The organism is Pseudomonas sp. NFACC02, assembly GCF_900110765.1.
Taxonomy (GTDB): domain Bacteria; phylum Pseudomonadota; class Gammaproteobacteria; order Pseudomonadales; family Pseudomonadaceae; genus Aquipseudomonas.
Genome location: NZ_FOEO01000034.1, coordinates 1 through 57,671 on the forward strand (window position 1 = coordinate 1; position 57,671 = coordinate 57,671).

Below are 57,671 nucleotides of genomic sequence, written 5' to 3' on the forward strand. Positions count from 1 at the left end.
GGTGTGTAAGCGCTGTGAGGCGTTGAGCTAACCAATACTAATTGCCCGTGAGGCTTGACCATATAACACCCAAGCAATCTGCGACTCGGACGAGCACAGATTGCGGTGACTGTGAAGATGACCTTCACCGAAAGTTTGCAGCACGCAGGCAAGACCTGATCACATACCCGATTTGCTGAAGCGCGGCCAACGCCACGGTTCGGTACCCGAATTTCTTGACGACCATAGAGCATTGGAACCACCTGATCCCATCCCGAACTCAGAAGTGAAACGATGCATCGCCGATGGTAGTGTGGGGTTTCCCCATGTGAGAGTAGGTCATCGTCAAGATTGAATTCCAAAACCCCATTTGCGAAAGCAGATGGGGTTTTGTTTTTGCGCGCGGAAAAGCCGAACTGCAACAGCCCGACGCCCTCTGTTAGTCTTCCCCCTCTCCAAACGCCAAGGAAGCAGCTATGCCGGTGACATCCAACCTCAATCCCGGGTTCATGGTGGTTCATGGCAATCGCCTGGATGAGCTGCGCAGCCTTGTGGTGTCGTGGATGCGGCGCTATCCGCTGACGCCACTGGAGAACGAGGTCGCTCTGGTACAGAGCAACGGCATCGCTCAGTGGTTAAAGCTTGCCTTGGCTGAGAACGCGCAGGAAGACGACCTGGGCGGCTGCGGCATCGCCGCGGCGATTGATGTACAGCTTCCCGGTAGCTTCATGTGGCAGCTTTATCGTGCGGTTTTGGGCAAGGATGAAATTCCGGAAACCTCGCTGCTCGACAAAGCCCCGCTGACCTGGCGCTTGATGCGGCTACTGCCCGCGCTTATCGACCAACCCCATTTCGAACCTCTTCGGCGTTTTCTCACTGCCGACACGGATCTGCGCAAACGCTATCAACTGTCCGAGCGTTTGGCCGATCTGTTCGACCAATACCAGGTCTATCGCGCTGACTGGCTGGAAGATTGGGCAGCTGGCAGGCATCAACTGAAGAACGTTCGAGGGGAGATCAAGCCCCTTAAGGCCGAGAACTGCTGGCAGGCCGAATTGTGGCGTGCGCTGCTGCACGACGTCGGTGCTGAAGGGATGGCCCAGAGTCGGGCCGGCGTTCATCAGCGCTATATCGAGCGGATCAACAGCCTGACGGAGGCGCCTGTCGGACTGCCGGCGCGGGTTATCGTGTTTGGCATCTCTTCGCTCCCAGCGCAGGCATTGGAAGCCCTCGCAGGACTGGCTCGTTTCAGCCAGGTGCTGTTGTGCGTGCACAACCCGTGTCGTCATCACTGGGCCGACATCGTCGCGGATAAAGATTTACTGCGCCACGAGTACAAACGGCAGTCCCGCAAGGCCGGCATGCCCGTCGTGTTGAGTCCGGACGCCTTGCATCAGCATGCACACCCGCTGCTTGCAGCGTGGGGCAAGCAGGGACGCGATTACATTAATTTGCTCGACAGCCACGACGACCCCAACAGTTATCGCTCGATTTTTCGCGATGGCCGGATCGATCTGTTCAGTGAAAGCGACCCGCACACAATCCTTAATCAGTTGCAGGACGACATTCTCGAGTTGCGTCCGTTAGGGGAAACCCGCGAACGATGGCCGGCGGTGGATATCAAGACGGATCGGTCGATCCGCTTCCATGTCGCCCACAGCGCGCAACGCGAAGTGGAAGTGCTGCACGACCAATTGCTCGCCCGCTTTAGCAACGACCCCAATCTGCGTCCTCGTGATGTCATCGTCATGGTTCCGGACATCGACAGCTATGCGCCTCATATTCGCGCCGTGTTCGGTCAACTGGATCGTGATGATCGTCGCTTCATCCCGTTCACGCTGGCGGACCAAGGTCAGCGTGGCCGCGATCCGTTACTGATCGCGGTCGAGCACCTGCTGAAGATTCCGGACAGCCGTTTCCCTGTCAGCGAAATTCTCGACCTCCTGGACGTCCCGGCGTTGCGTGCCCGGTTTGGTATTGACGAGCGTGACTTGCCCACCCTGCATCGCTGGATCGAAGGAGCAGGGGTGCGCTGGGGGCTGGATGCCCGTCAGCGTGAGGGGCTGGGATTGCCGGAGGCGCTGGAGCAGAACAGCTGGCATTTCGGTTTACGCCGCATGCTGCTCGGATACGCGGTGGGTGCAGGCGTCGCCTACGACGGCATTGAACCCTACGACGAGATTGGCGGGCTGGACGCTGCGCTGATCGGTCCATTGGTTGCGTTGATCGATGCGCTGCAGGTCGCGTACACCGAACTCTCGCAGCCGGTCACGCCGCCGGTGTGGGGGACGCGTCTGCAGGCGCTGATGCAGCTGTTTTTCGCAGCAGACAGCGAGCACGATGATTACCTTTTGGGTCAGTTGGAAACGCTGCGTGAAACCTGGCTGGAAACCTGCGAGGACGTGGGCCTTCTTGAGGAGCTGCCACTGACGGTTGTCCGCGAAGCCTGGCTCGCGGGGCTTGATCAAGGCCGTCTTTCGCAGCGGTTTCTGGCGGGTTCAGTGAACTTCTGCACCCTGATGCCGATGCGTGCGATTCCCTTCAAGATCGTCTGCCTGCTGGGCATGAATGACGGCGATTATCCGCGCGCGCAGCCACCGCTGGATTTCGACTTGATGGGCAGCGATTACCGTCCCGGTGATCGCTCTCGTCGCGAAGACGATCGCTACCTGTTGCTTGAAGCGCTGTTGTCCGCGCGTGATCAGCTGTACATCAGTTGGGTCGGGCGCAGCATTCGCGACAACTCCGAGCGTCCCGCGTCGGTGCTGATCGGTCAATTACGCGATCACCTGGCCAGCGGTTGGCGGCTCGCGAATGCTGCCGAGCCAGAAGACGACAAGAGGCGCGACCCTGGCCAACAATTGCTGCATAAGCTCACGCTCGAACACCCGTTGCAGCCCTTCAGCGCGAAGTATTTTCAGGAGAGTCCGGAGTTCTTCAGCTTTGCCCGTGAGTGGCAAGTGCTGCACGAAACCGTCGAACAAGCCACAGAAACCCTCGCACTGGAAAGGCATGAACAGGAGGAGCCGCTAAGCCTGATGCAGCTCCAGGATTTTTTGCGTAATCCGGTCAAACACTTCTTCAGTCAGCGCTTGAAGATTTTCTTCGAGGTCGCCGAAGCGCCCCTCGCGGATGAAGAGCCCTTCGTTCTCGATGCCCTTGAGCGTTATGGCTTGAGCGACAGCCTGCTGCAAGCCGCGCTGACCGATCCCGACAACGCCGATGAGTCACTCAAGGCTCAGGCCATACGGTTGCAAGCCAGCGGCCTGCTGCCAATGGCCGGGTTCGGCGAGCTGCTGCAAGACGAACTGATCAAGCCTCTGCCTGATCTGGTGCAGCGTTATCACGCGCTGTTGTTCAAGTGGCCTGAGCGTGTGCACAGTGCTTTGCCGGTGACCTACCGACATCAGGGTGTCGAGCTCGATGGATGGCTCGACGGGCTTTATCAGGATGCCCGCGGTCAGTTGCTGGCCGTCACCGCGATTCCAAACACCATCGGGGGCAAGAAGTCTCGCAAGTGGCATCGCTTGACCAGACCATGGGTGATTCACCTGGTCGCTTGTGCATGCGATTTGCCGCTGACGACTGCATTGGTTGCAAGCGATGACACCTTGCTGCTGCCGCCGCTGGATAAAGACACGGCCACGCGCACGCTCGATGATGTGCTCCTCGCATGGCAACACGGCATGCAACGCCCCCTGCCGGTCGCTGTGCAAACTGCGTTTGCATGGCTGGGACAGGGCGACGAGGTAAAGGCTGAGGCCGCTGCGCGCAAAGCCTACGAAGGCGACGGCCAGACCAGTAACGGTGAGCGGGCACAGAGCACCGCACTGGCACGGCAGTTCCCGGATTTCGACGCGCTCCTCGACACCGAAGAGTTCGTCGGCTGGTGCGAATCGCTGTACAAACCCATTTTTGAAGCGCCCTGGCAATCCCTGTCCAGCGAGGAGGCCGGAGCATGAGTGACGCCCAGCAGTCTTTGGTCCAGAAACCCTTGCCCCTGCGCTTCCCCCTCAACGGCAGCCAACTGATCGAGGCCAGCGCCGGGACGGGCAAAACCTTCACGATCTCGGCGCTCTACCTGCGTCTGGTGCTCGGGCATGGCGGCGAGCTTTGCGGCTTTGGCCAGGAGTTGCTGCCTCCCCAGATTCTCGTCGTCACCTTCACCGATGCGGCCACCAAAGAGTTGCGTGATCGCATTCGCACCCGACTGGCTGAGGCCGCGCGTTTCTTCCGTCAAGAGATCGAAGCCCCGGATGCGCTGATCGCCGATCTGCGTGAAGACTTCGCCGTCGAACAATGGGCAGGCTGCGCGAGCCGCCTGGACATCGCTGCGCAGTGGATGGACGAGGCTGCCGTTTCGACCATTCACAGTTGGTGTCAGCGCATGCTGCGCGAGCATGCGTTCGACAGCGGCAGTCTGTTCACCCAAAGCCTGGAAACCGATCACAGTGACTTGCTTGGCGAAGTGCTTCGCGATTACTGGCGCAAGTTCTGTTATCCCATGAGGGGAGACGCGCTCAAATGGGTCAGAGAAAACTGGGGCGGTCCGGCGGCCTTGTTGCCTCGGGTCCGTGCCTTGTTCGGCAGCGAGGGTGGAGCCGTTACGCAAACCCCGGCGCAACTGATCGAACAGTCGATCAACGAGCGTCGCGAGGTGCTCAGAACCCTGAAATCGCCTTGGGCAAACTGGGCTGCCGAACTGCACGCTATCTGCATCGACGGTGTGAAGTGCAAGGTTGTCGATGGCCGCAAAATGCAGGAGCGTTACTTCAAGCCCTGGTTCGACAAGCTCATCGCATGGGCCAACGATGAAGAACAGGAACAGCTGGATCTGGGCACAGGTTTCACCCGGCTGACGCCCGATGGCATTGCCGAAGCGTGGAAAAACAATCCGCCTTCACACCCTGCGTTCGAAGCCATGGTCGAGCTGAAGGTCGCCCTCGACACCTTGCCGACGCCTGACGCTGCTGTGCTTGAACACGCTGCACAATGGGTCGGCGCGCGCTTTGAAGAAGAGAAGCGCCGCCGCGCGGAAATGGGCTTCGACGACATGTTATTGCGTCTGGATGCCGCGCTGCGCGGCTCGGGGGGCGAACGTCTGGCCACGCTGATTCGCGAACAGTTTCCGGTCGCCTTGATCGACGAGTTCCAGGACACGGACCCGGTGCAGTACCGGATTTTCGACAGCATCTATCGCCTCGAAGCCAACGACGAAAGCACCGGCCTGTTTCTGATCGGCGACCCTAAGCAGGCGATCTACGCCTTCCGCGGCGCCGACATTTATACCTACTTGCACGCCCGCGTTGCGACGGCCGGACGCCTGCACACGCTGGGTACCAACTTCCGTTCCAGTCACGCGATGGTCGAGGCGGTCAACCACGTGTTCATGCGTGCCGAAACCCGCCCGACCGGGCGAGGCGCGTTTCTGTTCCGAAGCGTCGATGACAACCCGGTGCCTTTCCTTGCCGTGGGTTCACAAGGTCGCAAGGAAAGCTTTCAGGTCGACGGCGAGCTCGTTGCCGCGCTGAACGTCTGGCAGCTGGAGAGCGAGCAACCGGTTTCGGGCGCCACGTATCGTCAGCAGTTGGCCGCGAGTTGCGCGAGTGAGATCGTGCGCTTGCTCAATGCGGGACAACAAGGCCGGGCTGGCTTTGTGAAAACCGGCGAGCCCCTCAAGGGGCTGATGCCTGCCGACATCGCGATTCTGGTGCGCGACGGCAAGGAAGCGCAGGCCGTGCGCGCCGAGCTGTCGGCCCGGGGCGTGCGCAGTGTCTACCTTTCGGACAAGGACTCGGTGTTCGCCGCACAGGAAGCCCACGACTTGCTGGCCTGGCTCAAGGCCTGCGCCGAGCCGGACGCCGAGCGCACCTTGCGTGCCGCGCTGGCGTGCATCACCCTCGACTTGCCGCTGGCGGAGCTTGAGCGGCTCAATCAGGACGAACTGGCGTGGGAAAATCGCGTCATGCAGTTCCGTGACTATCGACGCATCTGGCGTACACAGGGCGTGTTGCCGATGCTGCGCCGCCTGCTGCATGACTTCAAACTGCCGCAGACATTGATTCAGCGCAGCGATGGTGAACGGGTGCTGACCAACCTGCTGCACCTGTCGGAGCTGATGCAGCAGGCCGCCGCCGAACTGGACGGCGAGCAGGCGTTGATTCGTCATCTGGGCGAGCATCTGGCGTTGTCCGGTCAAGCGGGCGAGGAGCAGATTCTGCGGCTGGAGAGCGACGAGCAACTGGTCAAGGTCGTGACCATTCACAAGTCCAAAGGCCTGGAATATCCGTTGGTGTTCCTGCCATTCATTTGCTCGACGAAACCCGTGGACGGCAGTCGTCTGCCGCTGCACTTTCACGATGCTCAAGGCCATGCGCAGATCAGCTTGAAGCCCACTGCCGCTTTGATCGAACAGGCCGACGACGAACGTCTGGCCGAGGATCTGCGTCTGCTGTACGTCGCTCTCACCCGTGCGCAACATGCGTGTTGGCTGGGCGTGGCGGACCTCAAGCGCGGCAACACCAGCGGTTCGATCCTGCACCGCTCGGCGATGGGCTATCTGCTCGGTGGCGGTGAGGCGTTGGCGGATTCGAACGTGCTCACCCAGTGGCTGCACTCGTTGGTCGAAAACCAACCAGCGCTGAGCGCAGAAACAGTGCCGGCGCCGACCGCCGAGACGTTCATGGCGCCCCGCAGTGAAGCCGCGTTGAGCAAGCCGCGCATGCCACGACGCAGTGCCCGGGAAAACTGGTGGATCGCCTCCTACAGTGCGCTGCGCATCGGTGACACGATCACTGACAGCGGCGACCAGTCGCCTGACAGCCCACAAGCTCAGAAGCTGTTTGACGATGAACGCCTCGACCCCGAAGCGCCCCGTGAGGTCATGGCCAGCGGCGGTGACATCCACCGGTTCCCTCGTGGACCGAATCCCGGCACCTTCCTTCACGGTCTGCTCGAATGGGCGGGAGAGAAGGGGTTCGCGTGGGCGTCCAGCGAACCGGCGGCGCTGGAAAAAGTCGTTGCCCAGCGCTGCAACCGACGTGACTGGAAAGGCTGGATCAACACCCTGACCGACTGGCTTGAGCATCTGCTGGTCATGCCGTTACGCCTGGGCGTCGACGTTCCGCCGGTCGCCTTGAGTGCGCTGGATCAACCGAACCAGTACCGCGTCGAGATGGAGTTCTGGTTCGCCTGCTCCAAAGTCGACGTGGCGCAAATGGACGCGCTGGTGCGTCGCTACACGCACAACGGCGCACCGCGAGCAGCCGCCGAAACCGTTTCGCTCAACGGCATGTTCAAGGGCTTTATCGACCTGACGTTCGAGCACGAGGGGCGCTATTACGTCGCCGATTACAAATCCAACTGGCTGGGCGTCGACGATGATGCCTACACCGAGCAAGCGATGGAAAACGCGATTCTGGACAACCGCTACGACCTGCAATACGTGCTGTACCTGCTGGCATTGCATCGCCAGCTCAAGGCACGGCTGGTCGATTACGACTATGACCGGCACATGGGCGGCGCGGTGTATCTGTTCGTGCGTGGCAGTCGCGCCGCGAGCCAGGGCGCGTGGTTCACGCGTCCACCTCGCGCGTTGATCGAAAGCCTTGATCTGCTGTTTCAGGGCCGCCCGTTGATCACGGAAGAAGCGTCGTCAGGAGAGCTCGTATGAATCGCACCTTCGCTCATTTGCTGCCTACGCCGCTGGACGCCGAAAGCCTGGCCGAGCTCAAGCCCCTGAAGCGCGTGGGCGATCTGCTGTTGTTGCTCGAACGTTGGGTCGAGCGCGGCTGGTTGCGCGCACTGGACAAGGCCTTCGTAGGGTTTCTGGCCGATCTTGATCCCACTGCTGACTCACTGGTGTTGCTCGCGGCTGCGCTGACCAGCCATCAACTGGGTCACGGCCATGTGTGCCTCGATCTCTACGAGACGCTGAAAGAACCGGACTTCGCCTTGTCGCTGCCGCCGGAGGGCGACGTGTTGTCGACACCGATGTTGCTGCCCTCGACGTTGCTCAAGGCACTGGATGGCGCGACCTGGTGCCAGGCGCTGGCGGACAGTACGCTGGTCGCCAACGCGGGCGACAAAAGCGGTGAGGCGGCCGAGAAGCCTCTGGTGTTGTCCGACCGACGCCTGTACTTGCGGCGTTACTGGACCTACGAGCGCCGAATCGATGCCGCTTTGCACCGCCGACTGGCGCAGGTCGAAGCAGCCCCAAGCGATCTGGCAGAACGTCTGGACGCGCTGTTCGGTCCAGCCGGCACAAGCCCGGATGCATTGATCGACTGGCAAAAGCTCGCCTGCGCGCTGGCGACACGGGGTGGGTTCAGCATCATCACCGGCGGGCCGGGCACGGGGAAAACCACCACGGTGGTGCGCCTGCTGGCGCTGCTGCAATCGCCTGCCGTCGAGCGCGGCAAACCGCTGCGTATTCGGCTGGCGGCACCGACGGGCAAGGCCGCGGCGAGGCTGACCGAGTCCATCAGCCATCAGGTGCAGTCGCTGCAAGTGTCGGAAGAGGTTCGCCAGAAAATCCCCAGTGAGGTGACCACTGTGCACCGTCTGCTGGGCAGCCGACCGGGCACGCGCCATTTTCGTCATCACGCGGGGAATCCGCTGCCGCTCGATGTGTTGGTGGTGGACGAAGCCTCGATGATTGACCTGGAAATGATGGCCAATCTGCTCGATGCCTTGCCGCCCCATGCGCGGATGGTTCTGCTCGGCGACAAGGACCAGTTGGCGTCCGTGGAAGCCGGTGCCGTGCTGGGTGATCTGTGTCGTGACGCAGAGGCCGGAATGTACAGCCCGCAAACCCGGGCGTGGCTGCAGTCGGTCAGCGGCGAGGATTTGAGCAAGAGCGGCTTGCAGGCAGGCGATAACGTTAAGCATGCGCTGGCGCAGCAGGTGGTGATGCTGCGTCACTCCCGGCGTTTTGTGGCCGGTAGCGGCATCGGTCAGCTCGCGAAGCTGGTCAACCAGCAGCAGGATCGGGAGGCGCGTGAGTTGCTGGCGGCGCGCACGTATCCAGACCTTTTTTCGTTGTCGCTCAAGGGCGAGCAGGACCGAGCCTTGTCTCGCCTCGTGCTGGACGGCCACGGCAACGGGCCTCAAGGCTACCGGCATTACCTCGGCGTCATGCGGGCGCAGCGGCCACAGGGGGTGGCGTCCATCGACGACCCACGGTGCATCGATTGGGCACGCAAGGTGTTGAACGCGTTCGATGAGTTCCAGTTGCTGTGTGCCGTGCGTAAAGGTCCGTGGGGTGTCGAGGGGCTGAACCAGCGGATGACTCAGACGCTGTTCGCGGCGCAACTGATCGAGAGTGATCAGCAGTGGTACGAAGGCCGTCCGGTACTGATGACTCGCAACGATTACGGCCTGGGGTTGATGAACGGCGACATCGGCATTGCGCTGCGATTGCCGGAGGGTGCGCCTGAGGAAAACCGTCAGGCCCTGCGTGTTGCGTTTCCGCGCAATGACGGCAGCGGCGGCGTGCGTTTCGTGTTGCCGAGCCGACTCAATGATGTGGAGACGGTGTACGCCATGACTGTGCATAAATCACAGGGATCGGAGTTCGCGCACACGGCGTTGATTCTGCCCGAAGCGCTGAACCCGGTGCTGACCAAGGAGTTGATCTACACCGGTATCACCCGGGCCAAGCACTGGTTCAGCCTGATCGAACCGCGTCAGGGCGTGTTCGAAGAGGCGCTGCGGCGCAAGGTCAAACGCCTGAGCGGGTTGATGCTGGAGTTGTGAGGGGATGCTGTGAGCATGCTTCTGCCGAAGGGCGTAGGCGTCTGGCTTGCCGACGATCTGGCGCGAAGCAGCAGCGAAGTCAGGCGATTCGGGAGTGTCAGGCATACCGCGTTGCCATTGTTTGCTGCCGGTGCCCGGCAGATCGCGAGCAAGCTTGCTCCCACGGCCTGCGGCCAGAATCAAGAGCAGTCTGCAGTTGATGCCGATGCTGTGTAGATATGGATCCCACGGCCTTCGGCCATGATCGCTTCACGATAGCCGCTCAGGCTTCTTTGCGCACCGGCTCCTGCTGAGTGACTCCATGATCCAGCCCCATGAACTGGCGCACGCGATCCCCGCACTGGTTGGCGAGGATCGTCTGTGGCGACGCATCGACCTGCACCACGCCGTTTTCCATGAAGATCACCCGGTCGGAAATCGACAGCGCAAAGTCCATTTCGTGGGTGACGATCAGCATGGTCATGCCTTCTTTGGCCAGGTCGCCGATCACCTTGAGCACGTCGCCGACCAGCTCCGGGTCCAGCGCCGAGGTCGGTTCGTCGAACAGCATGATCTGCGGGTCCATCGCCAACGCGCGTGCGATGGCCACGCGCTGCTGCTGGCCGCCGGACAATTGATGCGGGTATTTATGTGCGTGCGCCAGTAACCCGACCTTGTCGAGCAGGGCATAGGCGCGCTGTTCGCTGATGGCCTTGTCGCGGCCGTGGTAGCGCGGCGCGAGCGTCACATTGTCGAGGATGGTTCGATGCGGGAACAGGTTGAAGTTCTGGAACACCATGCCGATGCGCTGCACGCCTCGACGAATCTGGGGCGCGTTAGGGTTGTCGCCGGCGTGAATAAAGCCTTCGCCGAAGAGGATGATCTCGCCCTTGTCGATGCTTTCCAGGCTGTTGACGGTGCGGATCAGTGAGGTCTTACCCGAGCCGGACGGACCGATGATGGAAATCACCTGACCCACATTGACGTCCAGGTTGATGCCCTTGAGCACTTCATGCTGGCCATAACTTTTGTGGATGTTGAGCAGTTGCAGGGCGGGTGCCGAGCCGGGGCCCGAGTCGGCACGCTGAGCGGTAGAGGGCTGCGCCACAAGCGTTGAGCGCAAGCGGATCAGCGCGCCGTCATCGAGGGTTTGCGGCTTGCGATTGTTCAGTTCCAGGTGCTGTTCGAGCCAGTGAAACAGCCACCCGAACACGGTGACGATCATCACGTAGTACACCGCCACGGCAGACAGCGTTTCCATGACCAGAAAGTTTTGCGCGTACAGGCGCTGGCCGACCGTGAGCAGTTCGGTCAGCGAAATCACCGACACCAGCGAGGTGAGTTTGACGACGGTGATGTATTCGTTGATCAGGGTCGGGAGCGAGATACGAAACGCCTGAGGAATCACGATCAGGCGTTGCATGCCGATCAGCCCGATGCCCAGCGCACGGCCCGCTTCCTTCTGGCCTTTGGCGACCGAAATCAGGCCGCCACGGTGGATCTCGGCCATGTACGCCGCTTCGGTGACGACCAGTGCCAGGAGGCCGGAGTAGAAGGGGTTGGACAGCACCTCGCGGGTGATCGGGAACATCTGCGGCAGGTTGTAGGTGAACACCACCAGCACCAGCAGCGGGACGCTACGGAAGAACCAGATATAAATCGACGCCGGTACGCTGATCCAGCGCGTGGTCGAGAGTTTGGCCGAGGCCAGCAGGAAACCCAGCAACATGCCGATGAACCAGCCCAGCGCGCTGAGCTCGATGACGGTGATGCACGATTCCCAGAAGTCCGAGACCGAAAACAGAGAAAAAAAGTAGGACCATTCGAATTGCATACACATACCTCAGCGGGGCGAAACCCTGCGGCAAACCTCTATCAACGCGGTCTCCTGTAGGAGCGTGGCTTGTCCCGCGATCGGCGACACAGTCGTCGTAAATCCGGTGAACGCGGTGTGTCAGCCATGTGGCGGTGGCTGATCTTACGACTGCTTCGGTCGGACGCGACCCCGGAGCGATCGCGGGACAAGCCACGCTCCTACAGGAATGGGCGTCGAGTCAGAGCGCCCATCATTCATGAAGTCAGTTACCCGGCTCTTCCAGGTTGTACTTTTTCAGCAGCGCGGCGTACTCACCGGATTTCTTGGTTTCGTCGAAGGCCTTGAGCAACGCCTGATACAGCTCGTCATTGCCCTTTTTCACGTAGATGCCCAAGGTCTGCTGGTAGATCGAATGCTCGGTACTGACCACCACGCGGCCCTTGGTGCGCTCGGCGATCATGCCCGCAGCGCCGTCGATCTCCACTTGTGCCTGAACGTTGCCGGACAGCAGCGCCTGGGTCACTTCAGGGGCTGACGGGAATTCGCTGACCGAGATCGCGCCTTTGTTGTTCGGCACGCAGTAGTCCGTGGACAGCTTGTTGAACTGGGCGACCCACGTGGTGCCTTTTTCCAGACCGACTTTCAGGCCGCAGAGGTCTTCCGGCACCTTGGGTTTGATCGTGCTGTCTTTGAGCACCATGATCGCCGCGCCTGTCTTGGCGTAAGCGATGGTCTGGGCCTGGGTCTGGCGTTCAGGGGTGATGTACATGCCCGAGATGATGGCGTCGTAGTGACCAGCGTTGAGGCTCAGAATCAGGCTGGAAAACTTGGTGTCGACGAACTCCGCCTTCAGGTTCATGTGCTTGGCCAGCAGGCGCGACAGATCCGGGTCGGAACCGACGACGTTTTTCTTCTCGTCATAGGATTCGAACGGCGGATAGGTGATCTCCATGCCGACCTTGAACTGGCCGGGCGTGACGGTGGCGGCGGCGTGGGCAAAAGTGGCGCCGAGAACGGCGGCGGCAAGAACGGTCAGGCGGACAGCAGTGTTCACAGTGTTGCGCATCGTCGGTGACTCCACGTCAGGAAGGTAAGGCACGGTGTGTTTGGATAGCTTCTTGCGCATCAGGACGCGTCCTGTGCCTGGTTCTTCAAGTGGCCGAAGCTCGATGGCTTGCGCGCCCTTTCGTACAGCTTGAGCTCGCCGCTCTCGACCTTGCGCCGCAGGTACTGGTACGTCTGCAGTGCCTGGCCGAACATGTGTTCGCCGATGGTGATCGCTTCGTATTCCTTGCTGCCATTGTCAAACTGCGGAAGCGGCTTGATCTGGGTGTGGAAATCGCAGGCGAAGAACAAGGGGAATGAGTAACGCTCCTCGCTGACGGTGCGCACACGGTGAGCCGTAGCAACGAACGTACCAGCGGTCATGACTTCCAGCATGTCGCCGATGTTCACCACGAACGCGCCTTCAATCGGAGGCGCATCGATCCACTGGCCCAGATCGTTCATCACCTCAAGGCCGGGTTTGTCGGCCAGCAGCATGGTGAAGCACTCGTAATCGGTATGTGCACCAATACCGGGCGCGTCCTGGGCGGCGTCATCGAACGGGTAGTGAATCAAGCGCAGCTTGGACGGCGGACGGGTGACCATCGCCTCGAAATAACCCTCTTCCAGGCCCAAGGCCAGTGCGAAGCCGTCGAACAGGCGACGACCCAAGGCAAACACCGCGGCGTAGTACGCTTCCACGGCCGGACGAAAGCCCGGCAGGTCGGGCCATTCGTTGGCGCCGATCAACGGTGTTTTGGCGATCACCAGTGGGTCGTCGTCACCCACTTCGAAGCCGATGTCAAAGGCTTCCTTGTGGTCCGGCTTGCCTTTGGCATAGACCTCCTCGCCCTCGGGCACGAAGCCTTTGTGGCTGCGCGAGGTGCCGATGTAGTGCTGCATCTTGTACTCGAGGGACTGAGCGAACAGGTCCTTGGCAGCCTGGCGCAGACCGTCGATCAACGATTGCTCGATGCCGTGGTTCTTGACGTACAGAAAGCCCACTTCACGCGCGGCTTTGCCCAGCTCATCGGCCACGGCCTGACGGTGTGCGATGTCGGTACTGAACAAACCGGCGATGTCGACCACCGGAATGCTGTTGAAGTTGGCGGCCTTCGGTGACGCCGCTTGAGACTGATCAGGCATGGCGAAACGCTCCTTATCGGCTTGTTGTGTGGGTGAAGCGCTGAAAATGTTCACGCTCGGTCTTGCCCATCCACACGTTCAGCGACCACAGATCGGCCACGGGCACGTTGGTGAAGGGGAGGTGATGCAGGTAGCCGTCGGCACCGAATTCCGGGGTCAGGGTGGTGACCTGGTAACCTCGTGCCTGCTGCGATTGCCAGATGGCTTCCCAGTGCTGTTGATGGAAGGCCAGCTCCCTGGCGCGCTCTGGGCCGGCGGGGTGCGGGACCTGCGGACCCTGGTCGTAACCGACACGGGCCTGGATGTGGTGAACGCGCTCGACGAACGCACCGAGGTCGTCTTCGGGGTCATCGAGCAAGCGTTCGCAGGTGACGATCCAGTGGCTGATGTCGCTGGTGAAACGCAGGTCCGGCAGTTGGCGAATCAGTTCCAGCGTGACCCACGGGTTGAACAGCGAACGGGCTCGGTGGGTTTCGAAGGTGACCATTTGCCCGTGCTTGCGCGCCAGTTCCAAGGCCTGGCCGAAGAAATCGACCTGTTGCGGCAGCAGCCAACGGTCATTGCCGGCCAGCACATTGACGAAGCGCGGGTTCAGTTCGGTGGACCAGGCGAGTTTCTTTTCCAGATCGGTGAGGTGCTCGGCGGTGGTCGCCGATTGTTCGGGCAGGACGTCGTAGGCGGTGAACACCGTCGCGATATAGGGCAGGCGGTTGGCGCGCAGGAAGGCGCCGAACTCGGCACGCTCGACGGGCGTCAACGGCAGACGCGCTTCCATGCCGTCAAACCCGGCTTCGAGCAGCTCATCCAGCGCCTGAGCCTTGCTGGCCGTATAGCCCCACATCGTGCGGAAGATTTCCAGTTTCATCGGGCGTCCTCAAAGATTGCGTCGTGCGGCTGACACATGACATAGCTTCGCCACGGCGCGAGCCGAAACGGGTTACAGCGGCAGTCACATCAGAAAAAGGCAATCTTCGGGCCGGGTCTCTTCTGGACGGGCTCCTTTATTGAGGCCGATCTTAGGTTCGGCCGATGAACGGAAAGAATAGGAAACCTCAAATGCATAGTTCAGAGATTTCTAAACTATGGTGGCGGGGTGCGATCTAGAGGTGCCGTGATCGTGTAGGAGCGTGGCTTGTCCCGCGATCTGCTGCGCAGCGGCAGCAAATCGTATGAATGCGGTCTGCCCGATACAGCCAAGGTGACTGATTTTACTGCCGCTGCGCAGCAGATCGTCCGGGATGCGGCCCAGAGACAAGCCACGCTCCTACAGGATGATCAGTCGACAAAAGTCATCGCTTTGGTTTCACCCAACAAAAACGCCTGGTTGGCCTCCGTCGTCTGGCGGATGTAGTCCCATAGCAGGGTAATCCGCTTGAGCTTGCGCAGGTCCTCCCGGCAGTACATCCAGAACTGGCGCGTGATGTTCACCTCGTTTTCCAGCACCGGCAGCAGCCGTGAATCCTGTGCGGCCAGAAAACACGGCAGGATCGCCAGTGCCCGGCCCTGAAGGGCGGCGACGTATTGGGCGATGACGCTGGTGCTGCGCAGGTGTGCGTGGGCGCCGGGGAGCAGGTTGCTCAAGTACAGCAGCTCCGAGCTGAACGCCAGGTCGTCGACGTAGCTGATGAAGGGATGATCGACCAGATCGTCGACCTGTTCGATGGGGGCGCGGTGGTCGAGGTATTCCTGGGTTGCATACAGGCGCAGGTTGTAGTCGCACAGCTTGCAGCACACATACGGCCCATGTTCCGGCCGCTCCAGGGCGATGACGATATCGGCTTCGCGCTTGGACAGGCTGATGAAGTGTGGCAACGGCAGGATGTCCACCGAGATGGCCGGGTAGGTGTCGGTGAAATGGCTCAGTTGCGGGGTGATGAAGAAGCTGCCGAAACCTTCGGTGCAACCCATCCGCACGTGGCCGGACAATGCGACACCCGAGCCGGACACCTGCTCGCACGCGATGTGCAAGGTGCTTTCAATGGACTCGGCCGAGCCCAGCAAGCGCTGGCCTTCAGCGGTCAGCACAAAGCCGTTATTGCGTGATTTTTCGAACAGCAGGGTGCCCAGTGATGCCTCCAGCGAACTGATTCGCCGCGACACGGTGGTGTAATCCACCGCCAGTCGCTTGGCCGCCAGACTGGCCTTGCGCGTGCGCGCCACTTCGAGAAAAAACTTCAGGTCATCCCAGTTCAAAGCGCTCAGGGAGGTGATGTTTTTTTGCATGTTGAACCTGCTTTTATGTGCGTTCTTATTAGAAGTTTGCACATCTATACTCCGAAGCACGGCGCAATCCAACGTGTTGTACGGCAAGAATTTCGAGCCGGATGGATGACGAGTGGGAGCCGGCTCGCTGGCGAATGCGGTGGCCCGTCAACATTGATGTATCTGGCCTGACGCATTCGCCAGCAAGCCGGCTCCCACCGGAACAGTGAACACATTCAAGAGAGGCTGACGCGATTTAGAACCGCACCACCCCACATTGCATAACACCCTGCACAACAATAAATAAGCGGAGGAGTTTATGAAGAACGCTATAACGGCGCACGCCGGTGCACCCGACGCCAGTACGGCAAAACCCGCCAGATCCTACCGGCTTGCCGGTGCGGCGAGCATGGCGGGCACGACCATCGAGTGGTACGACTTTTTCCTCTACGGCACCGCTGCCGCCTTGATCTTCAACAAAATCTTCTTTCCCGCGCTGGACCCGATCATCGGTGTGCTGGCGGCGTTCGCGACCTATGCCGTGGGCTTTCTCGGGCGTCCATTGGGCGGGATCGTGTTCGGGCACTTTGGCGACAGGATCGGTCGCAAATCCATGCTGTTGTTCACCCTCATGCTGATGGGGATTCCGACCATCATCATCGGCCTGATCCCCACGTATCAGCAGATTGGTTACTGGGCCGCAGTGATTCTGGTGGCGATGCGCTTCCTTCAGGGCATGGCGGTCGGCGGCGAGTGGGGCGGAGCGGTGTTGATGGCGGTCGAACATGCACCCGAGGGCAAGAAAGGCTTCTACGGCAGTCTGCCGCAAACCGGGGTCGGCGCAGGGTTGGTGCTGGCGTCGCTGGCGATGGCCATGGTCGCCAAGTTGCCCGAAGAAGACATGCTCAGTTGGGGCTGGCGCATTCCGTTTCTGGCCAGCGTCGTGCTGCTCGGCGTGGGTTGGCTGATTCGCCTGAAAGTCCCGGAATCACCTGACTTCGAGAGGCTGAAGAAAGACAACATCGCGGTCAAGGTGCCGCTGTTCAAAGTGTTCCGTGATCACCCCAGAGAGACCCTGACGATCATCGGCGCCCGCACGGCCGAGAACGCCTGGTTCTACATGTCGGTGACCTTCGCTCTGGCTTACGCCGCCAACCAGTTGCAGATCCCGCGTGCCGATGTGCTGGGCGCCATTACGGCCGGTGCGGCGCTGTCGCTGGTGACCATGCCGCTGTGCGGGCACATCTCGGATCGGGTCGGACAGAAGCGCCTGTATTTCGTGGGCCTGTTGCTGCTGTGCGCGTTCGTCTATCCCTTCTTTGCCATGCTGGGCACTCGCGATCCGGTCCTGGTCTGGTGGGCAATGGTGCTCGCCGTGGGGGTGATTTTCCCGATTCTTTATGCGCCCGAGTCGCTGCTGTTCGCCCGGCAATTCCCGGCGGAAATCCGCTACAGCGGTATCTCGGTGTCGGTGCAGCTGGCTGGCGTGCTGGGCGGTGGGTTCGCGCCGATGATCGCCACGCAACTGCTGGCCATGGGCGGCGGCAACCCGCATTACGTGATCGTTTACCTGATCGGCATGGCGCTGATTGCGTTGGTCTGCACGGCGTTGATGAAGCGAGATCCGGCGAGACACCACGCGGGCTGAACATTGAATCTTTGGCGCGCCCTCGCAGCCGCGCCGCTTCGAATGGAGAACATTGCAATGAACGTCTCACTGAACAAGAACACCACCACAGTGGCCCACGTGAAGCTGCTGATCGATGGTGAGTGGGTCGAATCGCAGACCCACGAATGGCTCGATGTGGTCAACCCTGCGACTCAGGAAGTGCTGGCCAAGGTGCCGTTCGCGACCACTGCCGAAGTCGACGCCGCCGTTGCGGCTGCGCAACGGGCCTTCAAGACCTGGCGGCATACGCCGATCGGTGCACGCATGCGCATCATGCTCAAGCTGCAGGCACTGATTCGCGAGCACTCCAAACGTATCGCCGTGGTGCTCAGCGCCGAGCAGGGCAAGACCATTGCCGATGCCGAAGGCGACATTTTCCGCGGCCTGGAGGTGGTCGAGCACGCCTGTTCGATTGGCACGTTGCAGATGGGTGAGTTCGCCGAGAACGTGGCGGGCGGTGTCGATACCTACACCTTGCGTCAGCCCATCGGTGTCTGCGCAGGCATTACGCCCTTCAACTTCCCGGCGATGATTCCGCTGTGGATGTTCCCGATGGCCATCGCGTGCGGCAACACCTTCGTCCTCAAACCGTCCGAGCAGGACCCGATGTCCACGATGTTGCTGGTGGAACTGGCTGTCGAGGCGGGTGTACCTGCCGGCGTGCTGAACGTGGTACACGGCGGCAAGGATGTGGTCGATGCCCTTTGCACCCACAAGGACATCAAGGCCGTGTCCTTCGTCGGCTCAACGGCCGTCGGCACTCACGTCTATGACCTGGCCGGCAAGCACGGCAAGCGTGTGCAATCGATGATGGGTGCGAAGAACCACGCGGTGGTCCTGCCCGATGCCAATCGTGAGCAGACGCTGAACGCCTTGGTTGGCGCCGGGTTTGGCGCTGCCGGTCAACGTTGCATGGCGACTTCGGTCGTCGTCATGGTCGGCGCATCGAAGCAGTGGATTCCAGAGCTCAAGGCCTTGGCGCAGAAGCTCAAGGTCAACGCCGGCAACGAGCCGGGCACCGATGTCGGGCCGGTCATTTCCAGGCGCGCCAGACAGCGGATTCTCGACCTGATCGAAAGCGGCGTGAAAGAAGGGGCAACGCTCGAACTGGACGGGCGTGGGATCAAGGTGGCGGGTTATGAGGACGGCAATTTCGTCGGCCCGACCCTGTTTACCGGCGTGACGACGCAGATGCAGATCTACACTCAGGAAATCTTCGGGCCCGTGCTCGTGGTGCTGGAGGTGGACACGCTGGATCAGGCGATCGAACTGGTCAACGCCAACCCGTTTGGCAATGGCGTCGGGCTGTTTACCCAGAGTGGGGCGGCGGCGCGCAAATTCCAGAGCGAAATCGACGTCGGCCAGGTCGGCATCAATATCCCGATTCCGGTGCCGGTTCCGTTCTTCAGCTTCACCGGTTCGCGCGGCTCCAAGCTCGGCGACCTGGGCCCGTACGGCAAACAGGTGGTGCAGTTCTACACTCAGACCAAGACCGTCACCAGCCGTTGGTTCGATGACGACAGCGTGAATGATGGCGTGAACACGACGATCAATTTGCGCTGATGAGATAGGTCGGGAATGACGCATAACCTGTAGAGAGTGAGCTTGCTCGCGAGCCCACTTTGAAGCCACCGCCTCTGAGTCTGGATAGACGTATCGCGAGCAAGCTCACTCCTACAAAGGTCCGTCGTTGTCCTTTGCTGGCGCAGCCGAATCTAAAAAGGAAAAACACCATGAAAATCGCATTCATCGGTCTGGGCAATATGGGCGCGCCCATGGCGCGGAATCTGATCCGGGCCGGTCATCAGTTGCAGTTGTTCGACCTCAACACACAGGTGCTCGCCGAGCTGGCCGAGATGGGCAGCCGGATCAGCGAATCGCCCAAACACGCCGCGCAAGGCGCGGAACTGGTGATCACCATGTTGCCCGCCGCCGCCCACGTGCGTGCTGTTTACCTGAATGAAGACGGCGTGCTGGCGGGTATTGCCCCCGGCGTGCCGGCAGTGGATTGCAGCACCATCGACCCGCAAACCATTCGCGACGTGGCCGCTGCGGCGGCTCAAAAAGGTGTGGTGGTCGGCGATGCACCGGTATCTGGCGGAACAGGGGGTGCGCAGGCGGGCACGTTGACGTTCATGGTCGGCGCAAGCCTTGAGCACTTCACGGTGCTCAGGCCGATCCTCGCGCAGATGGGCCGCAACATCGTCCATTGCGGTGATGTCGGGACCGGTCAGATCGCCAAGATCTGCAACAACATGCTGTTGGGCATTTCCATGATCGGTGTCGCCGAAGCCATGGCGCTGGGCGACCGCCTGGGGATCGACACGGCGGTTCTGGCCAACATCATCAACAGCTCGACCGGGCGTTGCTGGAGTTCGGAAATGTACAACCCGTGGCCGGGCATCGTCGAAACCGCCCCGGCGTCGCGCGGTTATACCGGAGGGTTCGGCGCGGAGCTGATGCTCAAGGACCTGGGCCTGGCGACCGAGGCCGCCAGGGTGGCGCATCAGCCGGTGATCATGGGCGCCGTCGCGCAACAGCTGTATCAGGCAATGAGTCTGCGCGGTGACGGCGGCAAGGATTTTTCGGCAGTGGTTGAGGGGTATCGGAAGAAGGAATAGGCGCGCCCCAAATGTAGGAGCGCGCTTGCCCGCGATTGCGGTGTGTCAGTTGACATTTAGGCGGCTGGGCAAACGCAATCGCGGGCAAGCGCGCTCCTACAAAGGTCACATTGAATTGCGCTCATTCACCCCGAGGGCCGCTGTAGTCCTTGGCCCACGTCTCTTGCGCCGCCATCTGCAGCTTGAACCGCTCGATTTGCTCGGCCACGCGAGCAGGCGAGGTCCCGCCCCAACCACTTCGGGCGGCCAGTGCGGCGTCCAGCGTCAGGCTTTCCAACACCTCGGCCGTCAGGCGTGTGTCGGTCTGCGCCAGCATGGCCGGCGTCAGTTGTTCCAGCCCGATGTCCTGCGCTTCACAGAGTTGCACCAGTTGCCCGGTGATCTCATGAGCCTCCTTGAACGGCACGCCGCGCACGGCCAGCCAGTCGGCGATTTCGGTGGCGAGGGTGAAGCCCAGCGGCGCCTGACGCAGCAGTTCTTCGGTGCGTACGGTCATGGTTCGGACCATGCCGGCAAAGGCGGGCAGCACCAGATTCAGCGTGTCCATCGCATCGAAAACAGCGTGCTTGTCTTCGCTCAGGTCGCGGTTATACGACAGCGGTTGAGCCTTGAGCACCGACAGAATGGCCGTCAGAGAACCGATCAAGCGACCGGATTTGCCCCGCGCCAGCTCGGCGATGTCCGGGTTCTTCTTCTGCGGCATGATCGAGCTGCCGGTGGCGTAGGCATCGTCGAGTTCGACCCAGCGAAACTGGCGCGAGGTCCACAGGCAGAATTCTTCGGCCATGCGCGAGATGTTGATGCCCAACATGCTGGCGCAGAACAGGAATTCGGCCACGTGATCGCGGCTGGCCACGGCGTCGATGGAGTTTTCGCATGGACCGGCGTAACCCAGCTCAGCGGCCGAGCGTTGCAGGTCGCGTGCGATGGCGGAGCCGGCCATGGCTGCCGCGCCCAGGGGGGACAGGTTGAAACGGTTGTCCCAATCCTGGAGACGCTGGATGTCGCGATGAATCGCCTGCGCGTGCGCCATCAGGTGATGGGCGAAGACGATCGGCTGGGCCTGTTGCAGGTGCGTGAAGCCTGGCGCGACGGTGTCGATGTGCTGCTCGGCCTGGCCCACCAGGGCGTTCTGCAGATCGAGAATCGACAGCGTCAGCATGCGGATTTGATCGCGCAGAAACAGGCGCATGTCGTTGGCGGTCTGGTCGTTGCGTGAGCGCCCAGCGCGCAGTTTGCCGCCCAACGCGCCCAGACGTTCGGTCAGCAGGCGCTCGATAAAGGTGTGAACGTCTTCGTCCGCCGGAATGGGTTGAACCTTGCCAGCGGCAAAATCTTCGTCGATCGATTGCAGCGCTGCGATGATGCGTTGAGTCTCGTCGGCATCCAGCAGGCCGGCCCGCTCAAGTTCATGGGCGTGCGCTTTGCATCCCGCCACGTCATACGGCGTCATGCGGAAATAGAGGGCGGGCGAGCGTGACAAGTTGGCCATCGCCGGCGCAGGACCGGATTTGAAACGCGCCCCCCACAGACGCTCAGTTGCATCAGACATGTGCACTTCCCCTCGAATACGTGGATTGCTGGCGAGCCAGGCGTCGACGACGTCAAGGGATCCTAGGAAAAACCGACCGCAGGGGAAATGTTTCAAATGGCAAGTGGACTTGGCAGAAATGGAAACCTGCGTGATGTCGCGGCTCTGACGATGCTTCACCCGCCAGCAACGCTCCGTATTTTCGGCGCAGGGAGGCGGGTGGAGTGTCGTCTCAGTCCGCGGATCAGAACAGGCTCTGTCGCATCATCGGTTCGCTGTGCTGCCGGCGCGAAATAAGCTGCTCGCAGCTGGCGTTGATGCACGCTTTGATCGTTGCGGACACCTGAGACAGGGTGTGTTTCGGGATTCGCTCGTAGTTCGCCACGGTGCTCATTTCAATGCGCGGCAGTTCCGGCAGCAGCGTGCTCTCGATCACCGGTGTTTTTTTGGGAATCAACGAGCGTTCGCTGACGCCGATGCCCACGCCGGCATTGATCGCATTGAACACGGAAAAATTGGAGTCCGAGGTAAAGCTCACGCGCGCCTCGATGCCCGCCATCCTCAACGCGTTGACCGAGATCTCGCGACAAATGCAGCCGTCCGGGAAGTGCACCAGCGGCAGGGGCTGGCCCGGCTGCATCAACGCCTGCTCGCCGATCCAGCTCAATGCCTCGTAGCGAATGTGTTCGGAGTTGGCTACCAGTTGGCCTTCCGGCGTGGCGATGATTGCCATGTCGAGGTTGCCGTGCTCGATGTCGGTCATCAGCAGCAGCGACGTCTTGCAGGTCACGTTGAGGTGAATGGTCGGTTCCATCGTGTTCAGCGCGCGAATGATGTCGTGCAGGAAGAACAGTGAGTAATCGTCGGGCAGGCCCAGACGCAGTTCGTAGGCGTTGACCTTGTCCTTGAGCCTGAACAGGTTGTCGTTCATGGTCAGGATCTTTTCGGCGGTCATCAGCACCTCTTCGCCAATCGGCGTCAGCCTGAAACCGTGATCGCCGCGCACGAAAAGCTGCAGATCGAGCAGCTCTTCCAGCTTTTTGATTTGCATGCTGATGGCCGGTGGCGTCTTGCACAGGGCGGCGGATGACCGAGTGATGCTACGGGTTTCGCTCACCGATTTGAACGTGCGCCAGAGGTTGGTATCAACATCGAAAATTCGAGACATGCTGTTTTTCCTGTAATGGCTGATTCCGGGCGGTTGAAATCAGTCCATTACCCGCGTTTTCTTGTGGTGGTCTGGATGATCGCAGCGGTCTGCGCCGTGCGTTTGGCCGTGTGTATGAACGCGCTCATGGTGAGCCGTTTAGCCAGCGGTGTGCAAGTGCTACCAAGGTGGGGCAGCATGGCATTCGTCGCGTGGACGCCTTCAGGCGCAGCGCGCCGGTATGCACCAGAGGGCCGGCTAAACCGGCCCGCTCGGCGCAGATGAACTGCAGTGAAACCGGGTCAGCCTTGCTCGCGCAAGGCGATGCCCAATGTCTGCAGCAGGGGCGTGTTCTCACACGCAATGTACGTCGCTTCCGCCGTTTCGCTGGTGTTGACGTGTTTGTGCCATTGCCAGACCGGAATGTAGATCGCATCACCCGCCGTCCAGGCGACGTGGGTTTCGCCGATCAGCGAAAACCCGGATCCCGTGGTGATGTACATCAGCGTCTCGTAGTTGTGCCGCTGCAAGTCGGAACCCTGCAAGGGGCGCAAGATGCCCACGCTCATGTTCATCGTCCTCGCCGGCAAGCTGACGGGGTGCACTTCGGGCTTGCGCGAGTTGACCCGTGAGGCGGACAGCTTGAGCCGTCCTGATTCGCGGACCGACTCGTGCAACAGACGTTCATGCCGGTCCAGTGATTCGAGACTGGACGGGATGAGGGGCGACAGAAATCTGTGCTGGGTCATGATCGTTTCTCACATGTCGTCGAGGAATTCGAGGCGGGCCTGAATCACCAGGAACGCGGCGTGCCTGACCACTTCGAACAACGTCGGCTTTTCGATGATCAAGCGCGAAAGAATGGCCAGCATGGTGTCGGCATGGCCGTCGTCGCATTCGATGTGCAGGGTGAAGAACTTCAAGTCTTCGAGGGCAACACCCTGTTCGACCAGGCCGGTGACGATGTCGCTGTACAGCGTCGGCACGATGGCCTCCGCGCCCAGGCACAACGCGGACAACCCGTAGATGCCCTCGGGCTGCTTGCAGAAATTCATCATCGTGTTGATCAGGCGCTGCGTCGAAGGCCGCGTCGGACAGGTGTCCAGTTGCAGATCGAAGTTGAGCAGCATGTCGCGGTAAATCTGTGAATGAGGCGGTTCGCTGACGTCGCCAAATCCCAGTTCCTCGAACAGGTTGTCGAACAGATCCAGAATGTCCTCGTTGGATTCCAGATTGGCCATCAACTGACAGATGTAGCGCGTGAAGTGCCGGCTGTATTTGCCCTGCTGCACCATGAAGGCTTTCAGCCGGTCGAGGGACGCCAGCCCGTTGCGGCATTCGATCAGAAACGGATGCCGGGAGATCTGGTCGATCATTTCCTCTTTTAGTTGCGCAAGGTCCTGAAGAATGAAGTCGTTGTCGTTCTGATAGGCGTACTGCTGGTCGAAACGTTGGGTCATGGGGTTCATCAAGCGATCCCTCGCAGGGCGGTGACAGGTGGGGTATGGATGCAGAGGACCCTCAGGAAGGCGTGCTGCAGCTTCTCCAGGCCAAGGGTCAGGGTATGGGTTTCGATGGTCAGGGGCGGCATCAGCTTTAGCACTTCGTTTTGCGGACCGCAGGTTTCCAACAGCAGGCCTTGTTCGAGACAGGCGTTGACGAGTCGGCTGGCGACGTCGGGATCAAGGAATTTCAGGCCCATGAACAGGCCGCGTCCCACCACCTGTGCAGTGCCGGAAGGGGTCAGTGCAACCAACGATTCCAGCGCCGAGCGGATCAGCCGCGAGTGCGCGCCAACGGTGTCTTCCAGTTGCGTGTCCTGCCAGTAATCCAGTGCCGCGCAGGCGGTGACGAACGCCGGGTTGCTGCCACGAAAGGTGCCGTTGTGTTCACCGGGCGCCCAGCAATCGTGCTCGGGTTTGATCAGCACCAGCGACATGGGCAGGCCATAACCGCTGATGGATTTCGACAGGCAGACGATGTCCGGCGAAATGCCCGCTGGCTCGAAGCTGAAAAAGCTGCCGGTGCGTCCGCAGCCTGCCTGGATATCGTCGACGATCAACAGCGCGCCGAGGTCTTTGCACAGTTGCTCGATTCGTTTCAGCCACTGCGTCGAGGCGCAGTTCAACCCGCCTTCGCCCTGAACGGTTTCGAGGATGATCGCCGCCGGTTTTTCATAGCCGCTGCCCGCCGTGCTGTAGAGCGTGGCGATGATCTCGGCGCTGTCGATGTCCGGGCCGAAGAAGCCGTCGTACGGCAAGCGCACGATATTGGACAATTCCACGCCGCCGGCACTGCGTTTGTCGGCGTTGGCGGTCGCGGCCAGTGCGCCCAGCGAGACGCCGTGAAAGGCGTGGGTAAAGGCTGCGACAGTGGCGCGGCCAGTGACTTTGCGAGCCAGTTTTAACGCGGCTTCGACGGCGTTGGTGCCGGTCGGACCGGTGAACTGCAGCTTGTAGTAAAGGCCTCTGGGCTTGAGGATCACTTCGTCAAAGCGCTCGATGAAACGCGACTTGGCGTCGCTGTGAAAGTCCAGGGTGTTGGTCACACCGTCCTGCTGGATGTAGTCCAGCAGCGGTTGTTTGAGGTGCGGGTTGTTATGCCCATAGTTCAGCGAACCGGCGCCGGCAAAGAAGTCGATATAGGGCAGGCCGTGGACGTCTGTGAGGGTTGCGCCCGTGCCGGTCGCGAATACCACGTCGCAGTCCCGGCAATAGGTGCGGACGTTGGATTCAAGCCGGTAGATGGAAGTCGAGTTGTTCATAGGTTCCCTCCTGTGCGGCGTCTCAGCCTGCATTGCGCATCATGATGTAGTTGCCCAGCCCGTTTTCCTGGCCGTAAAAGATCGACAGCATGTCTTTGATGTCCAGGTGCAGAACCGTGCATTCCGAGGCTTCCTTGAGCTCGTCGCGGAAGCGGATATTCAGGTCCTTGAAGCCCATCTGCACCAGCGCCTTGATGGGCGTCGTCCGGGTGTCGAGGAAGCAGTTGGCGAGCACGTTGTAGTTCTTCTCCTTGAGGCAGTGATGCAGCGCGGCTTTTACCAGTGCTGCAAAAACGCCGTGGGGATAGGCCGTGAACTTCTGATCGCGGTAGCGCGCAGGGACCATCAACCTTGCGCACTCGACCAGAGAGCCCTGAGCCGCTTCGCGCAGTGGCGTGATGTCGATGAAGTTCTCCACCGGCAGCCCCTGCGCACTGTCGATCACCATGCGCATGACGCCGACCGGTTCGCCTTCGCTGCCGGTGGCCAGCAGGTACACGGACGAGGCGTGAAAGCGATCGTTGCGTGGGTCGGTGTTGGTTTCATCCAGCCAGCCCAGTTCTTCCTTGTAGACTTCTTCCCAGATCGTCTGGACCTTGGCCAGGTCCGGTTCGGTGCTGGCGATATAGACCTGATTGGTGCGCCGGGTCGGCACCGGGAAATCAAGTGGCAGAGTTGATGTGGTCATAGTGCGAACCCCAGAGTTTGTAGGTGTACGAGATGACGGCGATGGCCAGGAACATGACCGCCGCGGTGAAGACGCCCACCGAAGTGGCTTCCCAGTATTCGAGCAGCGTGCCCAGCAAGAACGACCCGACCGGGTTGCCGCCCATGAAGAACAGCATCAGCAACGCCAGCACTTGCGCCTTGTTGCGCGCGGGGGCGTTTTCCTGAATCAGGGTCTGGCCCATGCTCAGCGCGATGCCGCCCAAAAAACCCCAGCCAGTCAGCAGCGCGAGCAGCAGCCAGCGGTTGAGCACATACGGCATGACGGCCAGGACAAGTGAGGCCAGAAGGCAGCTCACGATCAGCGTGCGTTGTTTGTTCTGCACGCCTCCCGAGAGCACCAGCGTGGCGATGGACGCGATCAGCCCGACCATGAACACGATGTTCGCGGTCGCCAGTAAAGAGGCGTCGTAGCCCGGCAGTTGAGACAGGTGCAGCGGCATGACGACGAAGTACGAGCCCAGGAAAAACACCCCGATCAGCCCGTTGAGCAGCAGCACGGGAAAGATCACCGGGTGATTCACCGAGAAGCGAAAGGCCTCGCGGGTTTCGGTCAGCAGATCCGACTGCGGCTTGGCCGATGTGGTCGTGGAGATCCGTGCCACTGACGCGCAGGCGGTCAGAAACAGCACTGCGAGCAGCAGGAACATCACGCTGACGCCGAGCCACGACACCAGGCCGCCAAGGGCATACCCCACCACCTGGATACCGAACTCGATGCCAATATTGATCGTGACGATTCTTTGCAACTGCCGTTGGCCGAGGACGTTGAGCCATGCTTCCCGGGCCGGTGCGCAGAAGGCGGAAAGCACGCCGAACAGCAGCGAGTACATCAACACCATCGGATAGCTCAGCGAGCCTTGAAAGGACCAGGCGGCGAACAGCAACGCGACCATCGCGGCGATCAGGTAGAGGCGCGTCAGCAGGCGACGCAACGGCCGACGGTCCGCCAGGTAGCCGCCGTAAATCACCAGCGCCAGCACCGGGAGCATCAGGCACATCTGCGCCACGCCGAATTGAAAGGGCGAGGCATGAAGGACGCTGATCAGCACCCAAGGCAGGAAAATGCTCTGAATGCCCACGCAGATGAACCACAACCCCGAGCCTGCCAGGAACAGACAGATGTCGCGGGTTTCGTGAGGACGGGGTGTCGCGTTCAAGGCACATACCTCGGTGTGGCCCCCGCGTACGAGGGCCGTTGAGCTTCAGGCTATTTTGAAATGCTTCTGGTGTTCGTCCGGGTTGGCCCACTCACCGTTGAACTCATAGATCCCGTTGTCGAAGGTCGAGCCGTCGAACCAGTAGTACTTGGGCATGGCGGGCAACGGCGTGCTGTAAGGCGCACCTTCCAGATCGCAGAGCATCAGGGTCGAGCGGCAGAGGATCAGGTAGTGGGAGGCGGTGGGCGCGATGGACAGGATCGGCACATTGCCGGTGTCCTGCATCCAGCCGTAGATGTCCGGAATGCTCGGGAAACGGGGCTGATAGGACGCCTGCAGCTTCACCAGTTTGTCGACGAGCTCGGGCGTCATCTGCACGTCTTCGGGAATCCCGTAGAAATCCTCCAGCGTCAGGCCGTCCTTTTCGAACTTGTAGATGTTCGCGCCCCAGCCGACCACCGATGACGCGAGCATGCCTTTGCACTTCTCCGATGTGCGGTAAGCGCGGTGCAGGGCATAGCGTTCGCCGATGCTGTAGAAGTCCATCTGGTCGAGCACCAGGTCGCAGTTCTCCACGAAGGCGTCGGCGGTGTGTTTCTGGATGCCCTCGGGAAAGACCTCGATGGTCACGTCACCGGCCAGCTTGTGGACTTCCTCGGCCACCACCAGCGCCTTGTTACGGCCAACGGTGTTCACCGAGGCGCCAAACTGGCGGTTGATGTTGCTGATTTCGAACGAGTCCGGGTCGGCAATCTTGATATGACGCACGCCCAGTCGGGCCAGCCCCAGCGCAACGGCGCCGCCAATGCCGCCTGCGCCTGCCACGCCGACCACCGCGTTGGACAGCTTGGCCTGATTGGCGACCTGTTCGAGCACGGTGTTACCCAGGAAACAACCGCTGCGGGAGACCCGTTCGTCGTAGATTTTTTCATTGAGGACGCCTTCCAGCGTCACGATGCGTGCTTTCTTCAGCATGGTTTTGCTCCTTGATTAATTGCGGCCGCCGCAGAAATTGCAGGTCAGCGCCAGCGGGGTGTAGGGTCCATCGAGGAATACTTGAACTTCGCGATACAGTTCAAAACGCTTCTTTTCAAACAACATGGCATGCGTGCCTTTATCAATTAATACCGAGCGCTTACTGGGGGCGTTAGTCAGGTGGCTGTATAACCAGTCGGTATCTTCACGTGGGGTTAAAACATGGTCGTAATCACCGCGTGTAATTAAGACGGGCACTGTAATTTTCGCCGGGTCCCAATAAGTACCGTGCCAGGCGTCGTAGATATCCTGAGCAAATCCGCCGGGTACTTTGATCGTGCCTTGGCGGGTGCCGCGTTCTGACAGTGAGTCGCTCGGCCAATGCGTGATGAAGTCGTCTTCCAGCTGCACGTCGGTGCCTGGCGGGCGATCGTCGGTGAGCATGGCGAGGCGCTTGTCCATCGGGATTTCGTAGTAATTCAGCCTCGGCCGGTCAGCACTGCCGAACAGGCTTTTGATGACCGCCGGGTCAACGGCGTCGCGGCGTACGATGGGAGAGTTGAACACCACCTTGTCCAGCTTTTCCGGGTGTGCCGTGGCGTAATAGCCCACGGGAATCGCGCCTCGGGAGGTGGCGATGATCGTGAGCTTTTGGGCCCCGCTCTGCTTGAGGATGTAGTCGACGGCCGCGTCCAGCACGGGCACCAGGCTTTTCGCATTGCCCACGGGATCGGAGGTGGTGCCGGCGTCCGGCGCACGCATTTCAGGGTAATCGTCGGAGCGGCCATAACCGGGCAGATCCACCACCCAGGCATCGCGCCCGGAGTTGGCCACATCACCAGACCAGGAATAACCGTTAATGGGATAACCGGCAGACAACTTGCCGGAAATGGTCGCGCCGTGAACAAACAAAACCACTTGGGATTCTTTGATCAGTGCGCGGTTCGGGCCGCGAGCCTGGTCTTTCCATAACGCGATGTTCATCGTCGAGTCCGGAAGTTTGAATGTATGAAGTTTCGAACTTTCAGTGGAGGCCGAAGTGAGTGTTTTGACCTGTTCGACGGGGGTGGCAAACGTCAATGTACAGGCGAGTGAAAGTAATAAAGCGGTTGCAGTCCGTTTCATGGAAAGGCGTCCAGGGCGTTAGGTGGGGCAAGACTTTCACGATCCCCGTCCCCTGTCTGTTCACGTTTTTTTAAACGGATTCATTTTTTCTGAATGGGTAATAACCGGCCAGGCCATTAATCTTGCATCCAGGGGGAATTCATCCATGAATGCGAGCAAGCGATTCAACGCGTTACACCGACCTGACAGTCCTCTCTTCGTGATGCCCAATGCGTGGTGCGAGGGGAGTGCGCGTCTGATCGAGCAGTTGGGCTATCCGAGTGTAGGAACCACCAGCGCGGGCATTGCGTTTACGCGCGGGTACCGCGATTCGTCGCCAGCCATGGACGACGAAATGAAGTTCGAGGCAGTGGATCGCATCGTGCGTGCGGTTCAGATTCCTGTGAGCGCGGACCTCGAAAACGGTCTGGCGAGGACCCCGGAAGGGGTGGAAAGCAATTTTCGACGCGTTTCGGACATGGGCTGCGGTGGTGCCTCCATCGAGGACATCGCCGATTACAGCAACCCGACAGCGCCGGTGTTCTTTGGCGTCGAGCAAGCCTGCGAACGCGTAGGCGCTGCGTGTGAGGCGGTGCGCAGCCGCAACCCGAATTTCGTCGTGACGGCACGCACCGACTACCTGCTGGGGCAGCACGACTATTCGTTGAGTGAAGTGATCAAGCGACTGGTGGCGTTTGAAGCGGCGGGCGCCGATTGCCTGTTCGCACCAGGGCTGCGCAGCATGGAGGATCTGAAGACCGTGCAGAGCGAGCTGTTCAAACCGATCAACGTCCTGCCAGCACCGCGCATGACCATCGACCGTTTGCGAGCCCTCGGTATTCAACGGGTCAGCCTGGGCAGCACGTTGTTCCGCGCGGCCTATAAGCAGATTTCGATGGTATTGGCCGAGCTGGATCAGTTGACCGGACTGGATTACATGCAGCGCGCGCTGCCGTTGGAGTATCTGGACAAGGTCATGCGTTGAACGGTGATGGGTCAGTCACCCTCAAGGGTGCTGACCCATCACCTAATGGTGTGATCAGCCGATCAGGCAAACACGAAATACTTGCGTACGGTTTCAACCACTTCCCACGTGCCTTTCATGCCGGGCTCGATGATGAACTTGTCGCCGGCCTTCAGGTGAATCGGCTCTTTACCTTCCGGGGTGATGATGCAATAGCCTTCCTGAAAGTCGCAGTATTCCCACTTCACGTATTCCACATACCATTTGCCCGGCGTGCAGATCCAGGTGCCCATGATCTTTTCGCCGTCGGCGCTGGTGTAGGCATTGAGGTTGACGGTGTGCGGGTCGCCGCCGATGCGTTCCCATTTGCAGGCGTCAACGACGGGCAGGGGCGTGGTGTCGCGAAGAACGATGATCGGGTTGCTCATGACAGCTCCAGAAAAGGTGGCGAAAGTTACGCTCGCACACCTTAGGGGCGCCGTTGCCGCGTCAGTTGTCTGAGCTCGACATCGGTGTGCCCAGAAACGCAGTTTCCGGTCCCAGATGACGCAACAGCGCGTTGATGTATTCGGGCATTCGGGCGAAGTCTGACGCACACAGCAACAGCGTACGGTCGGCCCAGCGGTCGCTCAGACGCACGCTTTTCAATTGGTCGGCTTGCTGAAACCGTTCGACGGCCGCCTGAGGCACGACACCCAGGCCGGCGCCACGCACGACCATACGCATCACGCCGTCGAAACTTTCCGCGCGCACGCGGGTTTTCAGACGACGGCCCAGGTGCAGGGCCTGTTCTTCAAGGTAAATCGCCATGGCGCTGTTGACCCCAAGCCCGACGAATTCGTGGTCCAGTGCCTGGCTGAAACGCAGGCTGTCGTGATCAGCCAGGGGATGGTTCGACGGCATGATCAGCGTCAGCGGGTCGGGGCAGAAGGGGACGGTTTGCAGGTCACTGGTGTCGACGGCGTCGGAAATGATGCCGATGTCAGCGGTACCGTGACGCACCGCATGCAGAATGCGCAGGCTGGGGTGTTCTTCCAGATGGATGTCGATGTTGGGGTGGCTGGCGAGAAACGCGGCCAGGCGTTCGGGCAGGTGCTCACTCAGCGCAGACGTGTTGCACAGCAGGCGGATCTGACCCTTGAAGCCTTGCGCGTAGTCGATGAGGTCGGCTTGCAGCCGCTCGACCTGCTGCAGGATCAGACGTGCGTGTTGAGTCAGCGCTTTGCCCGCCGCGGTCAGCGCCACCCCGCGCCTGCCGCGTTCGAGCAGGGTGATGCCCAGTGAAGATTCCAGCCCTCGTATCCGCGCGCTGGCCGAGGCCAGAGACAGATGACTGTGCGCGGCGCCGGCCGTGATGTTGCCGGCTTCGGCCACATTGAGGAAAAGCTTCAGGTCGATCAGGTCGAAATGCATGGGGCTTACTCTTTCAAGGCCGGGCTAAAAAACACGATGGACCGCGGAGATTGACGGCCGACCACTGAACCCTGTGGGAGCGAGCTTGCTCGCGAATGAGGTAGGCCAGACACCTGCACATCGACTGACACCCTGCATTCCTCGGAATGCCGTCCAGACCCAGCTCGCTCCCACAGGTTGAACGTCATCCGAAGGTGCAGCGCAAACACCAGGTTCTGTTAAAAACGAAGGCTGACTCAATATATCGCAGATTTTCAAACGCGGAAGACCGGCTCAGGATGAGCCCATGAATACCTTTTTTTCGCTTTATCAAACGATCGGTTGGAGCCTGACAGCTCTGGTATTGGTCGCTTTTCTACTGGCGGGCACGGTGAAGGGCGTCATCGGTATGGGCTTGCCGACCGTCGCCATGGGACTGCTGGGCATGGCTATGTTGCCGACACAGGCTGCCGCGCTGCTGTTAATACCAGCAACCTTCACCAATGTCTGGCAACTGGCAGCAGGCGGACATTTGCACAGCTCGGTCAGGCGCTTGTGGCCGTTGCTGGTCATGACCGCCGTGGGGACGGGACTGGGCTCATACGGACTGGGCGTGGGCGGCGCGCACTCCATGGGCCGGGCGCTTGGTGGGGCGTTGTTCGTTTACGCGTTGTGCGGGTTGTTTTTGCCAACGCTCAAGGTGCCGCCGCGTGCAGAGCCGTGGCTGGGGCCGCTGTGCGGGTTGATCACTGGTCTCATCACCTCGGTCACCGGTGTGTTCGTGATTCCCGCAGTGCCTTACATTCAGGGACTGGGTCTGGACCGTAATCAACTGGTGCAGGCGCTGGGTCTGTCCTTCACGGTGTCCAGCCTGGCACTGGGCGCCGGGCTGTTCTGGAACGGCGCACTGGGCGGCGCTGAAATGAGTGTCTCGTTACTGGCGGTGATCCCTGCGCTGCTCGGCATGATGCTCGGTCAATGGCTGCGACAATGCATCAGCGCCGCGCTGTTCAAGCGCGTTTTCTTTATTGGAATGGCCTTGTTGGGGCTGCACCTGTTGATCAGCGGTTGAATGCCTGAAAAGTATTCAAGGTCAACAATACCGCTTTGATTCGTGCGTCCGTGGCAAATGTTTTTTGCCTAGTCCCTGCTTATTCCAGCCCCGTCGAATCGATACCCTGCTGTCATTCCACTTCCTCCTTTCTTATTACTGACGCTCGAACCCGTCCTTTTCCGTGAAGGCTGACGGTCGGGCCACGACGAGGCTTTCCATGAAAAAAATCCTGTTCATCAACGGCGGCAAGCAATTCGCTCACTCTGAAGGTCGTTATAACGCCACGTTACACAACTCTGCATTGGTTTTCACCGATCGCGCGGGTTTCGATGTGAAACAGACTTTCATCGACGGTGGTTACGACGTTGCTGAAGAAGTGCAGAAATTTCTCTGGGCCGACGTCATCGTCTGGCAGATGCCAGGCTGGTGGATGGGTGCGCCGTGGACGGTGAAAAAGTACATCGATGAGGTGTTCACCGAGGGCCATGGCAGTCTTTACGCGAACGATGGTCGTACCCGCTCCGACAGCTCGCAAAAGTACGGCAGTGGTGGGTTGCTGCAGGGCAGGCAGTACATGATTTCGGCGACCTGGAACGCACCGCAGCAGGCGTTCGATGACCCGACCGACTTCTTCGAAGCCAAGGGCGTGGACGCTGTCTACTTCCCTTTTCACAAGGCGAATCAATTCCTGGGCATGACCGGGCTGCCGACCTTCCTTGCCGTGGACGTGATGAAAGTGCCGAACATCGAAGCCGACGTGAAACGCTACGAAGCGCACCTGGCGTCGGTGTTTGGGGTTTGACCTGAGCCGCTGCACCGGTGTTTCAGGCGGGATGACATCGGCGTGTTTGATGCCACGGTTGAGGCATATCGGTGCGCGGCTGTGACCTCGATCGTAGCGGTTTGATCGGTGCGTGGATGCAGCGTGCGGGGGGAGGGACATACGCGGCGTGGCTTTTGCGGGAATCGAGGCTAATCTGCACTCTGTTTTGAGTGGGGGACAACAGTGAAAGCCAGATCCGATGAGTTGCAGGTGTTCGTTTCGGTCATTGAAAGCGGATCGATTTCCGCCGCCGCCGAGCAAATTGGCCAGACGCCGTCGGCCATCAGTCGCACCCTGTCGCGACTGGAAGCCAAGCTCGACACCACGTTGATCAACCGCACGACACGCCGCATGGACCTGACCGAGGAGGGCAAGTTTTTCCTGGAGCGGGCCAAGCACATCCTGGGGCAGATGGAAGAACTGGAAGAGCGCATGTCGCTCCGGCAGCAGACGCCATCCGGACGTTTGCGGATCAATGCGGCGTCGCCGTTCATGCTGCATTCCATCGTGCCGTACGTGGCTGAATTCCGGTCGCTGTACCCGGACATTCAGCTGGAGCTGAACAGCAACGACCTGATCATCGACCTGCTCGAGCAAAGCACGGACGTGGCGATTCGCATCGGCACGCTGGCGGACTCGACGCTGCATGCGCGGTCGCTGGGGAGCAGTCCGTTGAACATCCTGGCCAGTCCGGATTACCTCAAAGCACACGGCACGCCCAAAACCGTTGAAGCGTTGAGGGGACATTCCCTGCTGGGGTTCACGCAGACGGAAACGCTCAACCACTGGCCGTTGCGCCATGCGGACGGCGACCGCCTGTTCATTCGCCCGACCGTGTCCGCCTCCAGCGGCGAGACGTTGCGGCAACTGGCGCTGGCGGGCGAGGGCATCGTGTGCCTGTCGCACTTCATGACTCACGAGGACATCCGCTCGGGACGCCTGAAGGTCATCCTGCCGCACGCCAACAGCGGCTATCGCCAGCCCATTCACGCTGTGTACTACCGCAACTCGCAACTGGCGCTGAGGATTCAGTGTTTTCTGGATTTCATTCAGCAGAAGCTGGCGAATTACGCCGCTTGAATGTGCCGTATCAGTCACTGTTGATGTCGCTGACCCACGGCATTCGTCGGAATGCCGCCCAGACCAAGCTCATTCCCACAGTATCAGCGTCGTGCCCAGGTATTCGGCACGACGCCGACCTTGTAGGAGCCGTCCGAGGTTACGAGGGTCGCGATGCGGTGGGTCAGTCACTGTTGATGTTGCTGACCCATGGCATTCGCGAGCAAGCCGGTCCCCCAGCCTTCGGCGAGAATCAAAGCCGTTCAGCTCAACGTATTTCCCCTGAACTCCGCCCTCAACATCTCCACAAACGCCTCCCGTGCCGGGTGATGCTCGGCGTTTTCGTGCCAGTAGAACAGGTTGTCGATGGAGGTCAGCTCCGGGAATTCATAACCGATCCAGCCCGAGCCTTTGTGGTACTGCTCGAACACGCCTTTGGGCACCAGCGCGACACCCGCGCCGGCACTGACGCAACCGACGATGGTGCCATAGCTGGCGATGCTGATGATTGGCTGAGTCTGCCCGTTGTTCAGCAACCAGCGCTCGAGCGCCGCGCGGTAGGGGCACCCTTCCGGCCACATGAAAATCGACTTGCCCTGCAGGTCGGCGGCGCTGCGAATCGGTCCGAGGGATTCGGCCGCGATCAACACCAGGTCCTCCCGATACATCGACGTTCGCTTTAACCGGGGGCGTTTGACGTCGATGGCGACAATCGCGCCGTCGAGTTTGTGATTCAGCGTGGCCTCCAGCAATTGCGGGCCTGTGCCGGTGGTCAATTCAAGTGACACGTCTGGATACCGTGCATGAAAGCGCGCGAGCAGTCGCGGCAGGCGTGAAGTGGCGGACGATTCGATGGCGCCGATGCGCAGGGGGCCTGACGGGGCGGCATCCGGGTGTACCGCACGCTTGGCTTCTTCGGCGAGGCTGAGCATGCGGCCCGCGTAGGTCAGGAAGATTTCTCCCGCCGGGCTGATACGCAGCCCACGGCCATGACGGAAGAACAACTCGGTCCCCAGCTCGCCTTCCAGCGCCTTGATGCGCGCGGTGATGTTCGACGGCACGCAATGCAGCGCCTCGGCGGCGCGCGCGATGCTGCCGGTGTCGGCGACGGTCTTGAACATCCGAATCTGAGCCAGTTCCATGCATCACCTAAAGTGAACGATCGAGTCATTATTGTTCGGTTGTGGTGAGCATAGGTTGTTTCGATACTCGCAGCCAAGCGCGGGCAAACGTCTCGCGGACGGGGGCATCGAAATGAGCGTGGCTAGTGAGTCGGTAGCAGGCATAAGCGGTTCTGACGGTTCGGGTGTGCGTTGGCAGGGGCTCAAAGTGGGCTTGGCGACGGTTTTCGTGGTGGCGTGCTGGGGCTTTTCGCCGACCGGGATTCGTCTGGGTTTGCAGGGGTACGACCCCGGTCATCTGGCCCTGCTGCGCTTTATCATCGCCTCGGTCTTCATGGCGATCATCGCCTCTGCACTGCGTATTTCGCTGCCGCGTCCGAGAGACCTTCCATTGCTGGGTGTGCTTGGCTTTTTTGCGGTCAGCCTGCACCACATCGCGCTGAACTTCGGCCAGGCCGGTGTCACGGCGGGTGCATCCAGCGTGCTGATTCAATCGATGCCACTGTTCAGCGCACTGCTTGCGCACTTTGTGTTCAAGGAGCGTGTGAGCGCATGGCGCTGGACCTGCGTGGCGTGGGGCCTGGTCGGCGTTGCAATTGTCATCACCGGGGATCGCGGGTTTGGTCAGGTTGACGCGCGCGGGCTGCTGGTCTTGCTCGCGGCATTCTCCTGGAGCGTGTACTTCTCGCTGCAGAAGCATTACAGCCACCGTTATGACGGCTTGACCATGGTCTGTTACACGGTTTGGGCGGGGACGGTTTTTCTGCTGGTTTACCTCCCCGGGTTGATGGGCGAAATCGTCAACGCGCCGCTGCGGGTGAACGTTGCCGTGGGTATCCTGGGTCTTTTTCCCAGTGCGTTGGCCTACCTGGCGTGGGCTTACGTGCTTAAACACATGGACGTCAGCCGCGCATCCATGAGCCTGTACCTGACCCCGCCCATGGCAATCGCCATCGCCTCGGGGTTGCTGGGGGAAGTGCCGTCGGCGATGGTGGTCGTGGGCTCCGTGGTGGTGCTGAGCAGCGTGCTGGCGCTGAATCTGCGGCGGGAGCGGGTGAACCTGCCCCAATCCTCCAGAAGAATCGATGAGCACTCCGGCAGCTCCCACAGGTGAGTGGTGCTTCAGAGATCTGAGCTTGATTCGTGATCTGCAGGCAATAGTCATTTGGCCTGAGCTGTCTTTTTAGTCATGAATCACGCGCCGATACTGATGCCATTACTCATTGCAGGAGGAATCATTTCATGAACGTCTTCATTACCGGCGCCGCAGGGTTTATCGGTGGCTCCATCGCCACCGGCCTGGTCAAGAAAGGCCATCACGTCACAGGGCTGGTGCGTAGCGCCGAGCAGGCGCAGGAGCTGAAAGCACTTGGCATCGTTCCGGTGATCGGCACCCTGGACGACACCGCTCTGTTGATCGAGCAAGCCCGTAAAGCCGATGGCGTGATCAACGCGGCCAGCAGCGATCACCGTGGCGCGGTCGAGGCGTTGATTGACGGGTTGAAGGGTTCGAACAAGCCGTTTCTGCACACCAGCGGTTCGAGCATCGTCGGCGACGCCTCCGGCGGCAAAGGCACCGACAAGATCTACTACGAAGGTCAGCTGCCCGCCGCAACACCTGACAAGGCCGCGCGGGTCGCCATCGACGATCTGGTCATTGCCGCCGCGAAAGACGGCGTGCGTTCGGCGGTGCTTTGCAACACCTTGATCTACGGCCACAGCCTGGGCGTGAACCGTGACAGCGTGCAGTTGCCGCGGCTGATCAAACAGGCGCGCAAAAGCGGTGTGGTTCGCCATGTCGGCACCGGCGGCAACATCTGGTCCAACGTGCACATCAATGACGTGGTCGATCTGTATGCGCTGGCGCTGGAAAAGACTCCAGCGGGCACCTTCTACTTCGTCGAAAGCGGCGAAGCCTCGTTCCTCGACATGAGCAACGCCATTGCAGAGGCGATGCACCTGGGCAAGGCGCAGGACTGGCCGCTGAAAGACGCCGAAGCGGAGTGGGGTTATGAAATGGCCAATTACGGCCTGGGCTCCAACAGCCGGGTGCGCGGCAAGAACGCCCGGGAGTTGCTGGGCTGGACACCAAAAACCACCTCGGTGCTCGACTGGATCAGGCACGACATGCTCAAAGCCTGAATCGCAGATCTGTAGGAGCGCGCTTGCCCGCGATCTGGCGCGCAGCGGCAGTAAACCGGTTGATGCGGTCAGTGCAACCGGGTAAGAGGTTGATACGACTGCTGCGCAGCCGATCGCGGGCAAGCGCGCTCCTACAGTTACGCGCAACGGCGGCCATCTTCGGGTGGCCGTTTGCGTTTCAGTGAAGTTTCATCATTAATGAGCCACTGGACCTTTAGTCTCGTCAGCGTTCAGACAGCTTCCATACAGCACGCGCGTACGAAGCTGTCCCCCTGCGCTCATTAAGGAAGCCCTATGCGAGTCGTGACATTTAAAACCCTCGCCTTATCGGTCGTTTTCGCCGTCAGTTCGCCCGTGTACGCCATTGCGCTGGAAGGCGGAGCCGTGGCCGCGCCTGACCAGTACGGCGCCGACGTGGCCGCGCAGATCCTGAAAAAAGGCGGCAATGCGGTCGACGCCGCCGTCGCTACGGCGTTCACCCTGGCCGTGACCTACCCCGAAGCTGGCAACATTGGCGGTGGCGGGTTCATGACCCTGTTCATGAAGGGCAAACCTTACTTTCTCGACTACCGCGAAACCGCCCCCAAAGCCGCCAGCCGCAACATGTACCTGGATGAGAAGGGCGACGTGATCCCGGGCATGAGCCTGGTGGGCGCTCGCGCATCCGGCGTGCCCGGTACGGTGATGGGGTTGTGGGAAGCGCATCAGAAGTTCGGCAAGCTGCCGTGGGCCGAGTTGCTGACCCCCGCCATCGGCTATGCGAAAAACGGTTTCAAAGTGGCCGACAAGCAATACATGTACGGCGAAGCTGCGATCAAACAGCTCAATGGCAAGACCAACTTCGGCGACTATTTTGGCGGGATGAAGGCGGGGGAGACGTTTCGTCAGCCGGAACTGGCCAAGACGCTCGAGCGGATCGCGGACAAGGGCGCGAACGAGTTTTACCAGGGCGAGACCGCTAATCTGCTGGTCGCGCAAATGCAGCACGACAACGGCTTGATCACCAAACAGGATCTGGCCGATTACAAAGCCGTGTGGCGTAAGCCGTTGCGCGTCAACTTCGATGGGAACACCCTCTATACCGCGCCCCTCCCAAGTTCCGGCGGTGTGGCGTTGGCGCAGTTGATCGGCATCAAGCAGCAATTGAGTGACGATTTCAAAGGCGTGCCACTCAACTCGGCGCGCTAAATTCACCTGTTGGCGGAAATCGAAAAGCGCGTATTCGCCGACCGCGCCAACTACTTGGGCGACCCTGATTTTTCACAGGCGCCGGTGAGCCAACTGACCGACCATGTGTATCTGGTTCAGCGCGCCCATGAGGTGAACCCGAACGCGATTTCTCCCACCGAGCACATCAAGGCCGGGCTCGAATCGCACCAGACCACCCACTTCTCCATCGTCGATTCCAAGGGCAACGCGGTCAGCAACACCTACACCTTGAACTGGGATTACGGCAGTGGCGTGGTGGTCAAGGGTGCGGGCTTTTTGATGAACGACGAGATGGACGACTTCAGCGCCAAACCGGGTGTGGCCAATGCCTTCGGTGTGGTGGGCGGCGATGCCAACGCCATCGAGCCGGGCAAGCGCATGTTGTCGTCGATGAGCCCAAGCCTTGTGACACGCGACGGCGCAGTGACCCTGGTGCTGGGCACCCCGGGCGGGTCGCGGATTTTCACCACGGTCTTTCAGGTGCTGAACAACCTCTACGATTTCCACATGCCGTTGAAGGATGCCGTGGCCGCGGCGCGAGTGCATCACCAACTGTTGCCAAAGGACACAATCTTTACCGAGAAATTCGCGCCTTTGCCGACCCCGGTAGTCGAAGAGCTTGAAACCATGGGCTACACGCTCAAGGATCAGGGTTGGTCGATGGGCAATGTGCAGGCAATCAAAATCGACGGCACGAAAGTCGAAACCGCGTCCGACCCGCGTGGGCGGGGAGTGGGGAAAGTGGTGAAGTGACCGGCTGATGGTTCCCACGCTCTGCGTGGGAAAGCATTCTGGACGCTCCGCGTCCGTATAGAGTGACGCGGAGCGTCACGGTCGGCATTCCCCACGCGGAGCGTGGGAACGATCACAGTATCAGCGTCGTGCTCAGGTATTCGGCACGACGCGGACCCTGTAGGAGCCGTCCGAGGTTACGAGGGCAGCGAATGCGGTGTATCAGTCACCGTTGATGGCGCTGACCCAATGCTTTCGCCAGCAAGCCGGCTCCCACACGTCTGCGGTCTGGACATAAGTTCGTGAGTCAGCCCGGACGCTGTAGGAGCCGTCCGAGGTTACGAGGCGGTGGGTCAGTCACTGTAGATGACGCTGACCTGACGCATTCGTCGGGATGCCGCCCAGACCAGGCTCACTCCCACAGGTTTTATGTTCTCCGCGATTCTGCGGCGAACCCGTCACGACGACCTGTTAATGATGCTCACGCGTCGCACGGAATTTGATGTCCGGCCAGCGCTCTTCCATCAAGGCCAGATTGACCCGGGTGGGCGCCAGGTAGGTCAGGTGACCGCCGCCGTCCAGTGCCAGGTTTTCCACCGCCTTGTTCTCGAATTCCTCGAGCTTCTTCTTGTCGCTGCAGTCGATCCAACGGGCTGACCACACGGTGATCGGCTCGTAGGCGCATTCGACCTTGTACTCTTCCTTCAAGCGACTGGCGACCACATCGAACTGCAGCACCCCGACGGCGCCGAGGATGATGTCGTTGCTGCGTGTCGGGAAGAACACCTGCGTGGCGCCTTCTTCGGCCAACTGTTGCAGACCCTGACGCAATTGCTTGGATTTCAGCGGGTCCTTCAGACGGACACGACGGAACAGTTCCGGCGCGAAGTGCGGAATGCCGGTGAAGCCCAGCGCTTCGCCTTCGGTGAAGGTGTCGCCGATCTGGATCGTGCCGTGGTTGTGCAGGCCGATGATGTCGCCAGCGTAGGCTTCTTCCAACTGTTCACGCTCGCTGGAGAAGAAGGTGAGCGCGTCACCGATGCGGACATCCTTGCCGGTGCGGACGTGGCGCATTTTCATGCCCTTGTCGTACTTGCCCGAACAGATGCGCATGAAGGCGATACGGTCCCGGTGTTTGGGGTCCATGTTCGCCTGAATCTTGAACACGAAGCCGGAGAATTTCTCTTCGACCGGCTCGACGGTGCGCTCGTTGGCGACCCGTGGCAGCGGCAGCGGCGCCCAGTCGACGACCGCGTCCAGCACGTGATCGACACCGAAGTTGCCGAGTGCCGTACCGAAGAACACCGGCGTCAACTGACCGTCCAGGAACTCCTGCTGATCGAAGGTGTGGCAGGCGCCCTGAACCAGCTCAAGCTGCTCGACGAAACGGTCGTATTCGTCGCCCAGGTGGGCGCGGGCCTCGTCGGAATCCAGCTTCTGGATGATCCTGGTTTCGGTGCGTTCGTGACCGTGGCCAGCGGTGTAGACGATGATGTAGTCGTCGGCCAGGTGATACACGCCCTTGAAATCACGGTAGCAGCCAATCGGCCAGGTGATCGGCGCGGCCTTGATCTTCAGGACCGCTTCGATCTCGTCGAGCAGCTCGATCGGGTCGCGGATGTCGCGGTCCAGCTTGTTGATGAAGCTGACGATCGGCGTGTCGCGCAGACGGCAGACGTCCATCAGCGCGATGGTACGCGGCTCTACGCCCTTACCGCCGTCGAGCACCATCAGCGCCGAGTCCACCGCGGTCAGGGTGCGGTAGGTGTCTTCGGAGAAGTCTTCGTGGCCCGGGGTGTCGAGCAGGTTGATCATGTGTTCGCGATACGGGAACTGCATGACCGACGTGGTAATGGAAATACCACGCTGCTTTTCCATCTCCATCCAGTCGGAGGTGGCATGGCGATCGGATTTACGGGATTTGACCGTACCGGCGACGGCAATGGCCTTGCCCATCAGCAGCAGCTTTTCGGTGATGGTGGTCTTACCGGCGTCCGGGTGAGAAATAATGGCGAAAGTGCGGCGTTTCGCGACTTCGGCGGCCTGTCTGGTCATGGGAAATCGCCCGAGAGGTGATTCAAAAAAGGGCCGGGATTATAGCCTAAATGAAGGCGATAACCGAACCGTTCAGTCGATAAAGGGTGGCCAAATAGCATCTCACGTGGGAACCTTTGCGGCTGTGGAGGCGTCCACTCCCTCGTAACGACACGTTGCCGGGGCTGCAAAATCAGCAAGTTAGCTTGACGAAGCTGCGCTCATGGCTTGTGTTTTCGCCGAGGTTCAACCCTTCCCGGCGACCCACCCGCTGCTCTTCGCGAACGTTCGCAGACTGCCTGACAAGGCCAGCTCCACGCGAGGCGTTCGCCGACTGAAATAAGGAGTCCGCCCGTGGCTAATCGCTATGGCAAGGGGCTAATGGGAGGTGTGATTGTCATCGCACTCCTGGCCCTGCTGGTCCAATGGATCGGCATCAATACCATCAGGCAGTATCAGGACGATCTGCTGTTTTACCTGCAAGCTCATGTGATGCTGGTGCTGGCATCGATGCTGGCGGCACTGGTGGTCGGAATCCCGACCGGCATTGTCTTGAGCCGACCGAACATGGTTGGCCGCGCCGAACGCTTCATGCAGATCTTCAACATTGGTAACACCGTTCCTCCTCTCGCCGTTCTCGCCATTGCCCTGGGTGTTCTGGGTATTGGCAGCGGGCCTGCGATCTTCGCTTTATTCCTCGCTTCGTTGTTGCCCATCGTGCGCAACACCTACGAAGGCCTGAAAAACGTTCAGGGTTCTCTCAAGGAAGCTGCCATCGGCATCGGCATGACACCGCGTCAGGTGTTGTGGCGCGTCGAGCTGCCCAATGCCGTGCCGATCATCATCGGTGGCGTGCGGGTTGCGCTGGCGATCAACGTCGGCACCGCGCCGCTCGCCTTCCTGATCGGTGCCAACAGCCTTGGCAGCCTGATCTTCCCCGGCATTGCCCTGAACAATCAGCCGCAACTGATACTGGGCGCCGCATGTACTGCGTTGCTGGCCCTGCTCCTCGATGGCGCCGTGACCCTGGCAAGCCGTCTGTGGCTGGAACGTGGCCTCGCTCGTTGAGCGCAGAGAAAGGAATTCGCATGAAGAAGTTATGCACATTAATACTGGGCGCCGGCCTGTTGTTGTCCGGATTTGCCCAAGCGGCCGAGCAACCGTTGCTACGCATTGGCGCACGTGTTTTCACCGAGCAGACCATCCTCGCCGAGCTGACCGCGCAATACCTGCGCGACAAGGGCTATCAGGTCCAGATCACTGGCGGCCTGGGCAGTAACCTGGCGCGCAGTGCGCAGGAATCCGGCCAGCTCGACATGCTCTGGGAGTACACCGGGGTCTCGTTGGTGTCCTACAACCATGTCAACGAAAAACTCGACAGCGAGCAGACCTATCAGCGGGTGAAAGAACTCGACGCGAAGAAAGGTCTGGTCTGGCTCTCGCCGTCAAAATTCAACAACACCTATGCGCTGGCGCTGCCGGACAAGGTCGCCCGTCAGTACCCGCAGATCAACACCATCTCCGAACTGACCACCGTGCTCAAGGATGAGGCCGACAAGCATCATATCGTCGCCCTCGATACTGAGTTCGCCAACCGCTTCGACGGACTGGTGGGCATGGTCAAGCACTACGACATGAACCTGAGCCGCGAAAACACGCGCCAGATGGACGCCGGTCTCGTCTATACCGCGCTGCGCAATGGTCAGGTCTTCGCGGGGCTGGTCTACACCACAGACGGTCGCCTGAACGCGTTCAAACTCAAGGTGCTGAAAGACGACAAGCACTACTTCCCGGACTACACCGCAGCGCCGGTGATTCGCAAGGAATACCTGGACAAGCATCCGCAACTGGCCGAGCAGCTCAAACCGCTGGCAGCGTTGTTGGATGACCAGACAATGATCGGCCTGAACGCGCGCATCGACGTCGATCACGAAAGTCCTGCCGTCGTGGCCGCCGATTTCCTGCGCACGCATCCGATCAATCCCTCCGCTGACAGCGTGCCGATCAAACCCACGCCAGTAGAGCAGCAGGAGAAGAAACTATGAGCTTGCTCAGCGCTTTCTCCCATCTGGACTGGAATCAGGTCATGCACCTGACCCTGCAACACATCACGCTGGTGGGCATCGCGGTGTCGCTGGCCATCCTGGTCGGCGTGCCGCTGGGCGTTTTCATGACGCGCTTTCCGGCACTTGCCGGTCCCCTGCAAGCCAGCGCGACGGTGTTGCTGACCATCCCGTCGATTGCCTTGTTCGGGCTGCTGCTGCCGTTCTACTCGAAGTTCGGCCAGGGCCTGGGCCCGATGCCGGCGATCACGGCGGTATTTCTTTATTCGCTACTGCCGATCATGCGTAACACCTACCTGGCACTTACGGGTGTCGAGCCGGGTATTCGCGAAGCCGCGAGAGGCATCGGCATGACCTTCGGCCAGCGCCTGCGCATGGTCGAACTGCCGATTGCCGTGCCGGTGATTCTCGCCGGTGTGCGCACCGCCGTGGTCATGAACATCGGCGTCATGACCATCGCCGCCACCATCGGCGCCGGTGGCCTTGGCGTGCTCATCCTCGCTTCCATCAGCCGCAGCGACATGTCGATGCTCATCGTCGGCGCCGTACTGGTCAGCATTCTGGCCATCTTCGCTGACCTGCTTCTGCAATGGCTGCAACGCTCGCTGACTCCAAAAGGATTGCTCAAATGACTGTCAAAACCATGATCGAACTTCAAAATCTGACTAAGACCTTTCAGAGCAACGGCAAGGAAGTGAAGGCGGTCGATTCCGTGAGCCTGACCGTCAACGAAGGCGAGATCTGCGTGTTCCTCGGCCCGTCGGGCTGCGGCAAGAGCACGACGCTGAAAATGATCAACCGCCTCATCATGCCAACCTCCGGCAAGGTGCTGATCAACGGCGAAGACACCACTCAACTCGATGAAGTGACCCTGCGGCGCAACATCGGCTACGTGATTCAGCAGATCGGTCTGTTTCCTAACATGACCATCGAGGAAAACATCGTGGTTGTGCCCAAGCTGCTGGGCTGGGACAAACAGAAGTGCCACGACCGCGCGCGTGAGCTGATGAGCATGATCAAGCTTGAGCCCAAGCAGTACCTGCACCGTTATCCCCGTGAACTGTCAGGTGGACAGCAGCAACGGATCGGTGTGATTCGCGCGCTGGCGGCCGACGCACCCCTGCTGCTGATGGACGAACCGTTCGGCGCGGTCGACCCGATCAACCGCGAGATGATCCAGAACGAGTTTTTCGAGATGCAGCGGGCTCTCAACAAGACCGTGATCATGGTCAGCCACGACATCGACGAAGCCATCAAGCTCGGCGACAAGATCGCAATTTTCCGCGCCGGCAAGCTGCTGCAAATCGACCACCCGGACACCTTGCTGGCGCATCCAGCCGACGACTTCGTCAGCAGCTTCGTCGGTCAGGACAGCACCCTCAAGCGCCTGCTGCTGGTGAAAGCCGAAGACGCGGCAGACAACGCACCGTCTGTCAGCCCTGAAACCCCGGTCGCCGATGCGTTGGAGATCATGGACGAACAGGACCGCCGTTACGTGGTGGTCACCGACGGCGACAACAAGGCCATGGGTTACGTGCGCCGCCGCGACCTGCATCGCCAGAGCGGCACCTGCCAGCAATACCTGCGCCCCTTCAACGCCACGGCGGCCTACGACGAACACCTGCGCATCCTGCTGTCGCGCATGTACGAGTTCAACCGTTCATGGCTGCCGGTGCTCGATGCCGAGAACGTGTTCCTGGGTGAAGTGACGCAAGAGTCGATCGCGGCCTACCTGAGTTCAGGTCAGTCCCGGGGCAAGAAGACCAGCATCGTTTCGCCAGCGGAAGTGGCGGAGCAGGCTGCGGGTTAACTCCGAGGACCGGCCAGCCCGGCATTCGCGATCAGGGGAACATCGTCCTGTCACATCGGTCGGTTACTACAGGGTGATTGACAGACGCGAATGCCCGTCTGGCAAAAACGGGCAGAAACGCGACATTTTTTGTTGATCTTGAACCCCTCAGGTCCTAAAGTTCGCGCCGAACGTCCATGCTGGAAACGATCCATCCGGCTCAAGTACTGACGACGAGACAGCAAGGCCAAGGGAACCCGCGTCCCATGGCCTTTTTGCTTTCGGCGAACAGCCTTGGGAAGTAGGCGAACCAAAGTGGGGATACGGAGGACGTTCAAGAGGGCAAGGCCCTCACACCCATTGTTTTTTACCGTTTGCCAACAGGAGTCCCCCGCATGTCGATTCAGGTCGAAGATTATTTCGAGAAAAGCACCTTCGATAAAATGAAGGCGTTCGCCGACAAGCAAGAAACCCCGTTCGTGCTCATCGACACATCGATGATCAGCAAGGCCTACGATGACCTGCGTGCAGGTTTCGAATTCGCCAAGGTTTACTACGCAGTCAAGGCCAACCCGGCCGTCGAAATCATCGACTTGCTCAAAGAGAAAGGTTCGAGCTTCGACATCGCGTCGATCTACGAGCTGGACAAAGTGATGGGGCGCGGCGTGGGCCCTGAGCGCATCAGCTACGGCAACACCATCAAGAAATCCAGGGACATTCGTTACTTCTACGAGAAGGGCGTGCGCCTGTACGCAACCGACTCCGAAGCCGATCTGCGCAACATCGCCAAGGCCGCACCGGGCTCGAAAGTCTACGTGCGTATCCTCACCGAAGGCTCGACCACGGCCGACTGGCCTTTGTCGCGCAAATTCGGTTGCCAGACCGACATGGCCATGGACCTGCTGATCCTGGCTCGCGACCTGGGCCTGGTGCCTTACGGCATTTCCTTCCACGTCGGTTCGCAGCAGCGCGACATCAGCGTCTGGGACGCCGCGATTGCCAAAGTGAAGGTGATCTTCGAGCGTCTGAAAGAAGAAGACGGCATCGAACTCAAGCTGATCAACATGGGTGGCGGCTTCCCGGCCAACTACATCACCCGTACGAACAGCCTGGAAACCTACGCTGAAGAAATCATCCGTTTCCTCAAGGAAGACTTCGGTGACGACCTGCCGGAAATCATTCTCGAGCCGGGCCGTTCGTTGATCGCCAACGCCGGTATCCTGGTCAGCGAAGTCGTGCTGGTTGCACGTAAATCCCGTACCGCGGTCGAGCGTTGGGTGTACACCGACGTGGGCAAGTTCTCCGGCCTGATCGAAACCATGGACGAAGCCATCAAGTTCCCGATCTGGACCGAGAAGAAAGGCGAAGTCGAAGAAGTCGTGATCGCCGGCCCCACCTGCGACAGCGCCGACATCATGTACGAGAACTACAAGTATGGCTTGCCGCTGAACCTGGCCATCGGTGATCGCCTGTACTGGCTGTCCACCGGCGCGTACACCACCAGCTACAGCGCGATAGAGTTCAACGGCTTCCCGCCGCTGAAGTCCTTCTACATCTGAGTGGTGGTGAAATAAAAGACGGCATCCCGAGGGATGCCGTTTTTTTTCTAGAAGCGAAAGCGCAGGATGTTATCGAACGTGTGATTGATCAAACGCAGCGCCTCCCGCGCAGGAATGACTGCCAACTGCGCGCGCGTGTTGATGCTTCGTGGGGATTGTTTCGCGTCCAGCGCGGCAAGGCCGCAACGCGTCGCCTCCAGTAAATCGGACAGGCGCCCGCAGTAGATGCCCATGTTCGCCGCCGATAACATCGTCGAACACAGGCTTCGGTCGTTCCACTCCACTTTGCTTATCGCGGACGTCATGTTCTCGTCGGGCGTCAAGATGCGGTTGAGCGTGTCCGGCTCTTCTGCCTTGCTTTCCCCCTTGATCAGGTTGTTCACCCGGGCGTAGGTGCAGATGCTGGTGTTCATGAAGTCCATGAGCCGGGGGATGACCGCAATGGCCACCTCAGCGATTTTCAGGCATTCCTGTTGACGGTTCTTGAACTCTGCACACTGTGCTTGAAGCGTTGCCAGTTCCACGCTCAGCGAATCCGGACGGGCCTTCACGTGTTCAAGCAAGGTATTGAGCGTGCTGCGAGTGGTGTGGTGCAGTGCGCGGAGCTCTGCCGAAGTGAAGCCCCACAATGTGCTTCCTGCCAACGCCTTTGCCAGCACCTCATCTAATGCGGGTTCCCGGGATTTCCCGTATTCGTCCGTGGGTACCAAGTCCAGTCCTACCTTGAACGCCTCGATACGGCTTGGGAGATTTTTCAGGTAGGTCATATGAAAGCCGAGGTCCTCGGCGTCTCTGTACTCTATGTAATGTATCGCCACACAACGGTCCTCGCGCCGGACGACGGAGCACAAAATGACGTGCCCCGCGCCTGGCTTTACGTCGAATCAGGTGATGGTCCGAATGTAATCAGACAGCTTTTGCAGCGTCTGTACCACGTCTGACAGTTGGTCTTCCTGGCCAGTATCCGTTTGGGAGATGTAAGCCGTTACCGCTTCGATCGTGTCAATGACCTGGTTGGCCTCGATGACAACCTGACCGCGCAAGTCATCGAACGCGTAAGCCTGCAGGATCAATTTGATGGAGTCGTTGTTTTTCGCCAACTGGTCCTCGAACGCTTTCAGTTGCCCGGTCAGCTTATCCAGCCGCTCGTTCATGCTGTCGCGTAAATCGATCAGGTCCAACAGCTTGAGTCCCTTCTGCACATCCCCAATGAATTCGCTCCCGATCTTAAGTCCGGCCTCGACGATTTCAACTTGCGGGGGCTGCATGCCGGCATCGGCCAACGTCTTCGCCGTCAGAATGGTGTCGTTCAGAAGGGTGGCAAAGTCTTTGGTTTCAATCAAAGCGATGGCACTGGTCACCGCTGAGCGCTGGGTACTTAGCTGTGCGGTCGCAGACTCTGTGGTCTCCAATTCCTGACTCACCAGCTGATTGTTCTGCTTGAAGACTTCAATTTCCGTGTCTGTCGTAAAACGGTCAAGTTCTTCAGAGATATCAGCGAGTGCTTTGCGAACATTATTCGCCTGTTGGGTTATTTTTCCGCTCACTTCGACGACAGCACCGTTAATGTCTTCGGCGATTTCTTTCAGATCACTTTCCGTTGCCGTCTTGCGTTCCAGCTGCAAATTTTTTAAAGCAGCCATCCCACTGTTCAGGATCACAGGAATGGCCGAGGCGGTGTCTCTGAGCGCCGTTTCAACTGAAGTCAGGTAGCGATACGAAAAACTGATTTTTGCTGCAAGAGAAGGCAGATAATCCGTGCTCAACGACAGTGACTGCACGTGTGAGTTGGCCAGTCCGGCCACGCGAATGTTATTTCTCAAGGCCTTGATGTCTACAGGTTTGAAAACATCGTTGTTGTTAAGGTAAGTAATATTGCTCATGTTATAGATGTCCGTATTCTTTTCGAAAGGCGTCGTCTGCTTCTGAAAAAACAGTCAGTAATTTGTCAGCGTCTCGTTTGATGTTGGCCCACGGGACAGCCACCAGTTCGAACGCGTTCATGAGTCGGCGTAATGAAAGTGCGTTGGTCACTTTGTTCGCCTGATTGACGGATTCGGTCATGTAGGTATCGAGAGCGGTCCATACAACGGTCAGGTTTTTGGTCGCAATGTCTGCATCAAATACGAGTTCTTGCAAATCGCTGATGTCGAAACGCACCCGTTGCAGCGCACCGTTTATTTTGTTCTGCCGCTCAAGTTCAATGATGGACCGGTTCTGCGCTGCTCGCAGCGCATTGAGATCTTTCCGGATCTTCTCAGCCTGTACGCTGAAGTAGATACCTGCGACGAGCACGACGACCCCGGTGCCCACGGCGATGCCTACCGCTTTCTTGTATTCCTGTTGTTTTTCATCGATGCGCCTGGCTCGCTCCTCAATCTCGGCATTTAGCCGCGAAATTTCAAGGGGCTGCTTTCGATTGTCAATGCTGCGCAGCTTGATCTGGACCGTAGGCATTACTTTGGTGGACAGTTCTTCGGCGAAGTCGTTGAGCCTGGCGTTTAATACGTTAGTCGCTGTCTGGCGCTCACGCACCAGATTCCCGACTTCCTGAATATAATTCACAAAGTCGGCGCGATCGGCAGGGTTGATGTTGTCCGTCACCTGCGTGCGCAAGTCCTGATATATTTCCTGGATACCGTGTTGATACGTTTTTATCTGGTCGGCAAATACGCTTAATTCGCTACCAATGTTCATCATGTCTGCACGGATCGGAGCCCATTGCAGCGCATGGTTACGGATAATAGTGAAACTCTCCTGAAAGTTTTTCGCTTCAAGATTGGCACCCGCACCACTTTCATAACCCAGATAACCAATCACATCCTTGAGTATCACCGGGAGACTCAATCCGCGAACTTCATAGCGTTTCAGATTGACCAGTTGACTCCGGGTGAGGATAAGACCAGGCTCACGGAAAACGTCAGGTGTGTTGCTGGCGGCGGCGGAAACTAAAGTATCTGGCAGCGCCTGAGCCTGTTCAAGGGCTTCACTGGCTACCGGTTGATCGTCCACCGCTGTGGAATTGTCAGTAATCATCATTCATTAGTCCATTAATGAAAAGAGATAAAAGTAATAAGAAGCGTCCTGATTAATGTCGGCTTCTGAACTTAATATGAGTGAAAACGGTATGAGCGTCAAAGACCAACCTGAGAATGTTGAATTCAGGATGTTTCTTTCAGTCAGGCGCTAAACAGGCGAGGAAGAAGGGAAAAAAGCTAGTGAGTGTTTCGTAAGAAGTGGGTCAGTGCGGTGCGATCATTAGCGTTACCGTGTTCTGCTGCCCGTTGATGATAGGCCAGGGCCAACGCGCGAATCTCTGGATGGGGTGAGGACAACAGCGTCTGACGGCTGACCCGCAGAAAGTTGAGGTTGCCTGTGCGCAAAGCGATTTTTAGCCAGTCGATGGCTTCTTCGACAAGACCTTGATCGGCCAGAACGGCGGCGTGGCTGAATTGCCCTCGAAAGTCCCCGCCTTCTGCCGAGCGGCGATACCAGTGATGCGCGGCAGCGAGGTCCTGTTCGCAGCAGATACCGTCTTCCAGGTAACGCCCCAACAGATTCATCGATTTCGCATGGCCCATGTTCGCGGCCTTGCGGTAACAGGCCAGCGCCCGCGCCTGGTCCTTGTTCACCCCGCGACCGGTCGCCAGCAGGTTCCCGTAGTTGTAAAAGCCCCAGTCCAGTTCCGCTTCGGCGGCTTGTCGGTAGTACTCGGCGGCCTTGGCGGCGTCGGGTTCGCAGCCCCATCCGTGCTCGTGGCAACGCCCGGCCATGTTGATCGCCATGGCGTGACCGCTGCGGGCGGCGATCTGGAACCAGGTCAGCGCCAGCGCCGCATCCTGCTCGATGCCGGTGCCATCGAGCAGGATCTGCCCGAGCAGGGCTTGTGCGTCCGGTAGGTTCTCCTGAGCGGCGACGAGGATCGCACGCGCCGCACTGGCAGGATTGTCCTGCAGCATCGCGCGCAGTTGTTCGCCATCGAGGACTTCCTGACGTCGCAGATTCCAGCTCATCGATCAGACCTCGACCCACTGGCGCAGCAGGTTGTGATAGGTGCCGGTGAGTTGAATAAGCGACGGATGATCGGGCACATCGCGGCTCAGTTGCTGAATCGCGGTGTCCATTTCGAACAACAACGTGCGATGGCCGTCATCGCGCACCAGGCTCTGGGTCCAGAAAAACGAGGCGTAACGCGCGCCGCGTGTCACGGCATTGACCTTGTGCAGGCTGGTGGCGGGATAGAGCAGCAGATCGCCCGCAGGCAATTTCACCTCACGGGTGCCGAACGTGTCCTGAATCACCAGTTCGCCGCCGTCGTAATCGTCCGGGTCACTGAAGAACAGTGTCGAGGACAGGTCAGTGCGCACGCGTTCGATACTGCCCTTAGCCTGGCGCACCGAGTTGTCGATGTGAAAGTCGAAACTGCCGCCGCCGGTGTAACAGTTCACCAAAGGTGGAAACACTTTGTGCGGCAGGGCGGCCGACATGAACAAGGGGTTGTGCCACAGCCTTTCAAGCAGCGCCGCACCGATCTCTTTGGCCAGCGGGTGGCCTTCGGGCAATTGCAGGTTGTGCTTGGCTTTTGCCGACTGGTGACCGGCGGTGATCTTGCCGTCCGCCCACTCGGTCTGCTCCAGGGCTTCACGGATGCGCTGCACTTCCTCAAGGGTAAACAGGCCAGGAATGTGTAGGAGCATGGCGTCGCCACTCGGAATCGAAAAGGTAGCGAATGGTAGTGATTCTTATTGGCTGTGTAAAACCCTGCAGGCGCGCGTAGACGCACGCGTGTGAAAAAAGCGTAAAGGGAAAATGTAAAGAATGTAAGTTTTGTGCGAATACAAATGATTCCCAACTATATTTCGCGACCTCAACATTCCTTGGGGAAGGAAATTCACTATGTCGCGCCTCTCGTCACAACCCGCTGTCAGTTCACCACGGCTTCTCGCATCCGCGATTGGCATGGCCGTCACTGCGATGTCTGCCTCGCAGATGACCCACGCCGCCGAAGAATCGGAAAAGGCCAACGGTGGCGCAATTTCGCTGGGCGCGACCAGCATCAATGGCGAGGCTGTCGAGTCCACGGACTACAAGACCGAGAGAGGATCATCGCCCAAGTACACAGCGCCTTTGGTCGACACGGCGAGATCGGTCACCGTGGTGCCTCAGCAAGTCTTGAAGGACACCGCCGCCGTTTCGCTGCAGGACGCCCTGCGCACCGTGCCGGGAATCACCTTCGGTGCGGGGGAGGGCGGTAACCCGCAGGGCGATCGTCCCTTCATTCGTGGCTTCGATGCGCAAGGCGACACCTATATCGATGGCGTTCGCGACACAGGCGCCCAGACGCGGGAGATTTTCGATATTGAATCGATCGAGGTCAGCAAAGGCCCGAACTCAGCCATGGGTGGGCGTGGCTCCGCGGGCGGTAGTCTGAACCTTGTCAGCAAAATGCCAAAAGCCACCGACTTCACCGACGGCAGCTTTACCTACGGCACCGATCAGACGCGTCGCTACACTCTGGACGTCAATCGCAAGTTTCTGGATGACGCCGCTTTTCGCCTGAACCTGATGAGCCATGAGCAGAACGTCGCCGGTCGCGATGCCGTGAATTATGATCGCTGGGGCGTTGCTCCCTCGGTCACCTTCGGCCTTGGCACTGAAAACCGCCTGAATCTCAGCTACTACCACATGCAGAGTGACGACCTGCCCGATTCGGGAATTCCGTACGGCTTCGCCTCGCCGACCGCAACCGCTCACGTGCATGACAAACCGGACGATGGCGGCAACAGCAACAACTTCTACGGTCTGAAGGACCGGGACTTTCGCAAGACTCGAACCGACATCGCCACGATCAGTTTCGAGCATGACTTCAACGAAGACATGACGCTGAAAAACACTTTCCGCCACGGTAATTCAGGCCAGGACTACATCCTGACTCAACCGGATGACAGCAAGCTCAACGTCAACCGCTATGGCACCGTGTGGCGTCGTGCTAACTCGCGCGTTTCGAGCACCGACACTACCACCAACCAGACGGATCTCTTCGGGTCGTTCCAGGTGCTGGGTTTCAAAAACAATTACTCCACCGGTATCGAGCTTACCCGCGAGAAGACCCGCGTCAGCGGTTACAGCAACAGCACCAGTGCGCTGACCAACTGTTCCCCGACCGGCACCGGCAACAGCGTTTCGGGCAACTGCACCTCGCTGGCCAATCCCAATCCGGATGATGCCTACGGCGGGACCATCACCCGCAACTACGCAACTACAGAGACTGCTGCAAACACGCGCTCGATCTATGCATTCGACACACTGGAGTTGACCCCTCAGTGGTTAATCAACGGCGGGGTTCGTTACGACAGCTTTGATGTCACGGCCAATTCGCCGACCGTTCACGCTGGCAGCGACACTAACTTCTGGAACTGGCAAGCGGGCATCACCTACAAGCCTGCTGACAACGGCAGCATCTATGTGTCTTTCGCGACCTCGGCGACCCCTCCGGGTGGGCTGGTCGGTGAAGGCCAGGACGGTAACCCGCTGACCGCCGGCACTGCGACGAGCGATCTGGAACCTGAAACCACCAAAAACTACGAAGTTGGCACCAAGTGGGACTTGTTCGACGAGCGTCTGTCGCTGACGGCTGCAGTGTTCCGCACCGAGAAGGACAATACGCGCGTTCTGGTCAGCAGCGGCACCTACCAGAATGCGGGTAAGTCTCGCGTGGACGGTGTGGAGCTGTCGGCCAGCGGCAAGATCACCGACAAATGGCAGGTATTCGCCGGCTACAGCTACCTGGACAGCGAGCTGGTCAGTTCCGGTCTGGCGGGGCGTAATGGCGTCGTAACTGCCGGGGCCGCGTCAGATAATGGCAACCAGATGCCCAATACGCCCAAGCACAGCGCCAGTCTGTGGACGACTTATCAGGTTCTGCCGAAGTTGACGGTTGGCGGTGGTGCTTTCTATGTCGACGATATCTGGGGCAATACCGCCAATACCGTGTATGTGCCGTCCTACGTCCGGTACGACGCGATGGCAGCTTACAAGCTGACCAAGAACATTGATTTGCAGTTGAACGTCCAGAACCTGACGGACAAGACTTATTACGACAAGGCCTTCGCTAATCACTTTGCGAATCAGGCAGCTGGCCGTACCGCCCTGCTGACCACCAGCTTCCACTTCTAACGGTACTGGCAACGACTGAGCCCCGCTTGCGTTGGTAAGTGGGGCTCTTTGCGTAATGGGCCGTCAGATGGAACGCGTCTACAGGTGTGCCCAGAGCGGGTGGCTGATTTAACACCGAAACAGAATCATATACGGATGAGAATAAGTGCTGTTTGTGGGCATAATGTACATCGCGACGGGTTATCGAGGTGATCGAGGGTGTTGAAGAAAGTCCTGTTTCAAGTGCACTGGTTCTTCGGAATCACAGCCGGTCTGGTATTGGCCCTGATGGGTATCACCGGCGCGTTGTATTCGTTCGCGGACGAAATTGTCGATGCACTCAACCCCGAAACGCTGTTCGTGCAGCCGCAGGGTGCCCATTTGTCGCTGGCGGAAATGGTCAACAGGGTCGAGGCTCAGGCCCACGATAAAGTGTCCATGTTCCGGATCGAAACGGACAGTAACCGCGTCGCTCAAGTCTGGCTCCAGCCCCCGCCGGGGCAGCGTCGTGGCGAGATGCACAACTTCAATCCCTACACGGGCGAATTCACTGCCGATGCCATCGGGCAGGACTTCTTCAGCTTCATCCTGAACTTGCACCGCTTCCTTGCGGCAGGTGAGTACGGCAAGCAAGTGACGGCGGCCTGCACGCTGATTCTGGTGTTCTTCTGCCTGTCCGGCCTGTACCTGCGCTGGCCGCGTCAGGCGCTGAGCTGGCGTGCCTGGCTGACACTGGACTGGGCGAAGAAGGGACGAAGTTTCAATTGGGATCTGCATTCGGTGTTTGGGACCTGGTGCCTGATCGTCTACCTGCTGCTGGCCGTCACTGGCCTGATGTGGTCCTACAACTGGTTCAACAGCGGCGTAACCAAACTGATCGGCGATCCACCCGTTGCTGGCGAACAGCGCCGTGGTGGTGGGGCGCGTCCTGTCCCTGACTCGCGAGACGCTAAGCCGGTGCAGGCCGCCGCGGCGGATTACGCTGCTATCGCGGACACGATCCAGAAAACCGCGGGCCCCGATCTCAAGGCCTACAACCTGCGCATGCCGCAGGCGCCGGGGCAAATGGCAACCGTTTTTTACGTGCTCAAGAGTGCACCGCATCCACGCGCGCTGAACCAGATCACCCTCGATCCGGCCAATGGGGAGCTCAAGGCGGTTTCCCGCTACGCGGACAAAAGCTACGGCGCGCAACTGTTGGTCAGCAACTACTCACTGCACACCGGCAGTTATTGGGGCCTTCCCGGCCGCATCGTGATCACGGTCGCTGCGCTGCTGATGCCGCTGTTCTTCGTGACTGGCTGGCTGCTGTACCTGGATCGCCGTCGCAAAAAACGCGAGATTCGCACTGCGCGTGGTGAGGTTGCGGCTAGCCCTAACGTTTATGGCAGCCAGGGGCCGGCCTGGTTGATCGGTTTTGCCAGCCAGAGCGGGTTTGCCGAGCAACTGGCCTGGCAGACGGCCGGGCAGCTGCAATCGGCCGGATTGCCGGTGCGCGTGCAGCGCCTGTCTGAGATGACCGAGACTGACTTGAGTCAGAGCCGTCATGCGCTGTTTGTCGTCAGTACCTTCGGCGACGGCGAAGCCCCGGACAGCGCCCGTGGTTTCGAGCGCAAGCTGCTCGGGCGGCCATTGTCGCTGGAAAACCTAAATTACGCCGTGTTGGGACTGGGAGACCGGCAGTATCAGCATTTCTGCGGCTTTGCCCAACGTTTGCATGGCTGGCTCGCCGAGCGCGGTGGCAGCACTTTGTTCGCGCCGGTTGAGGTGGACAGCGGCGACAGCACGGCACTGCAACACTGGCAGCAACAGCTCGGCGAACTCACGGGCTCCACGCCTGCGACAGCGTGGAAAGCACCGGATTACGAAAACTGGACGCTGAGCCGACGCGACCTGTTGAATGCCGGCAGCGCGGGGTCGAAAGTGTTTTTGCTGGGGCTGACGTCGGGCGCCGGAACGGGCTGGGAAGCCGGGGATCTGGTCGAGGTCCTGCCCCGCAATCCGCAATCCGTCGTCGAGCACTTCCTCGCTGGATTGGGCATCGCAGCCGACGCGCGAGTCAAGGTCGACGGCCTGAGCGAAACCCTGGGCCAGGCCCTGAGCACTCGCCAGTTGCCTGCCAATCGCAGCCACCTGGTCGGCCTGCATGCGCAAGCGCTGGTCGATGCGTTGGTGCCGCTGGCGATGCGGGAGTATTCGATTGCGTCGATTCCCGAAGACGGTTCTTTGCAGTTGATTGTGCGTCAGGAACTGCATCCGGATGGCAGCCTGGGATTGGGGTCCGGCTGGTTGACCAAGCACGCGGCAGAGGGTACTTCGATCAGTCTTCGGGTCCGCCGCAACAGCAGTTTCCATCAGCCGAGAGACCCGGTGCCGATGATCCTCATCGGTAACGGCACGGGGTTGGCGGGTTTACGCAGTTTGCTCAAAGCACGCATCGCTCAGGGTGAACAGCGTAACTGGCTGCTGTTCGGCGAGCGCAACGCTGCACACGATTTCCATTGTGGCGATGAGTTGCACGGCTGGCTGGCGCGGGGTGATCTGGCGCGGATGGATCTGGCCTTCTCCCGCGATCAAGCCGAGAAGATTTACGTGCAGGATCGACTGCGTGAGGCGGCTGATGAGTTGCGACGCTGGCTGGCGGACGGTGCGGTCATTTATATCTGTGGGAGCCTGGAAGGGATGGCGGCGGGTGTCGATGAAACATTGAAAGCTTTGATCGGTGAAGAAGGCGTACACTCGCTGATCGAGCAGGGGCGGTATCGGCGGGATGTTTACTGATTCGGGCCCGGGCGGTATCGCTTTTACGGTTGGAGCAGTCGGAGGTTACGACGGCCGCGAATGCAGTGGGTCAGTGCCCTCACTGGTGCATGGCACAACGCATTCGCTGCCGTCGTAACCTCCGACGTCTCCCACAGGTCCGTCATCAGCCTGCAGCCGTTCGGCAGCCCAATGA

General features: G+C 59.8%; 42 protein-coding genes, 1 rRNA gene and 1 pseudogene. 21 read left to right on the plus strand and 23 right to left on the minus strand.

Annotated elements, in window-relative coordinates; all coding sequences use genetic code 11:
- Positions 1–214 precede the first annotated feature (214 nt).
- The 4 genes from rrf (at position 215) to recD (ending at position 9,735) form a co-directional block, all read left to right on the plus strand.
- Positions 215–330: ribosomal RNA gene (gene rrf / locus BMY73_RS21430) — 5S ribosomal RNA — on the plus strand.
- Positions 331–455: 125 nt separating this feature from the next.
- Entirely contained in the window at positions 456–3,941 is a 3,486-nt protein-coding gene (recC, locus tag BMY73_RS21435; protein ID WP_092409566.1) for an exodeoxyribonuclease V subunit gamma, read from the plus strand.
- Positions 3,938–7,651 carry an exodeoxyribonuclease V subunit beta gene (gene recB / locus BMY73_RS21440; RefSeq protein WP_092409568.1) on the plus strand — a complete coding sequence of 1,238 codons (3,714 nt, stop codon included), beginning with the start codon at positions 3,938–3,940 and terminating at the stop codon, positions 7,649–7,651. Before recC ends, recB begins: the two co-directional genes overlap by 4 nt.
- Entirely contained in the window at positions 7,648–9,735 is a 2,088-nt protein-coding gene (gene recD / locus BMY73_RS21445) for an exodeoxyribonuclease V subunit alpha (RefSeq protein ID WP_092409570.1), read from the plus strand. The genes recB and recD overlap by 4 nt, the downstream gene beginning before the upstream one ends.
- 262 nt (positions 9,736–9,997) lie before the next feature.
- On the opposite strand, the gene BMY73_RS21455 is transcribed toward recD, so the two are convergent.
- The 5 genes from BMY73_RS21455 to BMY73_RS21475 form a co-directional block, all read right to left on the minus strand.
- A complete protein-coding gene (locus BMY73_RS21455; protein WP_092409572.1) occupies positions 9,998–11,548 on the minus strand; it encodes an amino acid ABC transporter permease/ATP-binding protein in 1,551 nt (516 codons plus the stop codon).
- A gap of 244 nt (positions 11,549–11,792) precedes the next feature.
- Positions 11,793–12,596: an ABC transporter substrate-binding protein gene (locus tag BMY73_RS21460; RefSeq protein ID WP_092409634.1), complete on the minus strand. Its 804-nt coding sequence runs from the start codon at positions 12,594–12,596 to the stop codon at positions 11,793–11,795.
- A 59-nt stretch (positions 12,597–12,655) separates the two neighbouring features.
- Entirely contained in the window at positions 12,656–13,720 is a 1,065-nt protein-coding gene (locus BMY73_RS21465; RefSeq protein ID WP_092409574.1) for an isopenicillin N synthase family dioxygenase, read from the minus strand.
- A gap of 13 nt (positions 13,721–13,733) precedes the next feature.
- Complete coding sequence (locus BMY73_RS21470; protein WP_092409576.1) at positions 13,734–14,585, minus strand: sugar phosphate isomerase/epimerase family protein; 852 nt, start codon at positions 14,583–14,585, stop codon at positions 13,734–13,736.
- A 410-nt stretch (positions 14,586–14,995) separates the two neighbouring features.
- Entirely contained in the window at positions 14,996–15,943 is a 948-nt protein-coding gene (locus tag BMY73_RS21475; protein ID WP_218190167.1) for a LysR family transcriptional regulator, read from the minus strand.
- 298 nt (positions 15,944–16,241) lie between these two features.
- Between BMY73_RS21475 and BMY73_RS21480 the strand changes: the two genes are divergently transcribed.
- The 3 genes from BMY73_RS21480 (at position 16,242) to mmsB (ending at position 20,212) form a co-directional block, all read left to right on the plus strand.
- Entirely contained in the window at positions 16,242–17,570 is a 1,329-nt protein-coding gene (locus BMY73_RS21480) for an MFS transporter (RefSeq protein WP_092409580.1), read from the plus strand.
- 57 nt (positions 17,571–17,627) lie between these two features.
- Positions 17,628–19,154, plus strand: coding sequence for a CoA-acylating methylmalonate-semialdehyde dehydrogenase (locus tag BMY73_RS21485; protein ID WP_092409582.1), 1,527 nt, complete (start codon positions 17,628–17,630; stop codon positions 19,152–19,154).
- A gap of 170 nt (positions 19,155–19,324) precedes the next feature.
- Positions 19,325–20,212 (plus strand): 3-hydroxyisobutyrate dehydrogenase, encoded by an 888-nt coding sequence (gene mmsB, locus BMY73_RS21490; protein ID WP_092409584.1) that lies wholly within the window; start codon positions 19,325–19,327, stop codon positions 20,210–20,212.
- A 121-nt stretch (positions 20,213–20,333) separates the two neighbouring features.
- On the opposite strand, the gene argH is transcribed toward mmsB, so the two are convergent.
- The 9 genes from argH to BMY73_RS21535 form a co-directional block, all read right to left on the minus strand.
- Positions 20,334–21,764: an argininosuccinate lyase gene (argH, locus tag BMY73_RS21495; RefSeq protein WP_092409586.1), complete on the minus strand. Its 1,431-nt coding sequence runs from the start codon at positions 21,762–21,764 to the stop codon at positions 20,334–20,336.
- Between the two features lie 223 nt (positions 21,765–21,987).
- The gene (locus tag BMY73_RS21500; RefSeq protein WP_092409588.1) at positions 21,988–22,911 is read right to left on the minus strand and encodes a LysR family transcriptional regulator; all 924 of its coding nucleotides are present in this window, start codon (positions 22,909–22,911) and stop codon (positions 21,988–21,990) included.
- A 281-nt stretch (positions 22,912–23,192) separates the two neighbouring features.
- Positions 23,193–23,639 carry a cupin domain-containing protein gene (locus BMY73_RS21505; RefSeq protein WP_062388333.1) on the minus strand — a complete coding sequence of 149 codons (447 nt, stop codon included), beginning with the start codon at positions 23,637–23,639 and terminating at the stop codon, positions 23,193–23,195.
- Positions 23,640–23,648: 9 nt separating this feature from the next.
- On the minus strand, positions 23,649–24,359 hold the full coding sequence (locus BMY73_RS21510; protein WP_092409590.1) for an iron-containing redox enzyme family protein: 711 nt from the start codon (positions 24,357–24,359) through the stop codon (positions 23,649–23,651).
- The gene (gene ectB, locus BMY73_RS21515; RefSeq protein WP_092409592.1) at positions 24,359–25,654 is read right to left on the minus strand and encodes a diaminobutyrate--2-oxoglutarate transaminase; all 1,296 of its coding nucleotides are present in this window, start codon (positions 25,652–25,654) and stop codon (positions 24,359–24,361) included. Before ectB ends, BMY73_RS21510 begins: the two co-directional genes overlap by 1 nt.
- Before the next feature lie 22 nt (positions 25,655–25,676).
- Positions 25,677–26,342: a GNAT family N-acyltransferase gene (locus BMY73_RS21520; RefSeq protein ID WP_092409594.1), complete on the minus strand. Its 666-nt coding sequence runs from the start codon at positions 26,340–26,342 to the stop codon at positions 25,677–25,679.
- Positions 26,317–27,540, minus strand: a complete 1,224-nt coding sequence (locus BMY73_RS21525; RefSeq protein WP_092409596.1) for an MFS transporter — start codon at positions 27,538–27,540, stop codon at positions 26,317–26,319. Before BMY73_RS21525 ends, BMY73_RS21520 begins: the two co-directional genes overlap by 26 nt.
- Positions 27,541–27,585: 45 nt before the next feature.
- Positions 27,586–28,515 (minus strand): ThiF family adenylyltransferase, encoded by a 930-nt coding sequence (locus tag BMY73_RS21530; protein ID WP_092409598.1) that lies wholly within the window; start codon positions 28,513–28,515, stop codon positions 27,586–27,588.
- A gap of 15 nt (positions 28,516–28,530) precedes the next feature.
- Positions 28,531–29,640, minus strand: a complete 1,110-nt coding sequence (locus BMY73_RS21535) for an alpha/beta hydrolase (protein WP_092409600.1) — start codon at positions 29,638–29,640, stop codon at positions 28,531–28,533.
- Positions 29,641–29,785: 145 nt separating this feature from the next.
- Between BMY73_RS21535 and BMY73_RS21540 the strand changes: the two genes are divergently transcribed.
- Positions 29,786–30,604, plus strand: a complete 819-nt coding sequence (locus BMY73_RS21540; protein WP_092409602.1) for an isocitrate lyase/PEP mutase family protein — start codon at positions 29,786–29,788, stop codon at positions 30,602–30,604.
- 62 nt (positions 30,605–30,666) lie between these two features.
- Here the strand turns inward: BMY73_RS21540 and BMY73_RS21545 are convergent, their stop codons facing one another.
- Together BMY73_RS21545 and BMY73_RS21550 are read right to left on the minus strand one after the other, a co-directional pair.
- Positions 30,667–31,011, minus strand: a complete 345-nt coding sequence (locus tag BMY73_RS21545) for a cupin domain-containing protein (protein WP_092409604.1) — start codon at positions 31,009–31,011, stop codon at positions 30,667–30,669.
- A gap of 61 nt (positions 31,012–31,072) precedes the next feature.
- Complete coding sequence (locus BMY73_RS21550; RefSeq protein ID WP_092409606.1) at positions 31,073–31,996, minus strand: LysR family transcriptional regulator; 924 nt, start codon at positions 31,994–31,996, stop codon at positions 31,073–31,075.
- Positions 31,997–32,282: 286 nt separating this feature from the next.
- On the opposite strand from BMY73_RS21550, the gene BMY73_RS21555 reads away from it, so the two are divergent.
- From BMY73_RS21555 to BMY73_RS21565, 3 genes are all read left to right on the plus strand, one after another.
- Positions 32,283–33,047, plus strand: coding sequence for a sulfite exporter TauE/SafE family protein (locus BMY73_RS21555; RefSeq protein WP_092409608.1), 765 nt, complete (start codon positions 32,283–32,285; stop codon positions 33,045–33,047).
- Positions 33,048–33,246: 199 nt separating this feature from the next.
- The gene (locus BMY73_RS21560; protein ID WP_092409610.1) at positions 33,247–33,831 is read left to right on the plus strand and encodes an NADPH:quinone oxidoreductase MdaB; all 585 of its coding nucleotides are present in this window, start codon (positions 33,247–33,249) and stop codon (positions 33,829–33,831) included.
- Between the two features lie 204 nt (positions 33,832–34,035).
- A complete protein-coding gene (locus tag BMY73_RS21565) occupies positions 34,036–34,932 on the plus strand; it encodes a LysR family transcriptional regulator (protein ID WP_092409612.1) in 897 nt (298 codons plus the stop codon).
- A 242-nt stretch (positions 34,933–35,174) separates the two neighbouring features.
- On the opposite strand, the gene BMY73_RS21570 is transcribed toward BMY73_RS21565, so the two are convergent.
- Positions 35,175–36,053 (minus strand): LysR family transcriptional regulator, encoded by an 879-nt coding sequence (locus BMY73_RS21570; protein WP_092409614.1) that lies wholly within the window; start codon positions 36,051–36,053, stop codon positions 35,175–35,177.
- 112 nt (positions 36,054–36,165) lie between these two features.
- Between BMY73_RS21570 and BMY73_RS21575 the strand changes: the two genes are divergently transcribed.
- From BMY73_RS21575 to ggt, 3 genes and pseudogenes are all read left to right on the plus strand, one after another.
- Positions 36,166–37,146: a DMT family transporter gene (locus BMY73_RS21575; protein ID WP_092409636.1), complete on the plus strand. Its 981-nt coding sequence runs from the start codon at positions 36,166–36,168 to the stop codon at positions 37,144–37,146.
- 128 nt (positions 37,147–37,274) lie between these two features.
- On the plus strand, positions 37,275–38,174 hold the full coding sequence (locus BMY73_RS21580; RefSeq protein WP_092409616.1) for an NAD-dependent epimerase/dehydratase family protein: 900 nt from the start codon (positions 37,275–37,277) through the stop codon (positions 38,172–38,174).
- 294 nt (positions 38,175–38,468) lie between these two features.
- Positions 38,469–40,136 (plus strand): annotated as a pseudogene (gene ggt, locus BMY73_RS21585) (gamma-glutamyltransferase).
- Between the two features lie 450 nt (positions 40,137–40,586).
- Here the strand turns inward: ggt and BMY73_RS21590 are convergent.
- Positions 40,587–42,170 (minus strand): peptide chain release factor 3, encoded by a 1,584-nt coding sequence (locus BMY73_RS21590; protein ID WP_062388388.1) that lies wholly within the window; start codon positions 42,168–42,170, stop codon positions 40,587–40,589.
- A gap of 333 nt (positions 42,171–42,503) precedes the next feature.
- Between BMY73_RS21590 and BMY73_RS21600 the strand changes: the two genes are divergently transcribed.
- The 5 genes from BMY73_RS21600 to BMY73_RS21620 all read left to right on the plus strand — a co-directional run bounded on the left by BMY73_RS21600 (position 42,504) and on the right by BMY73_RS21620 (position 47,560).
- On the plus strand, positions 42,504–43,217 hold the full coding sequence (locus BMY73_RS21600; RefSeq protein ID WP_062388393.1) for an ABC transporter permease: 714 nt from the start codon (positions 42,504–42,506) through the stop codon (positions 43,215–43,217).
- A gap of 20 nt (positions 43,218–43,237) precedes the next feature.
- A complete protein-coding gene (locus BMY73_RS21605) occupies positions 43,238–44,194 on the plus strand; it encodes a glycine betaine ABC transporter substrate-binding protein (RefSeq protein WP_092409618.1) in 957 nt (318 codons plus the stop codon).
- Positions 44,191–44,844, plus strand: a complete 654-nt coding sequence (locus tag BMY73_RS21610; protein ID WP_062388397.1) for an ABC transporter permease — start codon at positions 44,191–44,193, stop codon at positions 44,842–44,844. Before BMY73_RS21605 ends, BMY73_RS21610 begins: the two co-directional genes overlap by 4 nt.
- Positions 44,845–44,855: 11 nt before the next feature.
- The gene (locus tag BMY73_RS21615; protein ID WP_092409638.1) at positions 44,856–46,022 is read left to right on the plus strand and encodes an osmoprotectant ABC transporter ATP-binding protein OsmV; all 1,167 of its coding nucleotides are present in this window, start codon (positions 44,856–44,858) and stop codon (positions 46,020–46,022) included.
- A gap of 374 nt (positions 46,023–46,396) precedes the next feature.
- A complete protein-coding gene (locus BMY73_RS21620; RefSeq protein ID WP_092409620.1) occupies positions 46,397–47,560 on the plus strand; it encodes a type III PLP-dependent enzyme in 1,164 nt (387 codons plus the stop codon).
- A 47-nt stretch (positions 47,561–47,607) separates the two neighbouring features.
- Here the strand turns inward: BMY73_RS21620 and BMY73_RS21625 are convergent, their stop codons facing one another.
- The 5 genes from BMY73_RS21625 to BMY73_RS21645 all read right to left on the minus strand — a co-directional run bounded on the left by BMY73_RS21625 (position 47,608) and on the right by BMY73_RS21645 (position 52,257).
- Complete coding sequence (locus BMY73_RS21625; protein WP_092409622.1) at positions 47,608–48,327, minus strand: hypothetical protein; 720 nt, start codon at positions 48,325–48,327, stop codon at positions 47,608–47,610.
- A gap of 117 nt (positions 48,328–48,444) precedes the next feature.
- A complete protein-coding gene (locus BMY73_RS21630) occupies positions 48,445–49,443 on the minus strand; it encodes an alpha-xenorhabdolysin family binary toxin subunit B (protein WP_092409624.1) in 999 nt (332 codons plus the stop codon).
- A gap of 1 nt (position 49,444) precedes the next feature.
- Entirely contained in the window at positions 49,445–50,599 is a 1,155-nt protein-coding gene (locus BMY73_RS21635) for an alpha-xenorhabdolysin family binary toxin subunit A (protein ID WP_092409626.1), read from the minus strand.
- A 176-nt stretch (positions 50,600–50,775) separates the two neighbouring features.
- On the minus strand, positions 50,776–51,573 hold the full coding sequence (locus tag BMY73_RS21640) for a tetratricopeptide repeat protein (RefSeq protein WP_092409628.1): 798 nt from the start codon (positions 51,571–51,573) through the stop codon (positions 50,776–50,778).
- 3 nt (positions 51,574–51,576) lie between these two features.
- Positions 51,577–52,257, minus strand: coding sequence for a Fe2+-dependent dioxygenase (locus tag BMY73_RS21645; RefSeq protein ID WP_092409630.1), 681 nt, complete (start codon positions 52,255–52,257; stop codon positions 51,577–51,579).
- A 199-nt stretch (positions 52,258–52,456) separates the two neighbouring features.
- Here BMY73_RS21645 and BMY73_RS21650 point away from each other — a divergent pair, with 199 nt between their 5' ends.
- Complete coding sequence (locus tag BMY73_RS21650; RefSeq protein ID WP_092409632.1) at positions 52,457–54,736, plus strand: TonB-dependent receptor; 2,280 nt, start codon at positions 52,457–52,459, stop codon at positions 54,734–54,736.
- 201 nt (positions 54,737–54,937) lie between these two features.
- Positions 54,938–57,496 carry a sulfite reductase flavoprotein subunit alpha gene (locus BMY73_RS21655; protein WP_092409640.1) on the plus strand — a complete coding sequence of 853 codons (2,559 nt, stop codon included), beginning with the start codon at positions 54,938–54,940 and terminating at the stop codon, positions 57,494–57,496.
- Positions 57,497–57,671: the final 175 nt, after the last annotated feature.

What these genes read in the sequence shown, in the direction of transcription:
- recC (WP_092409566.1), top strand. Translation starts at nt 456, where the DNA reads ATGCCGGTGACATCCAACCTCAATCCCGGGTTCATGGTGGTTCATGGC.
- recB (WP_092409568.1), top strand. Translation starts at nt 3,938, where the DNA reads ATGAGTGACGCCCAGCAGTCTTTGGTCCAGAAACCCTTGCCCCTGCGC.
- recD (WP_092409570.1), top strand. Translation starts at nt 7,648, where the DNA reads ATGAATCGCACCTTCGCTCATTTGCTGCCTACGCCGCTGGACGCCGAA.
- BMY73_RS21455 (WP_092409572.1), bottom strand. Translation starts at nt 11,548, where the DNA reads ATGCAATTCGAATGGTCCTACTTTTTTTCTCTGTTTTCGGTCTCGGAC.
- BMY73_RS21460 (WP_092409634.1), bottom strand. Translation starts at nt 12,596, where the DNA reads ATGCGCAACACTGTGAACACTGCTGTCCGCCTGACCGTTCTTGCCGCC.
- BMY73_RS21465 (WP_092409574.1), bottom strand. Translation starts at nt 13,720, where the DNA reads ATGCCTGATCAGTCTCAAGCGGCGTCACCGAAGGCCGCCAACTTCAAC.
- BMY73_RS21470 (WP_092409576.1), bottom strand. Translation starts at nt 14,585, where the DNA reads ATGAAACTGGAAATCTTCCGCACGATGTGGGGCTATACGGCCAGCAAG.
- BMY73_RS21475 (WP_218190167.1), bottom strand. Translation starts at nt 15,943, where the DNA reads ATGCAAAAAAACATCACCTCCCTGAGCGCTTTGAACTGGGATGACCTG.
- BMY73_RS21480 (WP_092409580.1), top strand. Translation starts at nt 16,242, where the DNA reads ATGAAGAACGCTATAACGGCGCACGCCGGTGCACCCGACGCCAGTACG.
- BMY73_RS21485 (WP_092409582.1), top strand. Translation starts at nt 17,628, where the DNA reads ATGAACGTCTCACTGAACAAGAACACCACCACAGTGGCCCACGTGAAG.
- mmsB (WP_092409584.1), top strand. Translation starts at nt 19,325, where the DNA reads ATGAAAATCGCATTCATCGGTCTGGGCAATATGGGCGCGCCCATGGCG.
- argH (WP_092409586.1), bottom strand. Translation starts at nt 21,764, where the DNA reads ATGTCTGATGCAACTGAGCGTCTGTGGGGGGCGCGTTTCAAATCCGGT.
- BMY73_RS21500 (WP_092409588.1), bottom strand. Translation starts at nt 22,911, where the DNA reads ATGTCTCGAATTTTCGATGTTGATACCAACCTCTGGCGCACGTTCAAA.
- BMY73_RS21505 (WP_062388333.1), bottom strand. Translation starts at nt 23,639, where the DNA reads ATGACCCAGCACAGATTTCTGTCGCCCCTCATCCCGTCCAGTCTCGAA.
- BMY73_RS21510 (WP_092409590.1), bottom strand. Translation starts at nt 24,359, where the DNA reads ATGAACCCCATGACCCAACGTTTCGACCAGCAGTACGCCTATCAGAAC.
- ectB (WP_092409592.1), bottom strand. Translation starts at nt 25,654, where the DNA reads ATGAACAACTCGACTTCCATCTACCGGCTTGAATCCAACGTCCGCACC.
- BMY73_RS21520 (WP_092409594.1), bottom strand. Translation starts at nt 26,342, where the DNA reads ATGACCACATCAACTCTGCCACTTGATTTCCCGGTGCCGACCCGGCGC.
- BMY73_RS21530 (WP_092409598.1), bottom strand. Translation starts at nt 28,515, where the DNA reads ATGCTGAAGAAAGCACGCATCGTGACGCTGGAAGGCGTCCTCAATGAA.
- BMY73_RS21535 (WP_092409600.1), bottom strand. Translation starts at nt 29,640, where the DNA reads ATGAAACGGACTGCAACCGCTTTATTACTTTCACTCGCCTGTACATTG.
- BMY73_RS21540 (WP_092409602.1), top strand. Translation starts at nt 29,786, where the DNA reads ATGAATGCGAGCAAGCGATTCAACGCGTTACACCGACCTGACAGTCCT.
- BMY73_RS21545 (WP_092409604.1), bottom strand. Translation starts at nt 31,011, where the DNA reads ATGAGCAACCCGATCATCGTTCTTCGCGACACCACGCCCCTGCCCGTC.
- BMY73_RS21550 (WP_092409606.1), bottom strand. Translation starts at nt 31,996, where the DNA reads ATGCATTTCGACCTGATCGACCTGAAGCTTTTCCTCAATGTGGCCGAA.
- BMY73_RS21555 (WP_092409608.1), top strand. Translation starts at nt 32,283, where the DNA reads ATGAATACCTTTTTTTCGCTTTATCAAACGATCGGTTGGAGCCTGACA.
- BMY73_RS21560 (WP_092409610.1), top strand. Translation starts at nt 33,247, where the DNA reads ATGAAAAAAATCCTGTTCATCAACGGCGGCAAGCAATTCGCTCACTCT.
- BMY73_RS21570 (WP_092409614.1), bottom strand. Translation starts at nt 36,053, where the DNA reads ATGGAACTGGCTCAGATTCGGATGTTCAAGACCGTCGCCGACACCGGC.
- BMY73_RS21575 (WP_092409636.1), top strand. Translation starts at nt 36,166, where the DNA reads ATGAGCGTGGCTAGTGAGTCGGTAGCAGGCATAAGCGGTTCTGACGGT.
- BMY73_RS21580 (WP_092409616.1), top strand. Translation starts at nt 37,275, where the DNA reads ATGAACGTCTTCATTACCGGCGCCGCAGGGTTTATCGGTGGCTCCATC.
- BMY73_RS21590 (WP_062388388.1), bottom strand. Translation starts at nt 42,170, where the DNA reads ATGACCAGACAGGCCGCCGAAGTCGCGAAACGCCGCACTTTCGCCATT.
- BMY73_RS21605 (WP_092409618.1), top strand. Translation starts at nt 43,238, where the DNA reads ATGAAGAAGTTATGCACATTAATACTGGGCGCCGGCCTGTTGTTGTCC.
- BMY73_RS21610 (WP_062388397.1), top strand. Translation starts at nt 44,191, where the DNA reads ATGAGCTTGCTCAGCGCTTTCTCCCATCTGGACTGGAATCAGGTCATG.
- BMY73_RS21615 (WP_092409638.1), top strand. Translation starts at nt 44,856, where the DNA reads ATGATCGAACTTCAAAATCTGACTAAGACCTTTCAGAGCAACGGCAAG.
- BMY73_RS21620 (WP_092409620.1), top strand. Translation starts at nt 46,397, where the DNA reads ATGTCGATTCAGGTCGAAGATTATTTCGAGAAAAGCACCTTCGATAAA.
- BMY73_RS21625 (WP_092409622.1), bottom strand. Translation starts at nt 48,327, where the DNA reads ATGACCTACCTGAAAAATCTCCCAAGCCGTATCGAGGCGTTCAAGGTA.
- BMY73_RS21630 (WP_092409624.1), bottom strand. Translation starts at nt 49,443, where the DNA reads ATGAGCAATATTACTTACCTTAACAACAACGATGTTTTCAAACCTGTA.
- BMY73_RS21635 (WP_092409626.1), bottom strand. Translation starts at nt 50,599, where the DNA reads ATGATGATTACTGACAATTCCACAGCGGTGGACGATCAACCGGTAGCC.
- BMY73_RS21640 (WP_092409628.1), bottom strand. Translation starts at nt 51,573, where the DNA reads ATGAGCTGGAATCTGCGACGTCAGGAAGTCCTCGATGGCGAACAACTG.
- BMY73_RS21645 (WP_092409630.1), bottom strand. Translation starts at nt 52,257, where the DNA reads ATGCTCCTACACATTCCTGGCCTGTTTACCCTTGAGGAAGTGCAGCGC.
- BMY73_RS21650 (WP_092409632.1), top strand. Translation starts at nt 52,457, where the DNA reads ATGTCGCGCCTCTCGTCACAACCCGCTGTCAGTTCACCACGGCTTCTC.